This is a genomic window from Bacteroides caecigallinarum (genome assembly GCF_016902295.1).
GTDB classification, from domain to species: Bacteria; Bacteroidota; Bacteroidia; order Bacteroidales; family Bacteroidaceae; genus Phocaeicola; species Phocaeicola caecigallinarum_A.
Genome location: NZ_JACJLQ010000024.1, coordinates 1 through 56,139 on the forward strand (window position 1 = coordinate 1; position 56,139 = coordinate 56,139).

The following is a 56,139-nucleotide window of genomic DNA, read 5'->3' on the forward strand; positions in this document are numbered from 1 at the left end:
CGACAACAATATGCTGCCGGTAAATATTTTATTGCCTTTATTCATATGAATATACCAATGGAAGCCTTTGGAATCATTCTACCGTAAATCATTTTAGAGGAAAGATAATGCTTTTAATTATAAAATGTACATTCAACACTTATTATTTTATTCTTATTATTTCTTAGTCAGATTCACAAAAAACTTATAATAAGTATTCCTGTTAAGAGAATAATCTCCTACCTCACTTTCCGGCATATGATTTCCAAGAGGTAATACATAATCAGGTTTATCATCGGGGTTTGGCGTACTATTTGTGTACCAGAAGTTTAAAGAAGTTGCATCTTCTGGATTATTAGCAATTCTCGGTGCTACATAAAAGAAAATCTTGACACCCTTACTCAAATCAACCGTCTCACCACTTACACCTTTAGCCAATATATTAAAGGGAGTTGCTTCAGTAAATAGGTTATTTGGCGAAGTTTCTCCGTGATAGAAATACACTTCCTTTTCCAGATTCTTTATTCCAAGATACAGTCCATATCCCTCATTCACATTCATATCCGATTTAATTTCAAATTCCAGACGGCTGATCATACGCCCCAGTCCGATATTTAACCGTTGTGTTTCCGAAGTCACATCTCCCGTATATTCCCCAAACATATAAATACGTTTCACATGCCCAATCTGCAGACCGTAACTGTCGTCTGCATTTGGATTGGTTACATACGGAATTGTTATCTTCTCGGTTCTGAAGGTCTTTAAATTTGTGTTGACTTTATTCTCTTGGTCAGTAAATACCACTTTCATAACTTCTTCCTCCGGGACATTAGCCATTATACATATAGCACAATTCTCGCCATGATAAAATTCATTAGACGCAAGAGTTATATTATACGTAAGTACCCCGTTCGGAGTTGTCTCATTCACCAGATTTATATATTTGAAAGGTTTATCTGCAGTGCCCAATTCTCTACGCAGATTACCCTCCGAGTCGAACTGAAGTATAGCCAGTGTCTTTAACGAGTTCTCCATTTCCGGAATCATCGGGTCAGATGCTCGCGAATAGCCGTATGGCACCTGTCCCCATTCAAAATCAGTTGCCGACACACTTATTGTAAGAGAACCGTCCGAAACGTTTCCTGTTTCATCATCAGGTATATTATCACTGCAAGATGTAAATATTAAGCCGCTTACCAATGAAACCGCAACTACAGACAGTATATATTTCATGTAATTCATAATCATATTGCTTGTTAAATATTCTAATAAACATCATCTACATAATAGGTACATTCGTTTCCCAACCCACATTCATCCATTCCATAGCCGCAATTCCATCCTTAAGATTTATGGTTCCCATATAATGATAAGAATAACCGGTCAGAAAAAACTTCCTGCTCAGCATCATCTGGAACTGGCTCGGCACACCGTTCACTCTCATTGAGAACAAAATGATAAGCGGTGTGGAATAAGCATCAGTAGGCAGAATGGATGTTTCATAAACCACCTTCTCATTTGTAATTTCCACAGGCTCTGTAAGCGTCAACTTGGTATTCTTATTACCTCTGTATGCTATTAATGTATCCGTACCCAACGTCCAGTTCCACGGACTATTTTTGTCAATAGAATAATTATTCTGCAATCCGTCTATTTCCACACCCGTAGTCTGAACACCAAGTTTATATACATTGATCCCTGCCCTGATTGTAAATTTCAGTTTGGCTGTCTGGTTAATCAGTGGGTTAAGTTGTACTTCAACCACAGGATTTACCCCATTATCAAGTTTTTTTGTTACGCCCGCAGTACCTTTTGTAGTTTCAGCAAGATCAGTATTAAACCTATCCCTTTCATCATTGGCTATCACGTATTGCCCGTTCTCAATATACAGATGTTTATCATCAGTAAGTTCACGTGCCGGACCAATGGCCCTGAAAGTATATGTTCCCGATTCAAGATATAAAGGGACATCATTTTCGTCAGTAACATTGCCATCAGCATCAACTTTACATGGATACAAGGTGTTACCTTTAACCACAAATGATTTTACTTTTTGAAGTTCATTAGAATTATTCTTATAAACAGCAATCCACAATGTTGTACCATCCGGTATTTTAACCGGTGAATAATTATCCAATGGATTACTGCGCGAAAGGTCTGAAAGCGGTCCTCCGTACGAACCGGAAAGAGTGAAATTCACACGCACGCATCCTTCCGGGATTTCTTCCAATGCGCCTTGTTCATGCAAACTGTCATCGCATGAAACCAGTATTATAGATGTAAAAAACAGAAATGTATATAAAAAATTCAGAGTTCTAATCATACTCGTTAGGTTTAATAACTTAGTTTGTAATATCTCTTACTAGTCGTAGCTGACCTCCATTACCTCCATAGTCTTTAGAAGAAAAGATATATTGATTAGTAGCGTTATCACCTGCAATCTTAATACGTAATGTCTTAAAATCTTGGGAAACACCTATCCTATCTGTCGTCAAAAGAATCGTTTCCGTTCCAAAATTTCCAATCTTACCTGGCTGCCACGAACCTGCTCCTACCATTCCAACTATAGGTATATACATAACAGCCGAAGGATAATCCCAATTATAATTACGATAATGATATTTATTGTTTTTATCACTATCTCGGAAAAGGAGCTTATCATCTTTTGATGCTGTATATTTTGAAATTACCAATACATAATTATCAACACCATCAATAGGGCGAATAATATGCCATCTGATACGATAAGCTTCATCAGTACCTATTTTTTTTATTGCATAAATCGTTCCCCAATAAGGATCATCAAATCCAGACTGTTTAGTTATCTTTTCCAACGGCTTACTTACGTTATCGAATTCAACATCAGATTTGCTAATAACATAAACAGAAAAATCCCCATTAGAAGGATCTCCTTTCTCACCAACATTATTTTGACTATAAAAATTTTTTGGCTCATAATCATAACTATCGTCATACGGAACTTTTAATGAAACGACATTTACACTCAACGTATTAGGTTCATTACCACCTTTATCACTTACATTACTTAAAAACGTAATATTCCCTGCAGCTGGACAACTAGGCATAATACTTAAAAACTCATCAGCAGAAGGAATACGCCATCCGGGAGGAACTGGTTGGTTTGAAATACTATTTGCCCATATTTGGGTACCGATTATACTCGTCCCACTATAAAAACCTGCATAATTCGAATTAGAAACAGTACTTATATCCTCTATCAATTGGATATAATTCTTCTTATTATTATTAATTGGTACTTGTGCATTAGCCGTCGCATTAGATGTAACAGAATAAACCAATTCACTTTCATCTAAAGTGTTAGGGAAATACGGAATATTCCTTTGGAACTGATAATAAAAGCCGGTACAGTTGTCAAACGAAACCATCGGATCAAACTCCGTAGCTCCTAAGTTTCTGTCCGACCACACAAGGTTATCGAACAGCAACGTATTTCCTAAAGCTACCTCCTCATACATGTCTCCCTGCACTCCTTTATCAGTCTCACCATCAAGCCACGGATATACCTCTGGTCTGATGGCTATCACATGAACATTACCGGACATAAAGAACACCTGGATATGATACGAATAGTTTTGCTCAAAATTAAGGTTTTTTACCCCCAATCCTGACTCTGTAAGTTTTATTTTTACCCTATTATCTGCATCAAGTGAAAATTTGCTGGCATCACTACCTGCTAAAGTAAGATATAAATAATATGGGTCGGTATCTTCATTCAATGTAGGAAAGACAGTAGAAGTAACGAAATATTTTACATTCTCAGTTATATCGTTATCTGTGTTATCTGTAACTTCTTTATATTCCCATAAAGTTCTCATACTTCCACCACTATATTCTTCGGGAATAGAAAAAGTATCACTCTTCACGTCATAATCCATAGAACTGTAATCACCCTCCAGCTCTATTTTTGTGACCTCCAAATCTTTATAAATTTCATTAGTTTTTTCATCCGGCTGTTGCAATATGCTTATCTTTAACTGCGACATGATATGTTTGAAATTCATCACAATCAAGCCTTTACTATCAATAGACATACTGTCACGAACATATTCGAACTCACCTCTATAATAGTCCGTCAGTTGCCTGTTTACAGAACCTGTAACGGATGGAATAACTTCGCCATTATCTCCTATTGAGAAAGTATATCCTGTTGTACCTGATTTTGGAATAAAAGCATCACTTACTGTTGTTTTATTATCAGCAAGTCCGTATATCGTAAAATTATCCACAAGACGACTTCTGTTGGCATCATCCATCTCAATATAATGACCAGACGATTCATAAGCAACAATACCATGTCTTGTAATTGTATCGTTAAAAATATAATTACCTGTTTTATTATCATAAGCCCATAAACGATATCTTATACCTTCCTTAAAATTTGCATTTGGCGGAACGCTTCTTGAGATATTCTCCCCCTTGGTTCCCACAATCTTTATTTCATCCGGATTATCGGCATATCCTTCCATATCTTCCTTTACACATGAAAAGAAAAGCACGGACATCAGAATCAGATTTACAACTGCTATATATACTCTCTTTACCATAACTTCAATCATTATAAATTAGTACAATTACACTGTTCACGGATTAGTAATAGGTTGCACCGGATGTACATGAATACCTCCATCTTCCCATGGAACAGCTTCAGCCTTTACAGTTACTCCCGAACGTTTAAAATGCAAAAGTATATCATACATATATCCGGGAATGAACTTATCGCCTGTTGTACATGTGTTCTTGTTGTTATCATCATCGTACCACATATCTCCCTTAATCACCAGATTCCATGTTTCAGTGGTGGAAGCTGTCTGACCTCCACTGATGGAATAGAAATCTGCTGTAACCTTAATTTTCAATTCAGGAGTGGAAGAATTATCAACAGGCGTATATTTTGTCTCTCCAAAAGGATCTACGTAGTAATCTTTCGACGGATCATTATAATTCAAATCACACGATACAACATAGCAAGCACCAAGTTCTCTTTGTTCACCCATATTTATTATACCTGGATATTCAATCGTAATTGTATCAGGGGCAGGTGAATATCCACCAATAATATAAGTAGATTTATCCTTTTTAGTATCATTATCTTCTGAATTATAAGTAAAAAGTTTAAAATTTGATGGTAAATAAAATAGTTTATATTTATCATTCTGTGTTTCATTATAAACCGTTTCATTATAAACCGTTATATTGACATTTTTAACCCCTACAATATTTTCCATAGACTCATCTCTTTCTCCACGGAATATGATACATGCCATAAGATGACGGAATTTCAGCTCTTTATCCGAATTTGTAAAAGGATAATCACGTGACGCCGAATGTTCTACACAACCATCGCACGTCATGAAATCAATTTTACCTGTCGAATAACCAGGTTTTACCAGAAGCTGGGAATAATCCGGCTCGTCATCAATAGTATCCGGCGACAATGCAGCAGCAGGATAATACCCCGTAGCATGGATAGTAGCATCACCAGCAGGATATTCTTGTTTTGTGTTGAATGCAATCCTAGTCTTATTACTGTAATAGTCTATTTCATTATCAAGAATAGAGACAAACCGTGGAGAAGCCAGTGTATCATTATTTTCTATCCATGCACCATGAAAAGTCTCTTCATCCCAAAACAGGAGCTGTGCCCTTTCCGCATCGTCTTCTCCGACCTTGGAATCGACAGTGGTATGGACGCTTATAAACGAAGACGCTTCATTGTCCGTACTCTGTTGTTCGTAAGCATCATTACATCCTGCCGTCATTCCTATACTAACAACGCACGTAAACAGGATTCTCATTTTATATGTCAACTTGTCTATATTCATAAAAACATTTCTCTTATTCCAAAACTACCTCTGCTTTTCCACCTACTTTCCAACCGGTCTTAACAGTATTCACCAAGATGTTATCTCCCTTCATGGTAGCGTCACCCGGACCGGAGATGGATTTTATGTTCACCAGATAATAGGCATTGCGCTCCACTATACTATTCGCAGGGTCCTTTCTAGTACCATCACCTGTGGTAGAGTTTGAGTCGGTATTGTCCAGATATATATAGTAATAACCTACACCGTCAGGAACAGTGGCGAACTGATCAAACTGTTCTGCATTTGTACTGACACGTGAAAATATTTTAGCCGCGCCATAAGTAAATACCATCGGAAGATTTTCTGAGTCATTCCAAAAATATGTTTCATCAGGCAAGCCCTGCGAATTGTCATCCTCTTTCAAATAGTTTTCCCTTTTCAATGAAGATAAGAGAACGGCCTTCGCCACCTCCTCGGACGAACACAAAATAGTACATAAGGATTTAAAATTATCATTAAGATTATCTGCAGCTGTTATTTCATTCTTTATTTCCATTCTTATAGCCTCACTTATTGATATATTATCAGGGCTCTGAACCCAATCTGCCAGACTTCTTTCCACTACAATCTTTTTAGGAGTGAATTTCGCCGAAACTATCAAATGTGTTACCATTGGCCAGGCGTCCGACTTATAACCATTAAATGCTGTAAGTATTTCTCCAGCAGGTAATGCAAAAGTGTTTTCCGGACAATACAATCCTTCTGTATATGGATTATCAACAGAGTTATCATTCGATGTAGGAATTCTGCTTGCGTCATATTTCTCTGCCTTTGCAAAATAACTTTCAAAATCCGAAACACTCTTTATGCTGTTAAAATAAAAATCCTGATAATTGACAGGATTTATATTGTTATCTTTAACTTGAATATTGTTTTCTATGTTGAAATTAGGGTCTTCGGGTATACTAAAATTAGGGTCTTCCGAAGAAGTAAAATATTTTTGCATGAGGTAGCTCTTGGTATTCAATCCGTTGATAAGGTATTTCACATTTTCCAGACGAATCCATCCTATACCGGCCATAGGAGCTGCCAATGTACAATATTCAATATCATTTGTTTTAGTTGTTGTTGCCGTGACATGTACTTTTGCCACAAGCCGTTTCAGTGTAAATGGATTATCAAACACATACAATTTGTTTTCTATGAAATCCAATATCTGACCCTCAGTGCAGAACATGGCAATATCTGTTGCACGTGCATATTCTTGAGTCATACCATACCCCTTGCCTTGCATAGCCAGAGGAATCTCATATTCTGCATTTGCTGTGGTTGCGAAATGACGTGCCTGTTCATCACTCAAATTGGCCGCAATATATACACGTTTCCTTCCGAAATCTATATTTTTAAGTTTAAATGTATTTTCTCCCTTATTTAAACTTACCTTTACATAATACATCGGCTGCCCCTCCACCGGATTACCATCATCCTTCAAATTCTGAAGGAACAGATGTCCGTGCGAGAGCCTGTTCTCATAAGCAGTGTCCGGTAGAACCTCATCCGCCTCTGCACGCGACCTTGAAGAGCCATTGCCATCTAAATTTACATTAATCGACACTACCAAATCTCCCGGCACGACTTCCTCTTCCTCCACTTCTGCGGAGAAATTATCTGCGGCACAACCTATCATGGAAAATACAATGATAAGTAGCGAGCAGTACTTTATAATATGTCGGTACACAAGTAGCATAAATTATAATGTAAAACAATAGCTTAGTATTTAGTAATATGTCAAATCATAATTCCACATTCTGAATCCTCTTGCTCCATCCCAATACGCCGATTGAGACATTGACGTAAGCCCAGCTATCGCCTGCGAGGAAGAAGGTAAGGTCGTAATCATAGCCGCGGTCAAGGAACTCCTGTTTGGTGTATCTCTTGGTCTCGTCATAGCTGCTTAGTCTGGTAAGCAAGTCCGGCAGATTGACCTCAATAACTTTTTTGCCTGTATTCTTGTCTTTCACCACCAGCACCTCGTCGTCTGCGGTACTGTCATGGAGAATTATTCTGGAAGTCATGAAGTCGGCATGCCCCATGCTTCCCACTCCCGAGCGGCTGTTCACATCGGGATCCTGTGTGTTCCACGACACGTATGGCGTACATCTTGCCCTCACGCTGTTGTCCGGCGTGTTGTCGTGATTGAGAATGACGTTCGCTCCGTCAATGTACATATCATAGTCATCAATGTTCATGGCGTCAGGGTTTTCAATGTCCCTAAGCACCACACTTATAACCTTGGTATTCCTTACTAACGAGAGAGTGTGATAGACATACTTTCCCTGAACCACTTCCACGGGTTCGTCCGATTTGGAATGCCACAATGTGTCAAGCGGAAGATTCTGATGGTCGATATATAGATTGCCGTCTATATCGGATACTTTGTGCGAAAGCTCCACATTGAGATCTTCCATCATTAAATTCCTGTCGTAAAATCCTCTACTCCTTACGAATTTAGCTCCATTTTCCTCAATGAGGTCGGAATATTTTCTTTGCATTGCGTATGCCACAAACTGGTATTTTCCTACGGGCAGGTCGAAAAACATTGCATAGTCATCATCTTTAAGTGGTGAGAGACCATCCTCGTTGGCTTCTGCCTTGCCGGCTACGTATCGTCCCTGTTCGTCGAATACATATACGGTAACTTCTCCTACATGATCGGCAAACATATCGGAATGCTGGAGGTTGTAGTCGTATTTGAATTTCAAGAACACACCTATGTCGCATCCGCTTCGGTCGTCGAAGATAAGGTCGGTACACGATGATACGGACATGCCCAGCACAATTACGGACATGAGAATCTTCAATGTATGTTTAAGCCGTTGTTTCATATAAAAGTTGTTTTATTCAGTGTTTAAAACCTGCCGCAAGCGGGTTGGGCTTGCAGCAGGTGTTTTTTAGTTTATGATTTTATTATAGTTCTACGCCTTGAGTACGTTTTGCCCATGAGAGGATGTTTATAGAACACTTGATATAACCTTCTTCGTCTTCTACACCTCCTTCACCTGGATCTGTTACTCCCGGCGCACCCGGACCACTTACGCTGTTAATGGTAATCTGATACCAGTTATTACGTACCACACCGTATGCACCCAAGAAATTACTATCTTCAATTGTTCCTGAAGGCTTAGTAATATCATTAAAATGCTTGATAGGAACAGCATAATAGTAGCAACCACCGTCTTTGTAATAACGGATAGTTCCTAATTCGTCAAGGGCAGTATCATAAGTATTTCCAGAAATTCCAGTAATTAACGTCTTTAATTCCTCAGCACCAGTGTAATAACCACCGTCAGCTTTTTCATTAATGCCTAAAGTTAATGAAGCTGTACCATTAGGGTCCAAGGTATTTTTAACTTTTTCCAGAAAATCCGCTTTAGTTACAGTAGCAGCATTATCATCAATCATAAAGAAAGACTTATCTTCAGAATCAGCAATTTCGTCCACCCAATATGTAGCTTTAATCAATACTGCAGTTGTATTGTTATCTTTAACATTTGCAGCAGAAGCTGTATTTTCCAAACAGTACTGAGGAACTATTGTGCTGGTTGAGTAAGCTCCCCAAGATTTATCTTCCGGTTTGTTAGTTTCGTTGTACACATTAAAGTCAGTAGCTGTAGCATCATAATTGTTGTCTATTGCCCAATAGATGCGCTTCCAAGATATTTTATTAGGTTCAGTACCCTCTTCATATACAGCTGTATTTCCAATAAAATAAGATTTAATAGTTCCATATCCTAACCAAGTAGCAATACTAGACACATTTCTCAAAGGTTTTGTGTTCTTATTGGTAACATTCAGAGTCCAACCTAATTTCGGAGCATCGGCACTTTCATCAATAAAAACTACTTTATCGCCTGTATAAATACTACCGTCTTTCTTTACACTAAGTCCACTTCTATTGTTTTCTGTAAAATAATCACCTGGAGAAGTAGGATTAATACTTACATCCACCTTAGCTACTACTCGCTCAACATAGATATTAGCTGTTTCAGCACCATCTTTTGTTTTACTAACTGTCACCGGCACTAATGTCTGAGCTTTAGTTCCATTGTATAACGGAGAATTAAGCATTAAGAAACCATTCGCATCAGAAGTGATATCACTTGCATTTAGGGACCATTTTCCATACAAATCATTAATGGTTGATGTACCAGCTTCCAAAATGATAGGCGCATCGCCACTCTTGAAAGACAAACGCTTACCATCATTCTCAACTGAAACGATACTATTGTTCAAACCATTATTCAAAATTACCAACGCATACATCTGGTTTTTATCATCGGACAACATTGGAGCATCAAGAGTCTGTACTGTTACTGTAGATGACACATGTTTGTCATTATCAGGAGTACCAGTTAACGTTCCCATATAATATGCCTTTACAAGTTTCGCAGCATTTTCTCCATCAGTTTTAACACCTTCAAAGAAAGCAATAATACCATTTTTCACTGCATACTCTTTTTTATCTCCATCATCCAAATTATTATTTTCATCAAATGCCCTCGAGCTACTTACACTTGGCAGATTGATAGCCACCTTTACATATCCCTCACCGGTCTTTGGACCGTCATTTTCGTTACCCGGATTCTCCAGGTTATCGCTACAAGCAGCAAACATGCCTGCCACCATAAGCAAACTAAAATACTTTAGATTTCCCATACATCTATAAATTAATTCATTTAACATATAATATTATTTCAAAAACTCCATATTATGTTTTGCCGCATCCAGATTGCCTTTCAGTGCCTTTTCTATATGCTGTTCCGCACGAGCGTAATCCTTGAGCAGCAGATAAGCCACTCCGCGCGCATTCTCTGCTTCTGGAACGGACGATTTAACCTTCTCAAGGTATTTCAGCGCTTCCTCTGCCCTGCCCTGCTCAAGCAATGCATTAGCAGCGTTGAGATTGGCTGTCTCATCGCAGGGATACATCCTTACTGCCACGTCGAACACATGGTTGAAATCCTCCGAACCGGGCTGGTATGTCTGAGCGACGGCAAACATCTCTTCAAGGCTGAGACGCTGAGGGGCAGTCTTTACAAGCTCCTTAGCCTCTTCGAGCTTGAAACTGCGTATCACGTAGTCTATGCGGTAGTCCGTGCGGCGAAGCCCGGGATAGCAGTCGTTCAGTATTACCTTATACGACTGGGGGAACTTCTGCTTCATCTCCCTCTCCTTGCGGTCGATGTCCTCAGGTCCGTTCTCTATGTGGGCGAGTATGGCGTCCTTGTCTGCCAGTGTGCTTGCTTTGAGATATTCCACCAGGCCTTCCCAGTTCTCAGGCTCGTACGACGACCTTATTGTGGTTGACGGGAATCCGTATCTGTCGATGAGATATTTTTTCAACGACTCCGTACGGCCTTCTGCCAGACGTCTGTTCGACGGATAGCTTCCCTCGGGCGACGCGTATCCTTTTATCTCGATGGAGGTGATGGTGAAATCTCTGTCGTTCTTCACTGTGTCGATAGAAGCTATAATACGCTGCAGCTCCACCGGATTCTTTCTGTAGGAAGGATCTATCTCCGTACGGTTCACACGGAAGTCGAGGTATGAGCGGCCGCTCAGTTCGCGTGTCTTCACAGGCTCTGCCTCGGGCACCACGTACGCCAGACGGGGAGTGAAAGCTATGTCGGCATTGCACAGCGAGACTGTTCCGGCAGGATTGACTTTTCCGCATCCGCACAAGTCCTCGGATATGCTCAGACTGGAACTGTCCATCCATTCGGAGTAAGGCAGCGTTACTGCATAATCGAGTATCTGGGATTCGTCTGCCTGATTGTTTTTACTGTCTTTGCGGCGCTTCACCATTACGGCATACATGTCGGCGTCAAGGTATTTCTGCTCCGGATTACGCTCGACGTATATGCTGCGCTTGCGCCCCATAATCTCCACGGGAGGAAGATATGCACTGCCGGTGCCGGACAATGAGGCGAACCGTGGATGCAATATCACAGACGAACCGGATTTTATTTCTGCCGAAGAGATGTCTATCCGCATGCTGACCGTTACGCTGTCGCGATGGCGCAAAATGCCCGCGTTGTCCACCACAGTACGGCTCTGCAGCACCTGCTGGGCATTCACACCGGAAAATACCGTCATGGATGCCGCACATATTAATGAAACTAATGTTTTCTTGCTTTTCATAACGCTTGCCTCCATTGATATTAAAATGCAAAAATTATATTTAAAGCTGCCTTTGTAGGTCCTATGTAATGGTGGGGCTTATTGTCCTCCATCTGCTTGCCGCAGTTGGCACATTTGTACTTGTCAGCACGGGTATATATGTAGCCCAGTCCCAACTCTGCCTCCAGACTCCAATGGCGCGACAATATCCACTGATAGCCGTAGCCCACACCGATTCCTGCCATCCAGCCTTCGTATCGGTAGTCCTTCAACGAACCGAAGTCTGTGCCGAAAAGCTTGAAACCGGCATCCACATTGCCAATATTGTATATACCGCCCACCAGATGAGCCCCAAGAAAATGTCCGTTGAAACGCTCGCAGAACCAGTAACGGAGTTCGGGCTGGACAGCCATAATCTTCATTTTCTTATTGTCCGAAAAAGTCCAGGGATTAAGAAGGAAATGCCAGTCGGTTGTAAACTTCTGCCCTACGGGAAGTTCCAGAGCTACATTGGGAGTAAGCACACCCCAATATGCGGCGTTTGTCTTGACAGACACCACCTGGGCAGAAAGCACGGAAGAAAATAAAAGGAACAAATACAGAATGACGCACTTCCTGCAGACAAAAAAATATTCACCAAATGTTTTCATAACATTATATTTTTTTGAACACTCTTTTTTTAGATTAAGCCTAAAATTAAATACATTGCAAAATTACTACTACATAAAAAGAAATTCAAATATAATAATTATTATAATGTCATGAATAGGCATTTTACGAATTGACACAAACGCCCGCAAAACACTGTCAATCAAGACTTTTTACAATTTGACACAATTCTCAAATAATATGACACACGGATTTTATGACAATTTGGGAATTATCTTTCCGAATTTAACTGTTCGATGAACATTTTTGGACTCAGACCGTATTTCTCCTTAAACAAGCGGTAGAAGGTGGAAATATTCGGTATCGCACTGGCATCGCCAACCTCGCTGATTGACATTTCAGGATGTTCGCGGAACAGAGTGACAGAATAGTTAAGGCGCATGTTATTGAGATAAGTGCTAAGATTGCCGCCATCAGTGGCTTCCTTGATAACTGTAGCAAAACGGTTGCGGTCAACGCCCATCACAGACGCATAATAGTCGCGCTGGAGATTATAGTCAAGATAAAGGCGTTCATTCATCACAATCGAATCAAATCTTCGGAACAAAGCCTCATTTGACATCTTGTTCAAATCAGCCTTGCTGAAGGCTTCTTCAGGAGACTTCGGTCCGGCAGATTCCACAACCTCAGCCGAACGGACATCATCCGATTTCTCCAATTCGTTGACGGACGATTCCATAGACTTATTCAGCTCGACAATCAATCTTGAGATATCACGATTCTTTTTCCTCAACATCATGCGTTCCATGAGTATAAATATCAGGAATAATATTAAGAAACCTATCAGAACAAACAATGCGACAATTAGATTCTGACGAGATTTCAGTTCGTTCCTGGCAGCTTCTATACCAGCCTCGTACCTGATATAGTCAGCGGCCTTATACAACTCAAACAGACGGTTGGCATCGATATTCCTACGATAGGATTCGATTATATTATTATATTTCTCCAGGCAACGGTATGCATATTCATACTTTCCAAGTCTTTTTAATGATATGGCATCCTGTAAAAGAGAACGCCTGTATACTACTGAAACCGTATCGGCATTATCAGTAGTCAGGAAAAAAGCCTTATTGTTGCTTATGACATCTTCATACCGGCCTATCAGCAACAGATAAGGATTAATCTCGAGCGCTCCCATCAATGTGCCGGACATTCTTGTGGCTTTATACCGAAGATAATAATCGTTAGCTAGTGTATGCCTGTTCAACTTCAATGACAGGTATGCCATCTTACTGTAATACACTCCATACATCCGGTCAATAAGAATGGGATTTATCTCATCGCTGTTTTCAAAACGCTTCAGGAAATCACCACTACGTTCGCATACTTGCCATGCCTTTTCGTAAAGGCCGGAATCGATATAAAAATCGGCCAGCATGTCAAGAATAGCAGATATACGCAACTTGCTGCCTATGTCTGTCTTACCGTTAAATATAGATATTGCATCTTCTATTATCTTGTACGACTTCTCATAAAGTCCCATCCTGTTCCATATAATACCCTGGACATACATCATATTGGCCTCGAGACTGGTATCACCGGTTCTACGCGAATATGACAATGCTGCCGTCACCATATTGGCAGCATCCATAAGGCGTGACGACAACGCATACGACTCGGCAGCTATTACAATTGTACGGAACATGATGGCGGAATCATTGCGCGCCTCCTCGGAATGAAGTACCGAATCGGCATATATGGACGCCCTGTTGTATTTACATAATGAGTAATAAGCATAACTGCGCAGATAGTTTATCCTATGTTCCTTGTATCCGCCTGTGTCTTCCATGCTGTCGAGTTCCTCCAGAAGCTCCTCGGGGGTAACTGAAATTTCACGCAGAATCAGTGACGGCAGTGTGGATTCCTTAGAATTTACAGATAATGATATATATAATAGTATAAAGAATATATAATGTAACCTCATATAAAAATCGTATATTTATACTCCGGTCAAATATACAAAAAGTACTTGGAAAATATTTTAAATTATCATCAAAATCTTCATCCGAAGCAATGAAAAAAAAAGCGTGGGCAAACCTAAAAAAAACGTGGGCAAATTTAAACCAAAACTTGCCCACGTTTTATCCAAGAATTGCCCGTGTTTTTCAAAAACGCAAAATCGGTTTTTTAACTACCTGAAAAGACTATAGCCGTATCTTCAAAACCGGAGCTATTTCATTAAGTCCCGCCTCCGGCAGATTAACCTCAAGACCTTTTTCTGTCCGGATGAAATCGACCTTACCATACCCAAGCAACTCGACTTCATTTATTTTACCATTAAGCAGGCGGCTTGATTCCGACAATGATTTTATTACAATCATTCCATCTTCAGGCCATGCCAAAGCCACGGCATAGAGGTTATTCCCTTTTTGCGTAAATCTGATTTCCTCGGAAGTAGCAACGCCATAAGCGCCTTCATTGAATCCCTGGGCATTCAGGGCTATATCAGAATCCGCAATCGGTCCTTCTCCAAAGACCTTCCACGGACGGCTGTCATAATATCCTTCCCAATTATTGATTTTCTTATTAAGAACATTTTAATATTGATCAGGTATTACAAAAGTACGAATAAAAACTGATAAACTGAAAAATGTAGCAAAGTTATCGACAGATAGGCGTTTTAGGGGAAAGTCATGGAGAAACGGGTAAAATTATTCAATATAAAAAGCCGTTTTATCTTAGTTCATCAAAATGTTTCTATCTTTGCGAAAGTTAATGACTTGTGTATGAGCATAGACAATCTCGATATAGTAAAAGAACTGATAGCTGGTGCGGAAAGCGATACAGTGGAATTCAAGGAAACCACCGGACAACTGGAGCGAGGAGTGGAAACACTATGCGCTTTTCTGAATGGTACTGGAGGCATCGTTTTGTTTGGTGTGACTGACAAAGGGAAAATCATCGGACAGAAAGTGAGTGACAGGACGAAACGTGATATTGCGGAAGCAATACGGCGTATAGAACCGTTTGCCAACATTGAAATATCATGCATTGACATTCCTGATACCGACAATAGCATCATAGCCTTGTCAGCGGAAGAGCAACGCTATATGCGTCCATTCTCATATAAAGGACGTGCCTACCAACGCATTGAAAGCGTGACATCATCCATGCCACAGGAGATTTACAACCAACTTCTGATGCAGCGTGGAGGAAAATACGCTTGGGAGGCAATACCAAATTCCGACCTCAAAATATCCGACCTTGATGAACATGCCATAATGGGTGCAGTACGTGGTGGCATACGATGCGGACGTTTGCCTGAAGCCACAATACGGGAAGACTTGCCGACCATCCTTGAAAAATTCAACCTGTTGCATAACGGCAAACTGAACAATGCTTCAGCAGTTCTGTTCGGACGTGATTTTTATTACTATCCCCAATGCCTGCTCCGACTGGCACGTTTCAAAGGCACAACCAAAGATGAATTTATAGACAATCAGCGTGTCACAGGCAATATATACACTCTGTTGGATGCGGCAATGTCATTTTTCTTCAAACATCTGTCTCTTTCCGGAAAGATTGTAGGGCTGTATCGTGAAGAAGAACTGGAGATACCTTATAAGGCTTTGAGGGAGTGCTGCACAAATGCTTTTTGCCATCGTCTATATCACCGTCCCGGCAGTTCAGTGGGGATAGCCATTTACGATGATCGCATTGAGATAGAGAACAGCGGAACTTTTCCACCGGACATGACAATGGAGAAACTGCTAAGCGGACATAATTCAGAGCCGCAAAACCTAATTATCGCGAACGTTTTGTATAAAAGTGAGGTGTTGGAAAGTTGGGGACGCGGCATCAGTCTTATGATTAGCGAATGTCGTCGTGTGGGAATATCCGACCCAGAGTTTCATACGGACGGGAATAGCGTATGGGTCGTTTTTCATAGGAGAGCAGTCGGGCAACACCCGACAGCTACCCGACAGCTACCCATCAACTCCACCACAGCTACCCCACAAGTGGAAAGGGTGTTAGTGGCAATTGGCGAAAATACTGTTGCTACGAAAGAGATTATGAGTATAATGGGCTTGAAAGACAAAAGTAATTTCTTGGAACTTTACCTATATCCTGCAATAAGACAGAATCTGGTAGAACCTCTTTATCCGGAAAATCCAAAGCATCCTCGGCAGAAATACCGTCTCACCGACAAAGGGAAGGAATTTTTGAAGCAACAGTAACTATATGACGAAAAACATAAAAGTTAGATACTGAATTACAAAAGTACGAATAAAAAATGAGACTGAATCCAAAACTTCAGTCTCATTCTTTTTAGATACACTTACATAAACCCGTTATGTAATAACCGACATATTGTAAATACCTATTGAACTTTCTTGCCCCAATAAGTCTTATTATTACCATATCCTGCATAAACAATGGTATGTGTTCGCGGCGATGCTTCCCAATCTGTCTCACGTTGTAAATAAAGTTCTATGCCATTATCGAACTTAAGGATACAATTATTACTGTCGAACTCCCATGTGGCACCTTCCCAAGTTCCGGCAGTTACCTTATGATCGGCAGAGAGAGTCATTGTCACAGAAGTCCTTTGATTTGCGTATGAGTATGACAAATCAATGTGCTCCCAGTTTCCTACAAGCTCACTCTCATTAATAGCAACCTGCGGTACGGCTCCATATCGTTCAGGCATAACCAAGGGCCAACCGTCGTCGGTCCATCTGATGCTTCTCACATGTCCCATCATGATGGCATTGCTGTATGCATTACCTCCAACATTTGCGGGGAAACGGCCCTGAGAAGCAAAATACCAGTTGCCATTACCGTCGTCGAAAACACAGCAGTGGGAAATACCAACCCAGCCGTCACTCTTATTAAATTTATAAGGATGAGTCACAACAGGAAGAATATCACCACCCACATTAGTTATATCTGTACCGTCAATTCCCAAATAAGGACCTTCAATATCAGCAGCTCTGGCTACACGAGTGTTATACGGCACATCCAATGCGTCGTAAGCCATGAATAAGTAATAATATCCGTCATGATAAACTATCTCCGGACCTTCTGAAGCCTGCCAGCGGTTACCCATCTGGCGTGTGGCAATAAGCTTTCCATAGGCCGCGATATCATCATTGGTTCCCCAAGGTTTCGGCAACTCGGCTTTTACCTTTCCTGTCTCTCCATCAAGTTCCACCAATGCGATACCACTATGCCATGAGCCATAAACCAGGTAATGCTTTCCATCACCGGTAATAATATAACTTGGATCAATAGCATTCCACTTATAATAACAATTAGCCCAATTATCTGCGGCGACATTATAATTCAACCCTTTATCAGAAGCGTTCGTGATGACATAACCTTTGTCAATCCAACCGTCATTGTTCGCAGGATTATCATTCTCCATCAAACCTATAAAGGCACGCTCACTCCAAGTGCCATTACCATTAATATATCCGGGACATACTATGGAATAATACATACGATACAGGCCATCCCTCACTTTTCTGACACACGGAGCCCAATAGCCAAAATCAGAGACATTGGGCGACACATCATTTAAGCCCATTTCAGCCCGTATTTCATTAAGCTTCGGAATTACCCAGTCTGGCAAATTCTGCATTGTACCGCCAAGATATTCCCAATCCACCAAGTTCTTAGAACGACGTCCGTGGAAATGTCCGCCGGCAGTATGAGCGTTTCCATAAGAAGCATCTGTCTGATACATATAATAATATCCATCTTCAGCAAGGACTACAGTAGGATCGTGTACATTACTTAAGTTCCATTGCCCACGTTTGGACCAATCGGCAATACTGACGTAATTGTCTTCATAAGATGGTGCAATATAATTGTCCAGCTGTGCATCAAGACTTTGTTTCTCTGTAGTTACCGCAAGTACATCAGAATATGTGTAACGACTATCAGCATAAATATAGGCACAAACATAATATGTAGTATTACCCATCAGACCGGAAACAGTAGCACTGAAACTGTCATCGGCATCTACTACATTATCATTAATATTGGGAGTCTGATTATTGGCACTATAACAAAATCCTCTCTTTACAACCGCATCCGAATTGCCGGAGACGGAAGACGCTACAGTGAATGATGTTCCTGAAACTGACAGGACTTCGGGCTTAGATACTATAATATCACTGCCGCTATCGTACTCAATGTCATTTTTATCACTACAAGCGGTCAGAACGAATAGAAACCCTATAAATGTCCAAATAAATGATATTTTTTTCATTCAGTTATTTTTTTAATCCATGCCTTGCCATATTAATTAAAAAAATGGGAAGACATGGATTGGAATTAAATCAAAGTTAATCTACATCGAAAACGAGATGGCAACCATCAACTGTCAATGCAAAATTCAAATCATCAGGATTGACTGTATTTATACCCAAATAATATTGAGTGGAAGTTGTTCCTGTTGTTCCCTGCATAATAGCCTGTACATCAGCTGTGCCATTACCGCAGTTAGTCACATAGACTGTTACCACAGCTCCATTCATTCCCGCAAGCCAAGTAGCCCAATCACCTTGAGTACCGGCTGCACGGCAAGCCGCATAACCATTGCCCCATCCGTAGTTATCGGCACGAACCACTCCATATTCATTCAATGCCGCTCCGCGAAGTACGACAACAAAGTTATTCCAGTTGCCTGCCATGCTGCTATAGTTTGTAAATGAGATTGACTTGGTTTCACCTACAGGGACATTGAACTCATCGGAGAAAGCGCCCCAAAATGCAGTTGAATTGTCTTCAGCTCCAACCATGGCTATGCTATTGTTCACTTCAGACACTGCTGATTCGGCAACAGTAACATTTACTTGAGCTGTCACTCCATCCTCGGCAGATATTGTAACAGTTTGAGTGCCTTCTATGGCAGGAACAGTAGAGAAACTAAGTATAGAATTATCAACAGGTTTTGATGTTCCATTAACATAAGTAGCAGTGACAACCATACCTGTCGGGTCAAAAGCCAATGTTCTGTCTGTCAGTGCTTCTGTAGCGGCAGAAGTATAAACGTAATATGTATTACGTGTAGGCTGTGTTGTAACTTCTATAGAAACTATTTTCTCTACAACTTCGAATGTGGCATTTGCCATTACCGGCTGATTACAGTTCTCTCCCTTAAAAGTCTTGTTGTAAACAGCTACAAGTATTTTCTCGCCTGGAGTATCCATATCCGGAATGGCTGAAAAGCTCAAATCGGCAGCAGTAACAGTCTTGGTCACACCTTCTTCGAAAGAAACTATTGCCGTAACATCTGCCATAGCATCTTCAAGAGTTGTTCCTACATTAACCCTTGCCGGTACGTTCTGCAATTCCATTGATACAGGTTCCTTGTCTTCTGCAGAAGTATATCCTCCTATAGGCTCAATATTCGACTGAAGGAAGTCTATATAAGAACCTTCGGGTACAAGGAAGCAGCGTATGTTGGTATTACTTGGATCGGCATTCAGGTTTTCAAGTGCATAAGGCTGTTTATATGACTTGGTAACCACTCCGTTTGTCATCGTAACAGTGAATGCCTCGGCATTGGTTCTATCGACTGTCAATGTAACCTTTCCACCTAATTTATCGACACCGGCATCAGTATCTGTCTCAAAAGTAAGTGTACTTTCTACGTATGAACGGTCAATATAATCGCCCCACTCTGAATTGCCCGAAGGCTGATTATCGAAACGTATTGCCCCGTACTCCTTATAATCCTCAGCACCACGGTCGGCATCGGAGCATATTATCAAAGCAAAATTCTTATATGTGTTAGTAGCACTAGGATTAATATGAAGATTGAATACCGCATTCCATTTTTCACCATCCGGAACTACATAGTATTTTGAAAATGCTGCCCACCATCCACTGGAAAAATCAGCATTCCCAATTGTATAAACATCTTCTTCCATACCTTCGAGAACCTCTTCTGTTCCCTTATTGGCATTTGCTATAGAATCGACTTTCTCTGAAATCCAATCTGGTGCGTTAACTTCGTATATTTCACCACCTTCGCAACCGGTCAATGCAAGAAAGCCCAAAGCCATTGAACCGCATACGGATAATATTTTATTGAAATGTCTCATTTTATTTTATATAAAAAAAGTAATTAACTAAAGCCTTCCTATTCTTAAACTACTTGCTTAAATCCACTACCGGACGTACAGTCCATCCTTTTTCCTGGAAATAAACAGAGTTATCTGAACTTAAGTTTGCAGAGTTTCCTTCCAAGTTAGGGTTCTTATTCATAAGACTCTGTACAATAGGCAAGAATTCGTGTCCCGGCAAATAGGTATCGAATGAACACTTCAACTCTGAATCGCTTGAAATATCACTGTAGCTGACCGGATCTTTAACATTCTCTGTAGAACGACGGAATGTGCCGTGTTCTTTAAGCTGGTTCAGACGACCTTCGTCATAGAAGAATCCCCAACGAATCAAATCAAACCCACGGCCGAACTCACAACCGAATTCTTTTGGACGCTCTACATTTGCTATCTGTTCGAACAGCTTGTCGGCTGTATTGAAATCCGAAAGTTTCAAGTCAGGTAAATCCGCACGTTGGCGTACTTCATTTATCCAATCTATTGCTTGTTGTGTAGGTCCATTCACTTCGTTCTCACATTCAGCCGCACGCAGTAAAACGTCAGAATAACGCATCAAACGCAAATTAATACCACATTTCAATCCTGTCACAACTGAATTATAAAGTCCGGTACGAAGATTAGTATTTTTTGCAATGGGCAAACCACCATAGTTATTGTTTGTAACAACATTATCTGTTGGCGTAAGTACATGCGTATAAGCGACATTTCCATATTCAAATCCTTCCCACTCCGGCTCGTAGGTTCCTATTGTCCAATACAAGCGGGGATCAAGAGTTCCGTTTTTGGTACGTTCGCTTTTAAACAGGTTGTATAACCATGGTGAAGCCGAGATATCTGCCCAACCACCATACATGCCAGGACCAAAGTTACTTTCAATGGCATGACCTTGTGTAGCGTTAGGACTGGTATTTACCGGTGTCCATTCATCATCTGTACCCTGCGAACCAAAATCAAGGAACTGAACCTCGAAAAGACTCTCATCATTATTTTCATAGGCTGAACCTTCACGGAAGTTATCGCCATAATTGTCCATCAGTCTGTAAGTACCGTACTTCTTGCCGATAATATCCTTAAGTACTGTAAGCGCTTCACTGAATTTGTGACGTACCATAAGAGTACGTGCATAATAACCTGCCGCAGCACCACAGGTGGCACGTCCGCCAGCCCATTCGCCACCTTCATCGCGCGAAGGCAACAGCTCCATAGCCTCCTTGAAGTCCTTTTCCACCTGATCAAGGACTTCATCATAAGTACTGTTGGCTCCATAAAGTCCATCCAATGAAGAATAACTGTCGTAGTCAGTTATAAGAGGTGGATTCTGGTAATATCCTGCCAGATTATAATATGACAAGCCACGAATGAAAAGTACCTGTCCCTTGATACGTTTCATCTTTTCCGAGAGCTGGCTGTTATCATCACCACAACGCGAAATGGCGAAATTGCAAACATTAATAGTATAATACCATTCTCTCCAAGGCCACCATGTAATGTCTGAAGTAACTTCAGCATTCAAGTCGTCAAACGGCAGATACCAAACCTGAGATGAATTCCAGGCCTCATCTCCACGGCACACATCTATAGTATAACCTACACGGGCATAAGAGCCTTCCATACGTATATGGTTGTAAGCAGCGATAACACTCTCCTCCAAATCATCGGCATTAAATCCGAAAGTACTTGATGTCTGTTGGTTAGGATTTACCAAATCCAATCTGTCGATACAAGAAGACAGAGTTCCTAATCCTAGAATGAGAGCAAGTGAATATTTATATAGTTTCATACGATATGTTTTTTTTAGTATTTAGATACTTTATTTCTATTAGAATGTGAAATGAACGCCACACATGAATGTACGTGCAGTAGGGAAAGAACAGAAATTATAACCTGGAGTAAATGTACCGCCGGCATAATCCACATTATAGCCTTTATAGCCTGTGAATGTGTAAAGATTCTGTCCTGAAACATACAAGCGTACATCAGATATATACTTGCCGAACCACTTATCAGGGAAATTATAACCCAGCTCAACATTGGCTATCTTCCAATAAGCAGCATTCTGGATTTTACGTGAACTGAACAAATCATTCCAAGCCAGGCTGGCACTATTGTTCACATAAGTGCGAGGAACATCTGAAAGATATGTCAATCCGTCTTCGCTGAAACGATTGGCATCAAGCATGGCAACATCCTTATTACTCCATCCGTAGCAAGAGTTCAATGAATTGTAAATATCATCACTTACATGATAATTAAGCGCGCCGAAAGTAGCGATGCTCAAATCAAATCCTTTATACTCAAAACGGGCACTAAGACCGAAATTAACTTTAGGCAAACCACTGCCAAGCACTGTCTGGTCGTATGAGTCAACTTTACCGTCAGGCGTTCCGTCCGGACCACTGATATCCTTATATAGACAATCGCCTATCTGAGCTCCTTCCTGAACCGCATGATTGTCAAGATCTTCTTGCGTACGTGCTATTCCTTCATAAACCCAGCCATAGAACTGACCTATTTCCTCGCCTACATTAGTAATATAGGAACCAGTGATATAGGAATCTGTTCCGAATCCTAATGAAGTTACGCGGTTTTTCAGTGTACTGAGATTGGCAGAAACTTCGTATTTGAAAGCATTATCACGATTACGATAAGTAGCAGAGAACTCGAAACCGGAGTTTTCCATTGATGCAGCATTCATTGTTACTGTAGTATTTGAAACACCTGCCTGTTCAGGAACAGGAACTGCATAAAGCAAATCTTCACTGGTATTCTTATACCACTCAGCTGTAAATTCCAGACGGTTGCGGAAGAATGCAAGGTCTATACCAACGTTATAAGTTTTTTTCTTCTCCCAAGCCAAGTTATTGTCCACAAAAGTAGAAATTGCAGAACCGGTTATTGGAGAATTATTGAAGTTGTATGTCATGTTGTTTCGTGCCATTACTGCCTGATACATGTACTCGCCGATATTTTCGTTACCAAGCTCTCCGTAGCTACCACGGACCTTAAACATGTTTACTACATCTTCGCTGAACGGGAAGAAGTTTTCCTTATCAAAACGCCAACCCAAAGATACGGAAGGGAATGTCCCCCAACGAATATTCTTTGACAAACGAGAGCTGGCATCTCTACGTACTGTGGCAGAGAACAAATATCTGTCGTCATAGTTGTAATTGACACGACCGATATAAGACAAGATTGCATGTTTATATTCAAAACTTTCAGAATAGGTATCTGCTGCATTCTGGAGTTGCAGGAAATATGGTTCAGTAAAGTTAATACCCCATCCTGTAAGCAAGTCTGTATTTTCCTCCTGATATGTCTGACCTGCCACTATATTAATATGATGTTTACCTATTGTTCCGTCGTAAGTAAGGATGTTTTCAATAAGAGCATCCGAGTAATCGCGTGAGCCTTTAGTCAAACGTTCATTACTCTTGGCAAGATAAACACGGTTACTCTGTACCCATGCAGGAATCCATGTAAAATCTTTGCAATGAGTCTTACTGTATGACAAATTTATCTTATAATTCAATTTATGGTTTTTACTTTCAACACCAATCATCTTAAGCAAATCCACATCTGCTGATCCTGTACCTACAAAACGGTCAACCCTAGTGTTACGCTTTAACAAAGTATTAATCAACAAAGGATTTGATGCTGATATATCTCCATGAACTGTATCATAATAAACTCCATAGCCGTAAGCATCGTAATTGAATCCGTTTGCTATTCCCACAACATCATCAAGCACCCATGTCGATTCGTCGTATGCTTTTATGGTAGGCTGCATTAATAAAGTTCCACGCAAAACGTTTGTAACATCGCCATACAATCCCTGAACATATTCGGAAGCATTGGACATACCCATATTATCCTGATCAGAATGAGAATAAACAAAACTGGTATGGAACTTTACGAATTTAGTATCCATAGAATTATTCACACGCGCCGTAAAACGTTCATAATTAGGACCTGCTCCTTCAAGTGTACCTTTCTGGCTAAAATAGTCCAATGAAACATTATAGGTACTGCGTGAACTACCTCCTGAAAGGTTTACATTATGATTCTGACGGATACCGGTTTTGAAGACTTCATCAAACCAGTCTGTATTTGTATCATCCTGGAAACGGTATTTACCCGTAGTGCTATCAAGATGATATCCTCCAGGTAAAGGAGTGTTCGAGTTCAGACAAGCCTGACCAAGGTATTGGCTGTATTGGTCGGCATCCATCACATCATAAACGCCCTTTGATATATTATCAACACCAAAATATCCATTATAATCTACTTTCAGCGGCTGATCTTTCTGACCACGCTTGGTAGTAATGATAACCACACCATTAGCTGCACGTGATCCGTATATGGCTGCAGCCGAAGCATCTTTCAACACCTGGATAGTCTCAATATCATTTGAAGAGAAATCACGGATAGAAGTTCCCATAGGAACACCGTCTATCACATAAAGAGGTGCAGTACTTCCAAATGATCCGATACCACGGATACGTACTGTAGGGTCGGCACCAGGCTGTCCGTCGGAAGTAATCTGTACGCCCGGAACCTTACCTTCGAGCATGGAAGATATATTGGAATGCGACACCTGCTTCAGAGCTTCTGCATCGACTACAGCTACAGAACCGGTCAAATCGGACTTCTTCTGTGTACCATAACCGACTACAACCACTTGTTCCAAAACCAAATCACTCATCTGCAATTGAATGGGTTCAATAACAGCACGATTACGGACTGCGACTTCGCGTTCATTATAACCAACATAGCTTATAACAAGGACTGCATTACCAGGGACTTCCAGTTCAAAATTTCCATCCAAATCGGTGGTAGTTCCACCTTGACCATCTTTAATCCTGATAGTAGCGCCCAATAAAGGTTCACCTTGATCATCAATTACCTGACCACGAACTTTGATAGTCGGTGACTGTGCAACGGCAGCAATGGCTGAACCAGGATACATAGCTGTACCACCAAATGCACATAAGCCAAGCATTGCGGAAAAAATAAATTGTTTTTTCATTTTTTAAGTATTAAATTTTATTATACATTAATTAGTCTATAATAATCTAAAAGCAGAATATATTTTCAGTGTCTCATGTATAGAAATAAAAAGTATATCAAAACCACCTCAAAGATATATATACATATAATCATCAAGGTGGACAAACGAACATTATGGGTGGAATAAATTATATTTCAGGCCAACCGTCAGGAGTCCACTTCATTTCACGTAAAAACAACTTCGGAGTACCGTTTTCTTTTATAGAATAAGCATGCGAAACAAAATAATACTTGTCTCCGAACTTATATGCGGCGCAATGTCCGATACCGGCATATTCATCATTACCTTCTATCACCAACGTTCCTCCACCATGTTCCATAGGCTTACCATTACGGTCGAGATATGGTCCACAGACCTCTTTTGAACGTCCTACAACTACTTTATAATCACTGTCCAATCCGCGACAGCAATAATCGAATGATACAAAAAGGTAATAGAAATCATTGTGTTTTATGATAAATGGCGCCTCGACAGCATTATCACCAGCCTCCTCTCCACTGGCTTCCATAGGATTTTTGCGGCGAGAAAGCGAATACCATTCCTGAGGCTCGCAGACAGTGTTCATGTCATCGGACAAACGCACCATCTTTATACCATCCCAGAACGAGCCGAAAGCCATCCATGGAATACCTCTATCATCAATTATCAGATTGGGGTCGATGGCATTCCATGCATCACGATTAGGAACAGACTGTATCACAGGGCCGTGGTCAACCCATTTGAAATCAGGACTATCCGGATTCAAAGTCTTGTTGGTTGCATGTCCTATAGCTGATGTATTTTTCCCAAACGCGGAACAAGAATAAAACAGATGATATAAGCCGTTGTGATAAATTATATCGGGAGCCCATGTATGACCTTTATAACCATCAATCATATCGACTGCCCATTGTGGAGGATTATCAAAGACCGGCTTTTCAAACTGCCAATCAAGCATATCCCTGGACGACATTACAGATATTCCATTGCCGGTAGAAAAGAGATAGTATTTACCATCTTCTACTATCATTACCGGATCATGCGTCATTACATCCTTTACTGGAACGGAGGAATCCTGTCCATACATAATAGCAGGGACTACTACCGCTGAAAAAGCTACAAACAGTTTCGATAAATGTGTTTTCATTTCTTATTTTAGGTTTAGTATTTCCTTTACTCTGTCTGGCATTCTGTCATTAGCCAACAACGCAAATATAGAGTAAAGGATATTTTTTGTAGTGGACAAACGATGTTTAAAAGAGGACAAATGGCTATTCATTACATTTCCACATTAATCCTCCTGCTTGTCATCCATTATACTGCTCGGAGTGACGTTGAAATGTTTTGTAAAACATCGCGTAAAATACTTCGGATCATTAAACCCTACCTCGTAAGCTATCTCGGATATATTCATATTGTGTGTCGCCCTATTCTTTATCAATAATTCACGCGCAAGATTCAGCCTGTAGTTTCGCACAAACTGATTTGTGGACTGTCCTGTCAGACTTTGCATTTTTTTATTCAAGAGACTTTTACTTACACCCATTGCATCCACAAAATCCGCGACATCAAAATTAGGATTCATATAATTCTCTTTAACCACTTTAATGGCCTTGTCCAAAAACTTCTTGTCACCGGATTCCTCCTCTATTCCTAATGAATCTACATCCATGGTTAAATAGAACTTCTGCTGAAAGCGTTTTCTGTTCTCCAGAATACTTGAGATACGTGCCAACAACAAATTCTCGTCAAAAGGTTTCAGGAGATAAGAATCAACACCGGTCTTATACCCTTCGAGTCTGGCTTCATCAGAAGTCTTAGCAGTAAGCATAAGAATAGGTATATGTGAAATAGAAAAATCACTTCTTATTCTATGTGACAATTCCATTCCATCCATAACAGGCATCATTAAATCGCTGATAACGAAATCCACATTCGTCGATTTCAGTACCTGTAATGCCTCTTCACCGTTTGACGCCTCTATCACATTATAGTATTCGGCAAGAATAGACCTTATATAATCTCTCATATCCTTATTATCTTCTACTATTAGAATATTAAGTTTGCCGTTTTTCTCCTGTGACAGTGATACATCTTCATGTTCATCATCGTATACTTCATCGACTGTTTCTGTATTTTCTCCCCTTTCTACCGGCAATAATATCCTGAAGGAAGATCCTACCACAGGATTATTCATCGCCGTTACGTTACCGCCCAACAACGTTATCAGTTTCTTGCACAGATACAATCCTATACCCGTACCACTCTGTCCACTAACTGATTCGTGTCCTTGGTTATCGGCCTGATAGAAGCGGTTGAATATTCTTTCTATATCATCCTCCGGGATTCCTCTTCCTGTATCCCTTACACACATATACAGTTTCTCCTCAGAATTGTCTTTCACTATGGCAGCATAAACTGATACCAGCCCACCTTTTTCTGTGAACTTTATCGCATTGCTTATAAGATTAGTTATCACCTTACGCATAATATCCTCGTCGTACATCATGTACGGGTTATCAATGCGCCTGTAAATTCTTAGTGTAATACCTCTATCGGCAGCAAAAGCCACGAAAGGCGAAAGCAAATCGTCTAAAAATGTACTGATATTACCATGATGGCATATAATTTTCATTCTTCCATCTTCCACCTTTCTGAAATCGAGAAGCTGATTTATAAGTGAAAGGAGATACTTGCTGTTTTTCTCCACCAGATTTAGCTGTTCTATAACCTGAGGGTTATAACTCAATTTCAAAGCTCTTTCTATAGGGCCGACTATCAGTGTCAGCGGGGTTCTGAATTCATGTGTTATGTTTGTAAAGAAAGTCAGTTTATCTATCGTAAGTTCCTCTACCTTACGCGACATTTCCAATATTTTATTTTTCTGTTCGGTTATTTTCAGGTTTTGTTCTTTCAGCAGTTCATTCTGTTTTGACAGTTCTTCCGTCTGAACAGAAAGCAACTTCTGCTGTTCCTTAAGCTCTCTGGTTCTTTCCTCCACTTTATCGTGCAGTATAATCTGTTGCCTTTTCATTTCATTGAACCTCCATACCACAATCCTATAACCAATCAGGATAATGAACAATAATACAGAAATAATAAACCATGAAGTCTTATAGAAATAAGGTGTAACTTCTATTATAAGTCCATTACCGGCATCTATCCAGTTTTTACCGTCGGGGGTATATCTCAACTGGAAATTATATTTACCAGGTTTGAGATTTGTATAAGTCACCGTACGTCTATCTCTTCTCGCATCTATCCAATTATCGTCAAAACCAACCAAACGATAAGAGTATGCAGCCAGGGAAGAAGGATTATAATCCAAAGCTGCAAACTCGATAGTTAACGACTTATCCCTTTCATGCAATTCAAGTACACCATCTTCCGGATTACAAGTTTTGCCAAATACATTTATTCTGTTTATTACCAAGGGAAATTTCATACGGCTTTCTTTCTCCATTAAAGGATGTATTTCAGAAAGTCCTCCCAAACTACCTAGATATATCTTCTCTCCATTACCAGACACAGCAGTTGCATTCCAATAAAAAATATCTGAAGGCAATCCATCGTTCGATGTATATCCTACAAACATATCATCCTTAGGGTAATACCTGGACAATCCGTTAACCGTAGTAATCCATATATTACCATACCAATCTTCCTGTATTCCACGTACATTATTACTTATAAGTCCATCACTTACAGTGTAAGAAGAAAAGGTATAATCGTCATTATTGTTTACAGCACGGTATATTCCTGCCCCATTACTTCCTATCCACAAATCGCCATTATCAGCTTCAAGTACACAGGTTATACGTTCACTTTCAGGCATATGTACTCCGTCAGTGTATTTCCTGTACTTTAACTCACCTTTCAAATATGCTTTCAGATCTATCCTTAACAGTCCGTAAACAGACGACAGCCACAAATCGCCGGCTTTTGTTATGCAGGCTCCTAACGCATTGATATTTACCTCCTTTTCCGTATCTCTGAACAGTCTGTCCACTCTGTTGTTCCTAGGATTGTAAACATACACCCCATGCTGGGAACCAATCCACAATAAGTTGTTTATTGAATCATAACATAGTGTGGAAATGAATAAATCATCTATCCCATCTATTCTTTTAAACTGTTTTGCGGTACCAATTTTACGATTTATCCATCCTACTCCACCTCCCCATGTACCAATATAAAGTCTTTCCTCACTATCCAGAACCAATGAACTTACAGTATTATGACTCAGTCCGGCAGGAATATCTGTTGTAAAATGAATAAAACCATTTTTACCTTTAGGTTTACAATTAAGTCCTCCCTCAACAACTCCTACCCACAAAGTTCCATCACTATCTTCAACAATAGAATTAACGAGGTTTCTTGATAAACTGGCTGCCTGATTCTGCTGATGCAAATAGTTGGTAACATAAAGTCGTGAAGCATAAAGCTTAGTGAGACCACCTGTTTCTGTACCAACCCATACCATGTCATTACCTTTGTCATAATAAAGCACATTGACAAAGTTCGAGTTTAGTTGCGAGCCACTTCCGAAACCACCTTCATCATCATTTATAATGTGCTGAAAACTATCATATACAGGATTATAGATATTCAGTCCCATCAATGTTCCTATAATAAGAGTACCATCTCCGGCAGACGTAATATCTGTTATGTAATTCTGCGACAAAGAATACGGATTATCACGATTATACATATAATGACGTACAGTATCAGTTAATATACTGTATCTGAGCAATCCAAAACTTGTTCCTATCCACACCTCATTATTAAGAACATACATACAAAAAACCGACTGATTAAATAATGATGCCAATGAAGCTGACACCGGACTAGGCTCCTGCCACCCAGTAACGTCATCAGATACACGACATAACATATTGTCTTTCTGAAACCAGATATATCCACCTATTTCGCACATTGCAACTCCACGTTCATTTGTGCTTACATAAGATACTTTTATGACATCGCTTACCTCGCCATCATCTGTAAAAACCATTTTATATAATATGTTATTGCTACATACCCATAAATTGCCAGAACTGGAAAGAATCATTCCTGCTATCGGAGAATCCATAAACGGGACAACTGAAGATGAAATATCGGGAGTAACCACATTTAAGCTGTTTATTGAAATCAAATCTATTCCATCATCACCTGCAACCCATAGCCTGTCAAATCTGTCTTCACATAAGTGGCTGATAAAATTCGATTTAAGTTTGTACTCTTCGGTATTAGTGCTAAAGCTGACAAATTCATATCCATCGTATCGGGAGACACCTCCTCCCATAGTGGATAGCCACAAATATCCACGACTATCTTTCACTACATCATCCACAAATACATGAGGTAAACCATCCTGCATGGTAATTCCTGACAAAGTATATCTATTTATATAATTTGCCATATCTGTAGTATCTGCATTTTTTGCAGACAGCAACAGTGTTCCTATAAAAATCAATGAATACGATAGAATGTGCTTTATTCCCATAACTTAGGTTTTAATTACTCACAAAGTTAAAATCTATTTCACTATTTTGCACTATATCAAATAATGTTTTTCATGCTATTGCAGATTTATCCACCTAACATGTTTGTTTGTCCACCTGACAATACTATCAGAAAAGATATATTTGCAAAAAATTAATTTCTAATCAACATGAAAAATAAAATCAGTTTCCAGATTATTGTATTTCTTGCAGTTATATTATGCCATACATCATTTGCTGCAAATAACGACACTACATTCGTAGCTAAAGGCAATCCTGTAATTACCCATAAATATCTGGGAGATCCAGCTGCTTTGGTACACAACGGTACAGTATATATCTATGCCGGACACGACGAATGTCCTGAGCCACACCAATATTATCTGATGAACGAATGGTGTATTTTCTCTACCAAGGACATGAAAACATTTACCGAACATGCATACACTCTTAAAGCGAAAGATTTCAAATGGGCAAAAGGTGATGCCTGGGCAAGCCAGGTAATAGAGAGAAACGGCAAATTCTACTGGTATGTAACTGTTGAGCATGCTACTATACCAGGAAAATCAATCGGTGTGGCAGTGGCTGAATCTCCTACAGGTCCTTTTAAGGATGCAAGGGGCAGCGCATTGATTACTAATAATATGACAACCCAATATACACCAATAGCATGGGATGATATTGATCCTACTGTATATATTGATGATGACGGGCAGGCATATCTGTTCTGGGGTAACACTCAGTGCTATTATGCAAAACTGAAAGAAAACATGACAGAGCTTGACGGTTCCATCATTCCTATAAAACTTCCACGCTTCACTGAAGCTCCATGGATTCACAAACACGGTGAATGGTATTATCTTTCGTTCGCTTCTGAATTTCCGGAAAAGATTTGCTATGCCATGAGCAAAAGCATCAACGGACCATGGGAGTATAAAGGAATACTGAACGAACTGGCAGGTAACTCAAATACAAACCACCAGTCAATAATAGACTTCAATGGTAAATCATATTTCATTTATCACAATGGTGGTATCAACACCAACGGCGGTAGTTTCCGACGTTCTATCTGCATTGACCGTTTATACTATAATGCCGACGGTACAATAAAAAGAATACAAATGACCAGTGAAGGTATCACCAATGAATAATGCATTATAAATAAAAAAAACTATTTTTGTATCATAAAACATAATTAATACTTTATCCATGAAAAAACACTTCACTTTACTCAGCGCCTTAGCCCTCACAACATGTATGGGCATGAGCGCACAGCAGGTAAACAACATGGTTGTTCAGGCGAACAAGATTGGTGCTGAAATACAGCCTACAATGTACGGACATTTCTTCGAAGACATCAACTACGGTGCTGACGGAGGATTATACGCAGAACTTATAAAGAACCGTTCGTTCGAGTTTCCACAGAACTTTATGGGATGGGATGTATTCGGTAATGTAACATTGCTGGACGACGGTCCGTTCGACAAGAACCCTCACTATGTAAGATTGGGAGACCCGGGACATGCACACAAACGCACAGGTATTGAAAACGAAGGATTCTTCGGAATAGGTATCAAGGCAAACGAAAGTTATCGATTCAGTGTATGGGCAAGAGGTGAAAACCAGAAGATCATTGTGGAACTTATCAATAATGCTTCAATGGGAGAAAGCCAGGTAATAACATCACAGACACTGGACATCAACTCTAAGGACTGGAAGAAATATGAAATAAAGCTTACTCCGAAAGAAACATTTGCCAAAGCACACTTGCGTATCTTCCTTGCATCTGCAGGAACTGTTGACCTGGAACATGTATCATTATTCCCAACAGACACATGGAAAGGCCGTGAGAACGGATTGCGCAAAGACCTCGTACAGGCTCTAGCCGATACAAAACCCGGAATATTCCGTTTCCCAGGTGGATGTATCGTGGAAGGTACTGATCTTGCTACAAGATATAACTGGAAAAACTCTGTAGGTCCGGTAGAGAACCGTCCATTGAACGAGAACCGCTGGCACTATACTTTCACCCACCGTTTCTTCCCTGATTATTTCCAGACATACGGAATGGGATTCTATGAACTCTTCCTGCTGGCAGAAGATATGGGTGCAGAACCATTGCCTGTACTTAGCTGCGGACTTTCATGCCAGTTCCAAAATAATACTGAAGATGCACACGTAAAGGTTTGCGACCTTCAGCCATACATACAGGATGCTCTCGACCTAATAGAGTTTGCCAATGGAGCAACAAATACTAAATGGGGTGGTCTCCGTGCCGAAATGGGACATCCGGAACCATTCAACCTCAAATTCATAGGAATAGGTAACGAACAGTGGGGTCCTGAATATCCTGAACGTCTGAAATTATTCGTTGAAGCAATCCGCAAGGCATATCCTGAAATGAAGATTATCGGTTCGTCAGGTCCTAACTCAGAAGGTAAGGACTTCGAATATCTGTGGCCGGAAATGAAAAAGCTGAAAGTTGATCTGGTGGACGAACATTTCTACCGTCCTGAAGACTGGTTCCTTAACTCAGGAAGCAGATATGACAACTACGACCGTAAAGGTCCGAAAGTATTTGCAGGCGAATACGCATGCCACGGCGACGGCAAAAAATGGAATCACTTCCACGCATCACTTCTCGAAGCTGCTTTCCTGACAGGCGTAGAGCGCAATGCCGACATCGTACACATGGCTACTTACGCTCCTCTATTGGCACACGTTGAAGGATGGCAGTGGCGTCCTGACCTGATTTGGTTCGACAATCTCCGTTCGGTACGTACATGCAGCTGGTATGTTCAGAGCCTTTACGGACATAACAGAGGTACTAACGTTATTCCTTTGACAATGAATAAAAAGGCCGTTAGCGGTCAGGAGGGACAAAACGGACTGTTTGCAAGTGCTGTATGGGACAAGGATGCTAAATGTTATATCATAAAGGTTGTAAACACTTCTGAGAATCCACAGTCGCTTAACATCGAATTAAAAGGACTAAAGAAGTCTGCAAACCTAAAAGAAGGTAAATGCACAACATTCCATTCAGAAGATTTGGATGCAGAGAACACATTAGATAATCCATATAAAATTGTACCTGAAGAGAAGACTATTGAAATTAACAACAATACTATAAGTACAACAATTAACGGTATGACTTTCGCCATATATAAATTCAATATTTAATATGATTAGTCATTAAAAAAACTCTTTGTCGTTTCAATTGAAATGACAAAGAGTTTTTTTTAAAACGACAAAGCGTTTTCTGCTGATTAAATCATATTAAATTTCCCAAGTATCGTTAGTAGCAAGGAGCTCTGCGAAATTATGGTATTTCTTCTTTTCGGAAACTTCTTTTATCTGGTCTTCCACAGCCTTTTCGTATGTAGGAGCCTCAACATCACGGATTACGCCCAAAGCTATAGGGAAATCAGGACCTTCCATCAAAGCCAACTTCAACTGCAATGTATTATCCATGCAATGAGCGTCATGCACGAGGATATCCTTTTCTGTTATTCCATTTTCGCCTAATTTTACTACTTTAAGCCCGAAACCTTCCTGCATCAGTCCGAACTCCTTGTTTGGACCGAATAACATAGGTTTTCCATGCTCCAGATAGATAGCGTTACGGTCACGGTCTTCCTTCTTTGCTATTGAATTATGAGTTCCGTCGTTAAAAATCACACAGTTCTGTAATACTTCTATTACAGATGTTCCTTTGTGCTTTTCTGCAGCTTTAAGAACCTCTACAGACGGATTTCCGTCAACAGCCGCACAACGTGCGAAGAAACGTCCACGGGCGCCAAAACACAACTCTGCAGGATGGAAAGGATCCTCCACTGTTCCGTATGGTGATGACTTGCTGACAAATCCTCTTTCAGACGTTGGAGAATATTGTCCCTTTGTCAACCCATAGATACGGTTGTTCAGAAGAATGATGTTGATGTCAACATTACGGCGGATTGCATGAATGAAATGATTACCACCGATGGCAAGACCATCACCATCGCCGGAGATCTGCCATACAGTGAGTGCCGGATTAGCGACTTTCACTCCTGTAGCAATTGCCGCGGCACGTCCGTGAATAGTGTGCATACCGTATGTGTTCATATAGTAAGGCAGACGTGAAGAACATCCGATACCAGATATAACTGCAATATCCTTAGGGGCAGTTCCTATCTCCGCCAATGCTTTATGGAATGAGTTCAAAAAAGCATGGTCGCCGCATCCCGGACACCAGCGAGGCTGTCCTGCTTTATAATCGGCTGCTGTATATTTAGTTTCGCTCATAGATTATTCCTCCATTATTTTTGTGAAAGCGTCAACCAATTCCTGTACTACGAACGGCTGACCTTTAACCTGGTTAAACTGATGTAAATGCAATCCTTCTATCTTCATGCGCAGATAGCCTGCGAACTGTCCCATGTTCTGTTCAGCAACAACAATCTTCTTGTACTTGCGAAGAACTTCTTCTGTATTCTTAGGAAGAGGGTTGATGAAACGGAAGTGTGCAAGGGCAGCTTTCTTTCCATTGGCATTAAGTGTATCCATGGCAGAATGAAGATGTCCGTATGTTCCACCGAAACCTACAATCAACAAATCGGCATCTTCAGCGCCTTCTACCTCCAACAAAGGAAGAGTGTCGGCAATTTTAGCAACCTTCTCGGCGCGCAACTTAGTCATAAGATGATGATTCTCAGGCTCAGTAGATATTGCTCCGGTCTCGCTACTCTTTTCAAGGCCACCGATACGATGCATAAATCCTTCTGTTCCAGGCTTAGCCCAATAACGGACACCAGTCTCATAATTACGCAGGAACGGAGTCCAGTATGAAACCATATCAGGGGTTACGTATGGAGGATTTATATCCGGATATTCGTTCAGGTCAGGCAATTTCCAGGCTGCAGAACCATTTGCAATATATGCATCAGTAAGAAGTATCACAGGAGTCATGTGTTCCAAAGCTACCTTACAAGCTGTATAAGCGGCATCAAAACAGTCTGTAGGCGATGATGCGGCAATGACAGGCATCGGGCTCTCACCGTTTCTTCCGAACAATGCCTGCAAAAGGTCTGTCTGTTCAGATTTGGTTGGCAAACCAGTAGAAGGACCTCCACGCTGAACATCTACAATAACCAATGGCAACTCTGTTATCACAGCAAGGTTCATAGCCTCACTCTTAAGACAGATACCAGGTCCTGATGTAGTTGTGACAGCCAATGCTCCCGCAAAGGCAGCTCCTACAGCCGATGCACAACCAGCGATTTCGTCTTCACACTGAACGGTCTTAACTCCAAGTGACTTGTGTTTTGCAAGTTCGTGAAGAATATCTGTAGCCGGAGTAATAGGATAAGAACCAAGATAAAGCTGAAGTCCCGCTTTCTCTGCAGCAGCTATAAGTCCGTATGAAGTAGCCTTATTTCCATTGATATCCATATAGCGGCCGTGAGCTTTCTGATTCTTCGAAGGCACTCTGTAGCTCATGGAAACGGAAGCATGTGTATTTGCGCCAAACTGGTAACCGGCATACAATACCTGTACGTTTGCCTCAGCTATTTCGGGTTTCTTGGCAAACTTCTCACGCAAGATTTTCTCACCTACTTTTACATCACGCTGAAAAAGCCAACATACCAACCCAAGAGCGAACATGTTCTTAGTACGCAAGATGGATTTATTGTCCAGTCCGCTGTCCTTAAGACATTCCTTACACATTGTAGTTATTGAAGCCTCAACAACCTCATTCTTTATTCCCAATTCAGAGAAAGGATTTTCCAACTGAAACTGTGCCTTTTCAAAATCACGCTTCGTGAACGAATCTGTGTCTATTATTATCACAGCCTGTGGTTTACAAAACTTATATTGTGTCTTAAGAGCTGCAGGGTTCATTGCAACAAGTACATCACACTTATCGCCCGGAGTATATACTTTTCCTGAACCTATATGAACCTGAAAGCCTGAAACACCTGTAAGCGAACCTTGCGGAGCTCGAATATCTGCCGGATAATCAGGGAATGTACTGATATCATTTCCTTCAGTTGCTGATATATTGGAAAACATATTTCCGGCCAACTGCATACCGTCGCCAGAGTCTCCTGAGAAGCGTACAACCACTTCATCAATCTCCTTGACTGTCATTTCTTCTGCCATAATGTTACTATTTATAATTTTCAAAAATATTAATGTTTGCAAAAATGAGAAACTTCTTTCAAAAAAACAATAATATACGTCTATTTTTTTACAAGAAGCAAGGCATTGAGTTTTTTTACATGTAAATTATTGCATAATCAGCAAAAAGATGTATTTTTGCAAAGCGTTAAAAAACGCATGAGCTAAAACCGCCCTTGTAGTTCAACGGATAGAATAGAAGTTTCCTAAACTTTAGATAGGGGTTCGATTCCCCTCGGGGGTACAAAAGAAAGTCCAATAAATGAATGCATTCTATAAATGCATATAAAAAGAAGCACAATAATACATTGCGAAATGCATTACTATGTGCTTCTTTTTTTATGCGGTATTATTTTATAACTCCAAGTTCTTTACCTACCTTGATAAAGGCTGCAACAGCTTTATCCAAGTGAGAGCGTTCATGACCTGCAGACAACTGTACACGGATACGTGCCTGACCTTTAGGAACAACCGGATAATAGAAACCTGTTACATAAATACCCTCTTCCTGCATGCGTGCCGCAAAATCCTGAGACAGTTTGGCATCATAAAGCATAACCGCACATATAGCACTCTGAGTTGGTTTGATGTCGAATCCAGCAGCAAGCATCTTCTCGCGGAAGTACGTCACATTTTCCATAAGTTTGTCATGAAGGCTGTTACTTTCCTTCAACATCTTGAACATCTCAAGGCTGGCTCCAATAATAGCAGGAGCTACAGAATTTGAGAACAGATAAGGACGGGAACGCTGACGGAGCATATCTATTATTTCTTTTCTACCTGTAGTGAAACCACCCATAGCGCCACCGAACGCTTTTCCAAGAGTACCGGTAAAGATATCTACTCTACCATACACACCAAACTGTTCGGCAACACCGTGACCTGTAGGACCTACCACTCCTGCTGAATGTGATTCGTCAACCATAACCAAAGCATCATATTTCTCCGCCAAGTCACAGATCTTATCCATCGGAGCGACATTACCATCCATTGAGAATACACCATCTGTAGCTATGATACGGAACCTTTGAGCCTGAGCTTCTTGCAGACAACGCTCCAAATCGGCCATATCCGCATTGGCATATCTGTATCGTTTAGCTTTACACAAACGTACGCCGTCTATAATTGACGCATGGTTTAATGAATCCGAAATAATGGCATCTTCTTCGGTCAAAAGAGGTTCGAACAGTCCACCGTTAGCGTCGAAACATGCCGCATAAAGAATTGTATCTTCTGTCTTGAAATAATCTGATATAGCCGCTTCGAGCTGTTTATGCAAATCCTGCGTTCCACAAATAAAACGTACTGAAGACATACCATAACCATGGCTGTCCATAGCCGATTTTGCAGCTTCAATCAAACGCTTATTGTCCGATAGTCCCAAATAGTTATTGGCACAAAAGTTGAGAACATCTTCGCCTGCATTCACTTTAATATCGGCACGTTGTGGAGTAGTGATAATTCTTTCGTTCTTGTATAAACCGGCAGTTTCAATGTTTACAAGTTCATCTGCCAGAAATTTCTGAAATTTTCCGTACATAATATTTTTTTATGAGGTTAATAAATAATACTTTAAATGAGAATATATCATTAAGGTATAACATAATAAGTATCATGCCAAAGTTCCGATTTTTTTTTTGAATTTCAGTATTTATTACGCATATTTTTTTCATATTTATTTGAACAATAAATATCTTTGTAACATATAAAGATTAACCCAAACTAAATGCAATTATGAAAAATATCCTTATTATCGGTTCTACCGGCCAGATAGGCTCAGAACTTACCATGAAACTTCGAGGAATGTACAACGGCAACATCGTGGCTGGCTACATACCGGGTGCTGAACCAAATGAAACAATCAAAGAATCCGGACCATGCACAATAGTTGACATCACTAATGAACAACAAATAGCGGAAACAGTCTCAAAGTACAAGATTGATACTATCTATAATCTCGCGGCACTACTCTCTGCTGTCGCAGAAGCTAAGCCTCAGCTTGCATGGAAAATCGGCATAGGTGGACTTTTCAACGTCCTGGAAGTAGCAAGAACTATGAATTGCGCAGTATTTACTCCAAGTTCTATCGGCGTGTTTGGTGACAATACACCAAAAGATAAAACACCTCAGGACACAATCCGCAGCCCAAGAACCATGTATGGTGTAACAAAAGTTTCAGGCGAATTGCTAAGCGATTATTATTATATCAGATTTGGTGTAGATACCCGTTCTGTAAGATTTCCCGGACTGATATCATACGTAACTCCACCGGGAGGCGGCACTACCGACTATGCTGTAGATATCTACTATTCAGCAGCCAAAGGAGAAAAATTTGAATGCCCTATAGCCAAAGGCACATTCATGGATATGATGTATATGCCTGACGCTCTACGTGCCGCCATAGAAATCATGGAAGCGGACCCAAGCAAGTTCATTCACCGTAACTCATTCAATATTGCTTCAATGAGCTTTGATCCGGAAATAATATATAACAAGATAAAAGAATATGAGCCGGACTTCAAGATGGAATATAAAGTAGATCCTCTAAGACAGGTTATTGCGGAATCATGGCCTAATTCGCTTGATGATACTTGCGCTCGGGAAGAATGGGGCTGGAAACCGGAATATGATCTCGACTCCATGACACGCGACATGCTTGCCAAGTTGAAGGAGAAGTTCGGGAAGTAGTAAAAAAAATCCCGGCCGCATAAGAACGGTCGGGATTTTTTTTGTTATATCAATCTATGATTAAGCTTTCTTTTCGCCTTCAGGCATCTTGTTACCCATAGTAAGGTAAGCAACAGGAGAAGCCACGAACAACGAAGAAAGTGTACCGATTACAACACCGAGAATCATAGCGAACGCGAAGCTGCGGATGCTGTCACCACCAAGAATCAGGATACTCAACAATACGATAAGTGTACTGAGTGAAGTATTGATTGTACGGCTAAGTGTTGTATTCAGTGAGTCATTGAACAACTGCATACGGTTACGCTGTGGATAGAGTCCGAAGAACTCACGCACACGGTCGAAGATAACCACCTTATCGTTGATAGAGTAACCGATAGCTGTCAGGATTGCTCCGATGAATGTCTGGTCAATTTCAAGTGAGAACGGCAGGATTCCATGGAACAATGAGTAAGCACCGATAATGAACAATGTATCTATTGTCAATGCCACAGTAGCACCGATACTGAATGCGATATTGTTGAATCGGATAAGGATGTAAAGACCGATTGCTATAAGAGCGAATACTACTGACCAGATAGCTGAAGTCTTGATATCGTCAGCCACACTAGGACCTACCTTCTGAGAACTGATGATAGAACCACCTGTACGATTATCGCGGTCGATGAAGATTTCAAGAGTTGTACCTTCGCCAAGCAAGTTGCCTTCTTTCAAAGATTCGTAAAGGAATGCTTCGATTTCAGCGTCGATAGTTGGAGAGTCTTCTTCGATACGGTAGTTTGTAGTCACACGGATAGTCTTACCGTCAGTACCAAGAGCGATAGCCTGTACGTTAGCGTCACCAACTTTTGGCTGAAGGAGGTTACGTACTGTTTCAGGCTGAACAACCTGTTCGAACTGAACTACAAAGTTACGTCCACCTGTGAAGTCGATACTCTGTGCAAGACCACGAACGAAGAATGAGATGATACATACTACAATAACGATACCCCAAACAGTGAATGATTTCTTGGTTGCACCCATGAAGTTGTAGTGTACATTCTGCATCAGGTTCTTAGAAATACCAGTTGTGAATGTAAGGTTCAACCATTTGTCCTTGTTCATATAGTGTTCGTAAACAACACGAGTCAGGAACACTGCAGTGAAGAACGAACAGAGGATACCGATAATCAATGTAGTGGCGAAACCACGGATAGGACCTGTACCGAAGTTGAACAGGATGATACCTGTGATGATAGAAGTCAAGTTAGAGTCGAAGATAGCCGAGAACGCATTTGAGTAACCTTCAGACAATGCCTGACGAGTACCCTTACCAGCGCGAAGCTCTTCTTTAGTACGTTCATAGATAAGCACGTTGGCATCCACAGCCATACCGAGTGACAATACCATACCGGCAATTCCTGACATAGTAAGTGCAGCATGGAATGAAGTCAAGATACCAAGTGTGAAGAAGAAGTTTACGAACAATGCGAGATTGGCAATCATACCAGGTATGAAGCCGTACATTACGCACATGTAAACCATAAGTACAATCAAGGCAACGATGAATGACATGATACCCTGGTTGATAGATTCCTGACCAAGAGACGGACCTACGATGTCTTCCTGTACGATACGTGCAGGAGCCGGCATCTTACCAGACTTCAATACATTAGCCAAGTCTTTTGTAACTTCAGGAGTAAAGTTTCCAGTAATCTGTGAGTTACCGCCGGTGATTTCACCGTTTACGCGTGGAGCACTGTAAACATATCCGTCAAGTACGATAGCTATTTCACGGCCGATATTCTGTTTTGTAAGGACTGCCCAACGACGAGAACCTTCAGTGTTCATTGACATACTTACGCATGGCTTGTTGAACTGGTCGAACTCATCGCGCGCATTTACGATAACGTCACCTTCAAGTGGAGCACGTCCGTTACGCTGAGTTGACTTGATAGCATAAAGTTCGAATATACGGCCAGTCTTATCCATATCCGAAGCCTTAACGCCCCACATAAGTTTCAGGTCGCGAGGAAGTATATCCTTCACTTCCTTCATATTCAATACCTTATTAATCTGGATAGTATCATTATAGTCGGCATAACCTACGATACAGCCAACACCGCTCTGGTTCAACTGAAGAACAGACAACAAAGGATGTTCCTTCTTCAACTGTTCCATATCAACCTTAGCTTCAGCAGTCTCACCCTTTAATGCTGCTGTAAGGCTGTCTTTTGCAGAGACCTCAGCTTTAGCATCTTCCTTAACTTCTACAGAATCTGTAGTTTCTGAAACTGAAAGGATGTTGCGAGCACGATTGTCGGCAGAAGCCAATACAGGAACTATATCCTTAGCTTCGTATGTTTCCCAAAACTCAAGATTTGCTGAACCCTGAAGAAGTTTTCTGACACGTTCAGGTTCCTTGATACCAGGTAGCTCAACCATGATACGTCCCATTTTACCTTCAAGAGTCTGGATGTTAGGCTGAACAACACCGAAACGGTCGATACGAGTACGCAATACGTTATATGAATTTTCTACAGCAGCCTTCACTTCTTCACGTAAAGCAGCTTCTACTTCAGCGTCAGTACTACGAGTATTAACTTTGTCTTTCAATTGCTGAGTCGCAAAGATTTCAGCCAATTTACCTTCAGGAGCCTGTTTCTTATATTCTCTTACGAACAATGTGATAAAATCTTCCTGGCTTGTGACCTGCTGTTTTGCAGCTTCTGCCACTGCAGCATTGAAAGCCTCGTCAGGCTTATTGTCGGCAAGTGTTCTCACTACATCAGGAACAGACACTTCAAGAATGACGTTCATACCACCCTTCAGGTCAAGACCCAAACCAATCTCCATCTCACGGCAGTCTTTCAGCGAATAAACTCCCAACCAAACCTTCTCATTCTGCATAGAATCAAGGTAATGTGCAACACCTTTCGGATCCTGTTCCGCAAGTTTCATGTGGTGACGAGTCACGAACGAGAACGACAGGTAAAAAGCACATGCAAGAGTCAATAATAACGCAAAGACCTTTACAAATCCTTTGTTTTGCATGATAGTTTAATTTATTTTATTTTACTTTTTAATTAGATACGTTTTTTCAAGGTTGCAAATATAGCTTTTTTTTCTGTTTATAACTGAAAGAATACTGATATTTTGATAAATATGAACAAAAAAGGTCGCAAAAACGTTATTTTACGACCTTTTTATAATCTGTCATTAATTTGAATTTACTTTAAACCTCTGTTTTTCAGCATAGGTTCGATACTTGGTTCCTGTCCGCGGAACGTTACGTAAAGTTTCATCGGATCGTCCGAACCACCCTTTTCAAGAATATTCTTACGGAATGCGGTTGCAGTGGCCTGATCGAACAGGCCTTTTTCCTCGAATGCGCTGAAAGCGTCGGCATCAAGTCTTTCCGCCCACAGATAAGCATAATATCCTGCCGCATAACCACCGATGATATGATTAAAGTATGTAGCACGATAGCGAGGTGCAATCTGTGAAATAAGGCCAAGTTTATCCATTACCTGTTTTTCATATTCCATTACGTCAAGACCTTCTGTAGATGTCAGCATGTGGAATTCCATATCAAGAATAGCTGCAGCCAGAAGTTCAGTAGTCATAAATCCACTGTTGAACAGTGCCTGGTTTTCTATTTTGGCGATGAGTTCGTCCGAGATAGCTTCTCTTGTCTGATAATGTTTTGCATATACTTTCATCACTTCAGGCGCTACAGTCCAGTGTTCCATAATCTGCGAAGGCAATTCCACGAAGTCACGTGCTACGGATGTACCCGAAACGCCAAGATATTTACACTGTGAAAGCATCCCGTGGAGAGCATGTCCGAATTCATGGAACATCGTACGCGCTTCGTCTATAGACAACAAAGAAGGAACATCGCCTACAGGTTTTGTAAAGCTTCCCACATTATATATAAGAGGACGTACACCTTCTTTCTGCTCGCGGAAGTTACTCATCCACGCACCGCTTCTCTTACTTGCGCGAGGCATAAAGTCCGAATAGAATACTCCGAGATATGAGCCGTCGGCATCATTTACTATATAAGTTTCTACATCTTTATTATATACAGAGATAGAATCAACTTTAGTAAGAGTTATTCCATACAGTTTGTTAACCACATAGAATAATCCGTTTCTCACATCGTCCTGGCTGAAATATGGTTTGATTTCATCTTCGTTCATATCATATTTCTCCTGACGCAGTTTTTCAGCGTAATACCACCAGTCCCATGCTTCAAGCTTCTCGCCTTTTCCTTCCTTATCCATAATCTTCTGCAATTCAGCAGCCTCGACCTTGGCATTCTTAATTGAATATTTCCAAAGTTCATTCAGGAAGTTCATCACATTATCCGTAGTCTTTGCCATATTGTTCTGCAAAACATACTGAGCATAGTTCTCAAAGCCCATCAGTTTAGCCTTTTCAAGACGTAAAGTCAGGATTTGTTTCAATACTTCCTTATTATCGTTTGCATCACCATTGTTACCCATATTGGTATATGCAAGATACATTTTCTTTCTCAACTCACGATTCTGAGCATACTGCAGGAATGGAGTTCTGCTTGAAGCCTGAAGAGTGAAAAGCCACTTTCCGTCCATTCCGTTTGCCTTAGCCTCAGTAGCCGCGCCAGCCACAACAGATTCAGGAAGTCCGGCCAGGTCAGCTTCATTGTCAATAACCAACTGGAATGCATTGTTCTCAGCCAATACATGGTTACCGAATTCAATTGATAGAGTTGAAAGTTTTCTGTTTATCTCGCGAAGTTTTTCCTGACTTTCAGCATCAAGAGATGCTCCAGACGATACAAATCTCTTATAATATTTGTCAAGAAGATAATGTTGTTCAGTTGTGAGCTGTATTTCCCCATTAGCTTCCTGCTCGTGTACAGCAGCCACACGCTTATACAGCTCCATATTCAGATAGATATTATCATCGTGAGCTGAAAGGACAGGAGCCATTTTCTCCTCAAGAGCCATAAGTCCATCGTTAGTATCCGCCTCAGTCAAAGCGTAAAATACACCGGCCACTCTTGCCAGAATTTCACCACTGTTGTCGAGCGCTACAATGGTATTTTCGAATGTAGGAGCCGCAGGGTTCTCTACAATAGCCTTAATTTCAGCATTCTGCTGATCGATACCATTCATAAAAGCCGGTTCATAATGTTCCAACTTAATTTTGTTGAAATCAGGAGTTCCGTATGGAGTCTGGAACTCAGTCATAAACGGATTGAAATCATCCGCCTTTTGCTGGCCACATGCACATACCATGCCGCCCAAAGCCAAAGCCATCATTACTTGTTTCATATATTTTTGAGTTTTTGAGTTATTAAGTTTGTGAGTTCTTAAGTTTTTAAGTTTTATGTAAGCATTAACCAACTTAAAAACTATAAACTTAAGAACTTAAAAGTTTATTTCCAGTCTGCATCTCAGCGGATAATGATCCGAGGCATCTATCGAATCATCCACACTGCATTCCAGAACCTTGTAAGCATCCCCCACCATGATATGGTCAATTCTGAAATACAAAAAGTTTCTGTTATATGTTATTCCAGGTCCGTTGCCAGCCTCTTTATATGCATCCTGTAGCCTTTCGCAGATTTTATTATGTACATACGAAACCGGAGTATCATTAAAATCACCGCAAACTATCATATACGGAGAATACTCCTTTTCTATATACTCTGAAATGACATCAGCCTGCGGTCCGCGTATAGCCATAGCATCAGCCAGTTTCTTCAACAGATATTTACTTCCGCTCTTCACCTTATCCTCATCGGGCGACTTCAGCATATCGGTATATACCTCTTTATCGTGCGCATCCAGCTTATTGGATTCCAGATGATTGACAATTACGGGGATATCATAATCCTTGTATTTGACTGAGAAAATAGCACTTCCGTTACTCTTACTCACTATATTTATACCTTCTATGAGTCTTACAGTATATTTTGAATAGCATGCGATGGAATTTCCATTTACAGTATAAACCCTCATATAAGGATAAACTTTCAACAGAGAATTCTTAATTGCCGAATTATTCAAAGGATATTCCTGAAGACAAACAATATCCGCTCCACTTTCCTTGATATAATCCAATATCGGATTTATCTTGCTCCCGTCGGCAGCTTTCTGTGTCTGCATCTGCATCACATTATACGTCAACACATCGAGAGTTTCCCCATCAGAGCCATCTGAAGAAAAATTTACCGGACTGTACGACATCAGCGAATTCCATCCCAAAAGAAAAAAAGCGATTGGGACAACAACCATTTTCCATTTGGCAAATGCCCAAAACACAATGAAGCACAGATTGAAAATTATGAATATAGGAATGAAAAGCCCTGCACAGGCCCATACGGGGTGCTGTACAGGCGAAATCATAGGACTATAGGCACATATCAGAAAGCCTGCACCTACAATAAGATTGATAATCAGGAAAAAGAACTTAAATGTATTCCTTATGATTTTCATCTTCTGCTTGCATCAAAAAGTTTCTTCTTTTCATCATCAGAAAGGCTTCCATACCCCGACTTCTTCAGTTTTTCAAGAATACGGTTTATCTCATCCTCATTTGCCTTCTTGCGCGCGTTATAATCATATTGCTGCTGGCGGTCGCCATAATGTACCTTCATCTTAGGTTTACGCTTCGGCATCTTGAAACCGCCGGAAAAGAAGTCAAGAACAGCATTAATCCATTTAGTAGCGTCATTACCCTTAGCAAGTCCCAGTGAGAACCAAAAACCTGCCGCTGCACCTCCAAGATGAGCTATATGCCCTCCGGCGTTACCTGAAGTCATAAACATCAAGTCAAGAAGCACCATAAACAAAGCCACATATTTCAGTCTGACAGTTCCAATAAACATAAACTGCACAGGAAATTCCGGTTCTCTGACCGCTGTAGCCACTACTATGGCAAGTACAGAAGCTGATGCTCCCACCAAAGTAGCTATATCCAGACTACCCTCAAAATAGGGGAACACATTATATGAAATCATATACAGCAAGCCGCCACATAATCCACCAAGAATATATAATCCTCGCAGATGTTTGGACGAATAAAAATTAAGGAACAATCGCCCGAACCAGTATAGCCACAGCATATTAAATAACAAGTGGAATATACCGGCATGCATGAACATGTATGTAATCAACGACCAGGGCTGGTATAGCAAAGCGCCAAACGATGCCGGCAGGCTCAGATATAAAGCTATCGGATTATATGTAACATTGAAAAGCATCAGGAAAACCCCGACAAGCTCTACGAACACAAAGACGGCACAGTTTATAAGTATCAGTCGTCCGACTATATCTTTTCCGAAAAAATTATATTTCATATCAGTAAAAAATCTGTCCATTGCCATTTTTCTTCCTCCAGTATAAAATAAGAATCAAACCGAACAACATACCTCCAAGATGTGCGAAATGGGCCACATTATCATTGGCCGACATTCCCATAAACAACTCTATCAAAGCATAGAATATCACAAAATATTTTGCCTTGATAGGAAACGGAAGCGGGAATACAAACATCTGGCTATTCGGGAACAACATTCCAAAAGCCAACAATATACCATAAATAGCTCCTGAAGCACCCACAGTACGCATCATGTTGAGATATTCATCCATAGGTATTATACCGAACCCTGTCTGAACGCTATCATAATTGACCAAGACAGTCTCGTACTGAACAAACTGTACAAGTTCCTGAATAAGTCCGGCTCCTATTCCGCAAACCATATAATATATAAGAAATCTCTTCGGTCCCCATACCTGTTCAAGCACACGGCCAAACATCCACAAAGCAAACATATTGAAGAATATATGGGTAAAGCCTCCATGCATAAACATATATGTCACCAACTGTCCGGTATTGAAATCGGAAGCCATAAAGAAATGCAGACTCAATATCTTATCAACATCAATACCATATCTTTCTGCTACAATAGCCCCGAAGAAACACAGCACATTTATGATAATAAGATTTTTCGTTATCGGCGGAATACTATTATTCATACTTTAAACAATTAATTTTAAAAATATATGCAGATAATAATTATCTGATTGAAAATTACTTGCAAAAGTAACATTATATTCTTTTATAATGAAAAGTGTTAGTGTTTTTTACATATTTGGTCTATAAAGTTTCCAATAATAAATAATTCTGTCATAAACAGACATACATAAAGTTACGTAAAACTGATTTCAAAACAGCATATTCCACAAGATAAACTTGTTATAGACACTTCATTTCACGGTTAAGGATAAATCTCAAATTAACATTGTAAGTTTCATTCGATATTTTACCGTAACATATCGTTGTTTTTAATGTCAGAAAATAAGTGTTTACCGAAGCTTGCTTAGTCTATTCCCAATCAAAATAATTAATCAATAAAAAAAGTTCGCCTAATTCTTTCAATGAATCCGACGAACTTTTTTTATCAAACTATTTATAATTATTCATCCCATACCAGATAAGCAGACACCAGCCAATGATTCAATTCATCTTTATTCACAGGCTGCGCTTCAGGTATGCTGACGGTAAAAGTATGCTTTCCGGGTTGTATGTTCGGAAGTTCAACCACCTCAGGCAACACATCCGACCCGGGACACCAGTTGGAACGTGACAAATCCGAAGATGCCAGTGGTTCTTCCACCTCTTTTGTCTTATATCCATCTTCGCTGATATAAGCCGCCAGACGTTTGATGAGCCAGACACCGGTAGCAGGATTAAAACGACGGAAAGAAGCACAATCGTCTCTCCAAGGTATAAAGCTGTAAACCTCTTTTCCATCCACGGAAAGTATATTGCGTTTCTGTACAAATTCATCACCTCCTGAATGACCACCATGTCCTGTAACAATATATTTCAGACGAACATTTTTCGCATTCTTTGGAAGCACAAAATCTGTAGAGACAGATTTACGGGCAAAAATATCAGGATAAGACTGACCAATATAATATACGGTGTTCATCAGCGGTTCCACATGACGGCGGACAAGCTTCTCGCATGCGACCGGAGTTTCCTTGAATTTCAGCTCCATACTGGCCACGTAGCCTTCTTTTGTCCAAGTGTCAATAAAGATTCCTACATACACCTCACCTTTAAGTTCGGAATATAAATCTGTAATATCCTGCTCCCATTGCACACATTTCTCCCATTTGGGAATATATACCGGACGACGTTTGCTGGATAAAGAATCATCATCCTCACTGAAATGCCCTACCCCGAAAGGTGTCATGAAACGCATCAGCTCTATAGTAGGCAAATAATCCTTTCCCGGAACAATTCCTATCATATTTTCCAGCTTCAGGCTATCAATCTCAGGAAATTTCTTTTTCCCTTGTGCGATACTCAACAGATTCACAGCCGATTTTTTGGGAAGTACAAAACAAGAGCCGGATTTATCCCAGCGGTCTCCATTTGAAGCTACAGTCACTTTCAAACTGACAGTCACATCACGCTGGTAATCGGGAATCTGAATTTTCTTCAATATAATACGACCGTTCACCAAATGGATCACACCATCGGCTCCGGCTTCAGAATAACCCGCATACGTATCTGGCACGAAACGGATATTCTCCTTATCAAACACAGTCAAATTTAAGTTTCCTTTTGCCGGAAGTTCCTTATGTCCTGCCGCACATACATTCAACGCCACGAGTAAGGAAACAAACATACTAATTATCTTCATACACTTAATTTATTATTTTGCTACTTCAAAACCTCTTTTATCCAAGTAAGCCTTAAACTTATACAGATATTCTTCATCAGGACCATCAAAGAATGAGACACCTGAAGCTCCATTATTGAAAGCCTCATCCAATGCCTCCTCGAAGGTATCTTTAATATCAGGGAACATCAAACCTGCATAAATTTTTGCCCTACCATTGATAGTCTGTACACTTTCTTTCACCGAACGTCCAATCCACTCCGGCCCTTCATAATAGAAACCATTGTAAATCATCGGGAAATAAGCATCGAGCGACCACTCTCCCCAATCCTGACGCACCATCTTGCGAGCCATGGAAGGACCTGGGAATACAGCCGCTGAAATGTGTTTCCCGTCTGCCTTGATGGTCTGGGTAATCTTATCTACAACACGCGTAATGGCATCAAGACGGAAGTTTATCCATGACTGGTCTTCCATAGGATACTTCAACTCCAAAGGGTCTTTTCCTGTCTGTTCCTTGAACATTTTCCGACATACATCGCAATAACAATAATCATATTCCGGCAATTCAGACGTCTGCTCAATTCCGTAATTCTTCCACAAGCTTACCGGTAACACCACATCAGGGAAACGTACATAATCCAGATGAACCCCATCCACATAAGGCAGATTCGCCTCTTTCAGGTAATCGGCAGCCAGATATTCGGCCACCCCTTCATGATTAGGACATAAGAAGCGATAATAATCCACGTATGCTGGCTTGTCATAACCTGATTCTCCTTTACGGTTCACGGCAAACCAGTCAGGATGCGTTTCAAGAACCTCTCTTCTGTTCATTGTCCACTTCCAATAATGCGCCTCCAAACCTGCTTCCTTACACATCTTGTAAGTGTCCTCATCATAACCTTCAAACATCACTCCACTGATGCCACATTCCTTCATAAGAGCAAAGTATTTCTTATAATATCCATCTCCCTTTTCCTTGTTAATACGCATCCATACCCAGTTCTTAACCTGACGAGGAGTAATAGCCTCGCGGGTAAAACGACCATTATGATCCACCACATAACGCACTTTTTCTTCAGGCACACTTACCGACATACAGAATGTACGTTGAGTGGCTTCTACCAATATTTCAGAACCCTCAGGCAAGTTCTTCAGTTCAGCATCGGTCAGGAAGAAATTCTCCTTGGCACGAAGGTAATTTTTCTCTTTGGCATAATTATCAAGTTGTGCGTAGAACATGGCCCAAAGCAACTTATAGGCAGCCATATTGTAAGGATACTTAAAAGAGTCGGTTCCTGTTCCCACCACCTTATCGGACAGATACAGGAAGCCCCATCTGTCAGGCATGTGCATATCAATCCGTCCTGTAGGCATCCACACCCAGTTCTCTTCACGCTGTCCAGGCTTCAACCACTGCACACGCGAGAAATTTATACGCCAATAGTTTCCGGCTTGAGCAGGATTGGAAAAATTCACAGTCAGAGCCTTATGAGGAATAGCCATTTCCACACTCCATTGCTTGTCCTTATCTTTCGACTTGTTCAAAGTGCCTTCACGATGAATAGCCAGCTGAAGTCCCGGACAATCCCACTGAATCATAAAATTACCGCCAGAACGGTAAGGTTTGTCCAGCATCAAGTCAAAAATTACCCCTTTCGCATTGGTTTCTATCTCAAAGTAATTCTGTCCGTCACCATCAGGATCCAGGAATACCTCAAAGTCATTGTCATAATAGATAATCGTATCCCTCTGACTGAGTTTCGCCTTGATGTCATCCTCCTGCAAAACAGCCCCTACATATAAGTAATTGTCATCCCACAACATCTTGGTAGAGGTATCATAGCAAGGTTTGGCAAATCCTTCCCCGCTTATATCCACAAAAGTAGAAGTCGGTTGAGTTTTTTCCCATGCCGTTTCATTCAGCTTTCCATCTATCTTGATTTTTCCATCTACACGATAGCACACATACCCATCGGGAAGCGTAAGCATACGTTCATACTTTTCATACAATCCCTGTCCCCAGAGTTGTCCAATCATTGCTAAAGCAAACAAACTGCCTATCAATCTTTTCTTCATAATCTGTGTTTTTCAATTAGTTACTTTCAATTACCTGTCCCGCTCCACGGTACAATTTGACAGGTCCGTCCAATAATACGGCTACTACCGTAATTTGTGAATCAAGTACATGGTCGGGTACATCAATATAAAGATTACCAGGCACTTCACTCCAATAGTTCTTATTATATACCTTATAAGATAGCATGGCGCCATTACCTACCACCCATACTCGGTTGACTTTATTCATCAACCCCTTCACTTCAACAGGTCCGTTAGGTTTATAAGGCAAGTAAAGATACAATATATCACCACCTTTATTCAGAGTTGTATATCCCTGGAAGTGTTCAGTAGGAATACCCGCACGAGTATCATAAACAGCCTCCTTGTGTTTTTTGGTCCAACGTCCAAATTCTTTAAGAATAGCCACCTGCTCTTCAGGAATTGTACCGTCCTCTTTAGGACCTATGTCGAGCAACAAATTTCCTCCCATGCTCAAGCAATCCACAAAAGTCCTCAACAAGATATAAGGCGACTTATAGTTACTATCCGTATGCTGATAGCCCCAAGAATCATTCATGGTCATACACAATTCCCAATATTTATCTTTAGGACGAACAATAGGAACTCCCTGCTCCGGTGTGGCATAATCTCCATATCCCTGAATACGTGAGTTGATAATTACATTTTTATTATCAGAACGCAACAAATCCACAATACCTTTAGAATCCCATGCCTCTGCAGTCTGTTCCCAGTCTCCGTCGAACCAATACAAATCTGGCTTCCAAGTCTTATTCAACTCGGACAGTTGTGCCATATTGAAATCAACGAAACGTTTCCAGCGTTGTGGATCATTAGAATAACGCACCTCAGTACGTGTCATATTAGGATAATCAGGATGCGACCAGTCCAACAAGGAATAATAGAATCCCAATTTCAATCCTTGCTTACGGACTTCTTTTACAAAAGGACTGATTAAATCCCTTTTAGCCGGCGTACATTTAACCGTGCTCAACTCACCCGCCTTTGTGTCCCACAAAGCCATTCCATCATGATGCTTTGTCGTAATCACTGTATAGCGGGCTCCACTCTCTTTAATCAAGTCCACCCAAGCCTTAGGGTCATACTTCGAGGCAGTAAATCCATCTTTTTGACTCATGTACTCCTCATACGGAAGGTATTTATTAAAGAAAGACCAGCTTTCAGAAACCCCCTTTACAGAATAAATGCCCCAATGAATAAAAATACCCAACTTGGCATTTGAGAACCACTCCATTCTTTTTTCTTTCATAGCATCCTGCTGTGATTTTTCTGGTGTCTGACTCATGACAGGTACAAACGCACAACAATAAGCTATACACAAAGCTACAATTTGTTTGTTTAGCATATTGATTAATAAAATATTAAAAAAATAAAACAATCCACTCAGACAAGCCGCAAAGGTATTCATGTTATCCAAACGGCTCATACATAAGGTTAAACAAGTATATATCTAAATATCAAAAAAATATTCTATACATTGCAAAGATAATAAAATCTTTTATAATTCCATTACAATATAGAAAATATTCTATAAATCCATTTAAAAAAGTATGTTTTGTTTACGCAAGAGCATAAAAAAAGCAGCTACGAATTTCGTAACTGCCTGATTTTTCTTCGTGGACCAGCCAGGGCTTGAACCTGGGACCTCCAGATTATGAGAACGATAAAATGATATTCTACGATAGCTCATTTTATCAATATTAATTGAATATCAAGCAGTTATGAATTTTACTATTTCTTATAAAACTCATTAAATACCCATAACTGAAACCGTTTGTTTACGCAGAAACAAGTGTATGAAACAGCCAGTTTCCCATCCGGAGTTATGCTAAGTACCCTTTTTGCTTTTTATAAGCCATATTGCTGTCGTAAGTAATTTGTGTTTTGCGACAAAATAAGGTTACTAGTAAATGTAGATTACTTGTTGACGTTATAACCAATTATTTGTTGTATAAATGCTCTTTTTTGATATATTTCATCTTGATTCTGTGGGTTTATTTGTACCTTTACACCGAAAGGAATGTCTTTTATGGAAAAAGAAATAATTAACAGGCTAAAGATTGTGCTTGCCGAAGAACAAAAAAGCAGTAAGTGACTGGCAGAGCAATTAGGAAAACACAGAGCTACTGTCTCCAAATGGGTAACGAATAGAATACCATGCAGCCGGACGCAGAAACCTCCTGCGAATAACAGAAGCTTTGAATATTGATGCAGGTAGACTACTCAACCAAAAACATTTGAAAAAATGAATGAAATAGATATTATCCAACAGATAAAGTCTGGCGAGGTCAGTAAAATGCAGTTCAAAGAACGGCTCCTTGACAGCTACGACATCGGCTGCGAATTGGTGGCATTCAGCAATGCACGTGGTGGAACATTGGTCGTTGGTGTGAAGGACAAAACCGGCAGTCTCAATCCTTTGTCATATCTGGAAGTACAGGAAACCACGAACACACTTAGCAACATCGCATCAGAAAATGTTGTTCCTGCCATCCTTGTTGATGTAGAAACTATTTCCGTGGATGGCGGAAGCCTTGTTGTGGTTCATATTAAAGAAGGGGTGAATAAGCCTTACCACGACAATCGGGGTATTGTGTGGGTGAAGAACGGTGCCGACAAGCGCAAGGTGTTCGATAATGCCGAACTTGCCGAAATGATGACCGACTGCGGCAGTTTCTCGCCTGATGAAGCTGGGGTTCGGGATGCTACGATTAAGGACTTGGACGAGAATACCATCAAAATCTTTTTAAACAACAAGTTTGAAAAAGTATTGGTGAGAAAAGGTTTGGTGGGTGATGCATTCCGCGAGACCTCTTTAGATGCAGTCTGTTCTGCTATCGCTAGTGGGCACGATGGGGAGAAGCTGCTGCGTAACCTACGTTTCATCCGACCCGATGGAAAAATCACAGTGGCTGCAATGTTGCTGTTTGGCAAGTACACTCAGCGTTGGCTTCCTGCAATGACAGCAAAGTGCATTTGTTTTGCGGGCAACAATCTTGGAGGTACACAATTTCGCGATAAGGTGAATGATGCCGACATTGAAGGAAATCTGCTTCATCAGTTTGAAACTATTATGGATTTCTTCACCCGGAACTTGCGCCATATACAAGTTGGAAAAGAGTTTAACTCGCAAGGAGTATTGGAAATTTCATACATCAGCCTTGTTGAGTTCACCGTAAATGCTTTGGTACATCGCTCGCTGAATGCGACTGCTCCTATCCGTATATTCATCTTTGATGACAGGGTGGAGATACACAGCCCCGGAATTCTCCCTAATGGGCTTAGCGTGGATGATATTGTTGTAGGTACATCCATGCCACGCAATATGTTCCTCTTCACAAATGCCATCCATTTGCTCCCCTACACAGGAGCAGGTAGTGGTATGCTTCGTGCCTTATCTGAGGATATGAAAGTTTCATTCACCAACAATGACAGAACTAACGAGTTTGTAATTACTATAAATAGACCGAAGGGTAGCCAAGTCAATGGTAACTTAGATACTAAACTTGGACACTCTGATACCGACTTAGGCATCAACTCTGACACTTTCAATGCTGACTCTGACACTAAGCTTAGACACTCTGACACTGGTTTAGATTCCGACTCTGACACTTTCAATGCTGACTCTGACACTAAACGTCCTAAAATAACAAACAAACAGAGGGATATAGTAAATTTCTGTAGTGTGCCACGTAGCAGCAAAGAAATCCTTGAGAGGGCTGGTGTAACATACCATAGCAAAAATATCCAAACATACATCATGTCACTTATCGAGGCTGGCTATCTCGAAATGACCAATCCAGAGCACCCCAATGCCAGTAATCAAAAATATAGGAGAAGTAATAAATGAACTCACATATATTCACCAACAAGAACGATAACACTGATGTACAAATTTGAAAGAGTTCTTGATTTCATTACAAAGTAAGCATTCAGTAAACCCCGTATGATTAGAACTGGTAAAGCCGGCATAGATTGTCTATTAAAAATTTCGACTTGTCTCTGAAAATGTTGAAGATATTCGACGATTTCTATCAGGATCTATTAAAAGCTAGGATTTTTCTCCGAAAAAGTCGAAGACATTAATACATACCTGTGACCTTTTCGGAGATTCTTTAAATAATCTTCTTGTCTTTTAAAGATGATGGCAGTAATTCTGCAATGTCCTTGGAGTAATCACTGTCGTATTCATGTACGTGGTTAAGGAAAT

32 protein-coding genes, 1 tRNA gene and 1 pseudogene are annotated in these 56,139 nt (G+C 40.5%); 6 read left to right on the forward strand and 28 right to left on the reverse strand.

Annotated elements, in window-relative coordinates:
- Window positions 1-156 precede the first annotated feature (156 nt).
- From H6A27_RS09315 to H6A27_RS09365, 11 genes and pseudogenes are all read right to left on the reverse strand, one after another.
- Window positions 157-1,221 carry a hypothetical protein gene (locus H6A27_RS09315; RefSeq protein ID WP_204508491.1) on the reverse strand — a complete coding sequence of 355 codons (1,065 nt, stop codon included), beginning with the start codon at window positions 1,219-1,221 and terminating at the stop codon, window positions 157-159.
- Between the two features lie 37 nt (window positions 1,222-1,258).
- Complete coding sequence (locus H6A27_RS09320; protein WP_204508492.1) at window positions 1,259-2,302, reverse strand: BF2992 family fimbrillin-A clan protein; 1,044 nt, start codon at window positions 2,300-2,302, stop codon at window positions 1,259-1,261.
- Between the two features lie 19 nt (window positions 2,303-2,321).
- A complete protein-coding gene (locus H6A27_RS09325; protein WP_204508493.1) occupies window positions 2,322-4,565 on the reverse strand; it encodes a fimbrillin family protein in 2,244 nt (747 codons plus the stop codon).
- 36 nt (window positions 4,566-4,601) lie between these two features.
- Window positions 4,602-5,843 (reverse strand): hypothetical protein, encoded by a 1,242-nt coding sequence (locus H6A27_RS09330; RefSeq protein ID WP_204508494.1) that lies wholly within the window; start codon window positions 5,841-5,843, stop codon window positions 4,602-4,604.
- A 13-nt stretch (window positions 5,844-5,856) separates the two neighbouring features.
- The gene (locus H6A27_RS09335) at window positions 5,857-7,563 is read right to left on the reverse strand and encodes a fimbria major subunit (protein WP_204508495.1); all 1,707 of its coding nucleotides are present in this window, start codon (window positions 7,561-7,563) and stop codon (window positions 5,857-5,859) included.
- A gap of 55 nt (window positions 7,564-7,618) precedes the next feature.
- On the reverse strand, window positions 7,619-8,710 hold the full coding sequence (locus H6A27_RS09340; RefSeq protein ID WP_204508496.1) for a FimB/Mfa2 family fimbrial subunit: 1,092 nt from the start codon (window positions 8,708-8,710) through the stop codon (window positions 7,619-7,621).
- A gap of 82 nt (window positions 8,711-8,792) precedes the next feature.
- The gene (locus H6A27_RS09345; RefSeq protein ID WP_204508497.1) at window positions 8,793-10,541 is read right to left on the reverse strand and encodes an Mfa1 family fimbria major subunit; all 1,749 of its coding nucleotides are present in this window, start codon (window positions 10,539-10,541) and stop codon (window positions 8,793-8,795) included.
- A gap of 33 nt (window positions 10,542-10,574) precedes the next feature.
- Window positions 10,575-12,026 carry a DUF3868 domain-containing protein gene (locus H6A27_RS09350; protein ID WP_204508498.1) on the reverse strand — a complete coding sequence of 484 codons (1,452 nt, stop codon included), beginning with the start codon at window positions 12,024-12,026 and terminating at the stop codon, window positions 10,575-10,577.
- A 20-nt stretch (window positions 12,027-12,046) separates the two neighbouring features.
- The gene (locus tag H6A27_RS09355) at window positions 12,047-12,655 is read right to left on the reverse strand and encodes a DUF3575 domain-containing protein (protein ID WP_204508499.1); all 609 of its coding nucleotides are present in this window, start codon (window positions 12,653-12,655) and stop codon (window positions 12,047-12,049) included.
- A 230-nt stretch (window positions 12,656-12,885) separates the two neighbouring features.
- On the reverse strand, window positions 12,886-14,601 hold the full coding sequence (locus H6A27_RS09360; protein WP_204508500.1) for a helix-turn-helix domain-containing protein: 1,716 nt from the start codon (window positions 14,599-14,601) through the stop codon (window positions 12,886-12,888).
- A gap of 220 nt (window positions 14,602-14,821) precedes the next feature.
- Window positions 14,822-15,190 (reverse strand): annotated as a pseudogene (locus H6A27_RS09365) (alpha-L-fucosidase C-terminal domain-containing protein); the annotation flags it as partial.
- Between the two features lie 213 nt (window positions 15,191-15,403).
- Here H6A27_RS09365 and H6A27_RS09370 point away from each other — a divergent pair.
- Entirely contained in the window at window positions 15,404-16,855 is a 1,452-nt protein-coding gene (locus H6A27_RS09370) for an ATP-binding protein (protein ID WP_204508501.1), read from the forward strand.
- Between the two features lie 143 nt (window positions 16,856-16,998).
- On the opposite strand, the gene H6A27_RS09375 is transcribed toward H6A27_RS09370, so the two are convergent.
- The 6 genes from H6A27_RS09375 to H6A27_RS09400 all read right to left on the reverse strand — a co-directional run bounded on the left by H6A27_RS09375 (window position 16,999) and on the right by H6A27_RS09400 (window position 31,311).
- Window positions 16,999-18,894 (reverse strand): arabinan endo-1,5-alpha-L-arabinosidase, encoded by a 1,896-nt coding sequence (locus tag H6A27_RS09375; RefSeq protein WP_204508502.1) that lies wholly within the window; start codon window positions 18,892-18,894, stop codon window positions 16,999-17,001.
- 76 nt (window positions 18,895-18,970) lie between these two features.
- Window positions 18,971-20,734, reverse strand: coding sequence for a hypothetical protein (locus H6A27_RS09380; RefSeq protein WP_204508503.1), 1,764 nt, complete (start codon window positions 20,732-20,734; stop codon window positions 18,971-18,973).
- Between the two features lie 49 nt (window positions 20,735-20,783).
- Window positions 20,784-22,535 (reverse strand): RagB/SusD family nutrient uptake outer membrane protein, encoded by a 1,752-nt coding sequence (locus H6A27_RS09385; RefSeq protein WP_204508504.1) that lies wholly within the window; start codon window positions 22,533-22,535, stop codon window positions 20,784-20,786.
- Window positions 22,536-22,574: 39 nt separating this feature from the next.
- Window positions 22,575-25,784 (reverse strand): SusC/RagA family TonB-linked outer membrane protein, encoded by a 3,210-nt coding sequence (locus tag H6A27_RS09390; RefSeq protein ID WP_204508505.1) that lies wholly within the window; start codon window positions 25,782-25,784, stop codon window positions 22,575-22,577.
- Between the two features lie 169 nt (window positions 25,785-25,953).
- Complete coding sequence (locus H6A27_RS09395) at window positions 25,954-26,952, reverse strand: arabinan endo-1,5-alpha-L-arabinosidase (RefSeq protein ID WP_204508506.1); 999 nt, start codon at window positions 26,950-26,952, stop codon at window positions 25,954-25,956.
- 144 nt (window positions 26,953-27,096) lie between these two features.
- Window positions 27,097-31,311 carry a hybrid sensor histidine kinase/response regulator transcription factor gene (locus tag H6A27_RS09400; RefSeq protein WP_204508507.1) on the reverse strand — a complete coding sequence of 1,405 codons (4,215 nt, stop codon included), beginning with the start codon at window positions 31,309-31,311 and terminating at the stop codon, window positions 27,097-27,099.
- Between the two features lie 168 nt (window positions 31,312-31,479).
- Here H6A27_RS09400 and H6A27_RS09405 point away from each other — a divergent pair, with 168 nt between their 5' ends.
- Window positions 31,480-32,460, forward strand: a complete 981-nt coding sequence (locus H6A27_RS09405) for a glycoside hydrolase family 43 protein (RefSeq protein ID WP_204508508.1) — start codon at window positions 31,480-31,482, stop codon at window positions 32,458-32,460.
- A 58-nt stretch (window positions 32,461-32,518) separates the two neighbouring features.
- The gene (locus H6A27_RS09410; RefSeq protein WP_204508509.1) at window positions 32,519-34,489 is read left to right on the forward strand and encodes an alpha-L-arabinofuranosidase C-terminal domain-containing protein; all 1,971 of its coding nucleotides are present in this window, start codon (window positions 32,519-32,521) and stop codon (window positions 34,487-34,489) included.
- Window positions 34,490-34,585: 96 nt separating this feature from the next.
- Here H6A27_RS09410 and H6A27_RS09415 read toward each other — a convergent pair whose 3' ends face one another.
- Both H6A27_RS09415 and H6A27_RS09420 read right to left on the reverse strand, forming a co-directional pair.
- Window positions 34,586-35,593 carry a 2-oxoacid:ferredoxin oxidoreductase subunit beta gene (locus H6A27_RS09415; RefSeq protein WP_204508510.1) on the reverse strand — a complete coding sequence of 336 codons (1,008 nt, stop codon included), beginning with the start codon at window positions 35,591-35,593 and terminating at the stop codon, window positions 34,586-34,588.
- Window positions 35,594-35,596: 3 nt separating this feature from the next.
- Window positions 35,597-37,450: a 2-oxoacid:acceptor oxidoreductase subunit alpha gene (locus H6A27_RS09420; RefSeq protein WP_204508511.1), complete on the reverse strand. Its 1,854-nt coding sequence runs from the start codon at window positions 37,448-37,450 to the stop codon at window positions 35,597-35,599.
- Between the two features lie 190 nt (window positions 37,451-37,640).
- On the opposite strand from H6A27_RS09420, the gene H6A27_RS09425 reads away from it, so the two are divergent.
- Window positions 37,641-37,712, forward strand: a tRNA-Arg gene (locus tag H6A27_RS09425).
- Between the two features lie 105 nt (window positions 37,713-37,817).
- On the opposite strand, the gene kbl is transcribed toward H6A27_RS09425, so the two are convergent.
- Entirely contained in the window at window positions 37,818-39,008 is a 1,191-nt protein-coding gene (kbl, locus tag H6A27_RS09430; RefSeq protein WP_204508512.1) for a glycine C-acetyltransferase, read from the reverse strand.
- Window positions 39,009-39,202: 194 nt separating this feature from the next.
- Between kbl and H6A27_RS09435 the strand changes: the two genes are divergently transcribed.
- On the forward strand, window positions 39,203-40,156 hold the full coding sequence (locus H6A27_RS09435) for an NAD-dependent epimerase/dehydratase family protein (RefSeq protein ID WP_204403937.1): 954 nt from the start codon (window positions 39,203-39,205) through the stop codon (window positions 40,154-40,156).
- A gap of 60 nt (window positions 40,157-40,216) precedes the next feature.
- On the opposite strand, the gene secDF is transcribed toward H6A27_RS09435, so the two are convergent.
- The 8 genes from secDF to H6A27_RS09475 all read right to left on the reverse strand — a co-directional run bounded on the left by secDF (window position 40,217) and on the right by H6A27_RS09475 (window position 53,214).
- On the reverse strand, window positions 40,217-43,189 hold the full coding sequence (gene secDF / locus H6A27_RS09440; protein WP_204508513.1) for a protein translocase subunit SecDF: 2,973 nt from the start codon (window positions 43,187-43,189) through the stop codon (window positions 40,217-40,219).
- A gap of 176 nt (window positions 43,190-43,365) precedes the next feature.
- Window positions 43,366-45,459: a M3 family metallopeptidase gene (locus H6A27_RS09445; RefSeq protein WP_204508514.1), complete on the reverse strand. Its 2,094-nt coding sequence runs from the start codon at window positions 45,457-45,459 to the stop codon at window positions 43,366-43,368.
- 96 nt (window positions 45,460-45,555) lie between these two features.
- On the reverse strand, window positions 45,556-46,626 hold the full coding sequence (locus H6A27_RS09450) for an endonuclease/exonuclease/phosphatase family protein (RefSeq protein ID WP_204508515.1): 1,071 nt from the start codon (window positions 46,624-46,626) through the stop codon (window positions 45,556-45,558).
- Window positions 46,623-47,510 carry a rhomboid family intramembrane serine protease gene (locus H6A27_RS09455; RefSeq protein ID WP_204508516.1) on the reverse strand — a complete coding sequence of 296 codons (888 nt, stop codon included), beginning with the start codon at window positions 47,508-47,510 and terminating at the stop codon, window positions 46,623-46,625. Before H6A27_RS09455 ends, H6A27_RS09450 begins: the two co-directional genes overlap by 4 nt.
- On the reverse strand, window positions 47,491-48,168 hold the full coding sequence (locus H6A27_RS09460; RefSeq protein WP_204403927.1) for a rhomboid family intramembrane serine protease: 678 nt from the start codon (window positions 48,166-48,168) through the stop codon (window positions 47,491-47,493). The genes H6A27_RS09455 and H6A27_RS09460 overlap by 20 nt, the downstream gene beginning before the upstream one ends.
- Before the next feature lie 440 nt (window positions 48,169-48,608).
- Window positions 48,609-49,847, reverse strand: a complete 1,239-nt coding sequence (locus tag H6A27_RS09465; protein ID WP_204403925.1) for a PNGase F N-terminal domain-containing protein — start codon at window positions 49,845-49,847, stop codon at window positions 48,609-48,611.
- A 12-nt stretch (window positions 49,848-49,859) separates the two neighbouring features.
- Window positions 49,860-51,908, reverse strand: a complete 2,049-nt coding sequence (locus H6A27_RS09470) for a sugar-binding protein (RefSeq protein ID WP_204508517.1) — start codon at window positions 51,906-51,908, stop codon at window positions 49,860-49,862.
- A 16-nt stretch (window positions 51,909-51,924) separates the two neighbouring features.
- A complete protein-coding gene (locus H6A27_RS09475; RefSeq protein WP_239469653.1) occupies window positions 51,925-53,214 on the reverse strand; it encodes an alpha-L-fucosidase in 1,290 nt (429 codons plus the stop codon).
- A gap of 960 nt (window positions 53,215-54,174) precedes the next feature.
- On the opposite strand from H6A27_RS09475, the gene H6A27_RS09480 reads away from it, so the two are divergent.
- Window positions 54,175-55,779, forward strand: coding sequence for an RNA-binding domain-containing protein (locus H6A27_RS09480; protein WP_204508519.1), 1,605 nt, complete (start codon window positions 54,175-54,177; stop codon window positions 55,777-55,779).
- Window positions 55,780-56,139: the final 360 nt, after the last annotated feature.

Bases quoted from the DNA above. Each gene is read 5' to 3' on its own strand.
- H6A27_RS09315 (WP_204508491.1), bottom strand. From the start codon at position 1,221: ATGAATTACATGAAATATATACTGTCTGTAGTTGCGGTTTCATTGGTA.
- H6A27_RS09320 (WP_204508492.1), bottom strand. From the start codon at position 2,302: ATGATTAGAACTCTGAATTTTTTATATACATTTCTGTTTTTTACATCT.
- H6A27_RS09325 (WP_204508493.1), bottom strand. From the start codon at position 4,565: ATGGTAAAGAGAGTATATATAGCAGTTGTAAATCTGATTCTGATGTCC.
- H6A27_RS09330 (WP_204508494.1), bottom strand. From the start codon at position 5,843: ATGAATATAGACAAGTTGACATATAAAATGAGAATCCTGTTTACGTGC.
- H6A27_RS09340 (WP_204508496.1), bottom strand. From the start codon at position 8,710: ATGAAACAACGGCTTAAACATACATTGAAGATTCTCATGTCCGTAATT.
- H6A27_RS09345 (WP_204508497.1), bottom strand. From the start codon at position 10,541: ATGGGAAATCTAAAGTATTTTAGTTTGCTTATGGTGGCAGGCATGTTT.
- H6A27_RS09350 (WP_204508498.1), bottom strand. From the start codon at position 12,026: ATGAAAAGCAAGAAAACATTAGTTTCATTAATATGTGCGGCATCCATG.
- H6A27_RS09355 (WP_204508499.1), bottom strand. From the start codon at position 12,655: ATGAAAACATTTGGTGAATATTTTTTTGTCTGCAGGAAGTGCGTCATT.
- H6A27_RS09360 (WP_204508500.1), bottom strand. From the start codon at position 14,601: ATGAGGTTACATTATATATTCTTTATACTATTATATATATCATTATCT.
- H6A27_RS09370 (WP_204508501.1), top strand. From the start codon at position 15,404: ATGAGCATAGACAATCTCGATATAGTAAAAGAACTGATAGCTGGTGCG.
- H6A27_RS09375 (WP_204508502.1), bottom strand. From the start codon at position 18,894: ATGAAAAAAATATCATTTATTTGGACATTTATAGGGTTTCTATTCGTT.
- H6A27_RS09380 (WP_204508503.1), bottom strand. From the start codon at position 20,734: ATGAGACATTTCAATAAAATATTATCCGTATGCGGTTCAATGGCTTTG.
- H6A27_RS09385 (WP_204508504.1), bottom strand. From the start codon at position 22,535: ATGAAACTATATAAATATTCACTTGCTCTCATTCTAGGATTAGGAACT.
- H6A27_RS09390 (WP_204508505.1), bottom strand. From the start codon at position 25,784: ATGAAAAAACAATTTATTTTTTCCGCAATGCTTGGCTTATGTGCATTT.
- H6A27_RS09395 (WP_204508506.1), bottom strand. From the start codon at position 26,952: ATGAAAACACATTTATCGAAACTGTTTGTAGCTTTTTCAGCGGTAGTA.
- H6A27_RS09400 (WP_204508507.1), bottom strand. From the start codon at position 31,311: ATGGGAATAAAGCACATTCTATCGTATTCATTGATTTTTATAGGAACA.
- H6A27_RS09405 (WP_204508508.1), top strand. From the start codon at position 31,480: ATGAAAAATAAAATCAGTTTCCAGATTATTGTATTTCTTGCAGTTATA.
- H6A27_RS09410 (WP_204508509.1), top strand. From the start codon at position 32,519: ATGAAAAAACACTTCACTTTACTCAGCGCCTTAGCCCTCACAACATGT.
- H6A27_RS09415 (WP_204508510.1), bottom strand. From the start codon at position 35,593: ATGAGCGAAACTAAATATACAGCAGCCGATTATAAAGCAGGACAGCCT.
- H6A27_RS09420 (WP_204508511.1), bottom strand. From the start codon at position 37,450: ATGGCAGAAGAAATGACAGTCAAGGAGATTGATGAAGTGGTTGTACGC.
- kbl (WP_204508512.1), bottom strand. From the start codon at position 39,008: ATGTACGGAAAATTTCAGAAATTTCTGGCAGATGAACTTGTAAACATT.
- H6A27_RS09435 (WP_204403937.1), top strand. From the start codon at position 39,203: ATGAAAAATATCCTTATTATCGGTTCTACCGGCCAGATAGGCTCAGAA.
- secDF (WP_204508513.1), bottom strand. From the start codon at position 43,189: ATGCAAAACAAAGGATTTGTAAAGGTCTTTGCGTTATTATTGACTCTT.
- H6A27_RS09445 (WP_204508514.1), bottom strand. From the start codon at position 45,459: ATGAAACAAGTAATGATGGCTTTGGCTTTGGGCGGCATGGTATGTGCA.
- H6A27_RS09450 (WP_204508515.1), bottom strand. From the start codon at position 46,626: ATGAAAATCATAAGGAATACATTTAAGTTCTTTTTCCTGATTATCAAT.
- H6A27_RS09455 (WP_204508516.1), bottom strand. From the start codon at position 47,510: ATGGACAGATTTTTTACTGATATGAAATATAATTTTTTCGGAAAAGAT.
- H6A27_RS09460 (WP_204403927.1), bottom strand. From the start codon at position 48,168: ATGAATAATAGTATTCCGCCGATAACGAAAAATCTTATTATCATAAAT.
- H6A27_RS09465 (WP_204403925.1), bottom strand. From the start codon at position 49,847: ATGAAGATAATTAGTATGTTTGTTTCCTTACTCGTGGCGTTGAATGTA.
- H6A27_RS09470 (WP_204508517.1), bottom strand. From the start codon at position 51,908: ATGAAGAAAAGATTGATAGGCAGTTTGTTTGCTTTAGCAATGATTGGA.
- H6A27_RS09475 (WP_239469653.1), bottom strand. From the start codon at position 53,214: ATGAGTCAGACACCAGAAAAATCACAGCAGGATGCTATGAAAGAAAAA.
- H6A27_RS09480 (WP_204508519.1), top strand. From the start codon at position 54,175: ATGAATGAAATAGATATTATCCAACAGATAAAGTCTGGCGAGGTCAGT.